Here is a 54,309-nt window from a genome sequence, read left to right on the forward strand (position 1 = left end):
GCTATCCCTTCGCGGCGACGCCCTATTGGGTCGGCGCTTCGGCGGACAAAAAGCACGCGCCCGCCGCACCGAAACCCGGCCTGTCCCGGACATTGACCGGGCAGGAGAGCTTCCTGCGCGACCACGTGGTCGGCGGCAAAAAGCTGCTGCCCGGCGTTGTCTCCTTTGAGCTGGTCCGCCGCGCGCTTGAGGGAGCCGGCATCGAAGGCGCCGTCGAACTCGTCGGCCATAGCTGGGTCGGCCCGGTCGACGTCGACGACAAGCCGGTGAAGATCGAGGTGACGCTGGAAGCGGGCGGGGCGCAAGGCCGGGCCTACAGGATATCGGCGGACGGAGGCCGCCACTCTGAAGGCGTCGCGCGCGCGCTTTCCGTTCCCGCCCCCCGCATCGACCTCGCGGACGCCAAGGCGAACGCGACCGAAGCCGTCGACGTCGCCGCGCTCTACCGGCGCTTTGCCGAAACCGGCCTTGCCTACGGCGCGGCGCAACGCGCCCTCGCTGAAGCATGGCGCGGTCCCGGCATCGCCGTTGCACGGTTGGAGTGCCCGCCCGAGGCCGACGGAGGTTTCGATCTCGATCCCGCGATCCTCGACGGCGCGTTGCAGGCCGTGGCGCTGCTGACTGACGCTGCCGACGCCCTTGCGCTTCCCTATGCCGTGCGCCGCGTTGTCGTCTTCGGGGTTACGAGCCCGACTATGTGGGCCGTCATTCGCGCCGGCGACAAGGGTGCCTCCATCGATGTCTGCGACGAAGCTGGGACGGTCGCGGTCCGGCTGGAGGATTTCGTCGCGCGGCCCGTTGCCGGGAACGCTGAACGCACGTCGACCCCGGACATTGCTCCGGACCCTGCGGCTGAGCTTTCGGATGACGATCGCCAAGCGGCCGCCCTACGCCTCGTCACGGAGATCGCAGCTCACATCCTCGAAGTCGAACCGGAGGTTCTCGACGTCGACACCGAACTCGGCGATTTCGGCTTCGATTCCATCACCATGACGGCCTTCGCCTCGCGGATAAATGCCGAACTCGGGCTCGCCCTGACGCCGGCCGATTTCTTCGAATTCGCAACGCTCTTCCGGCTTTCCGGCCACATCGTGGAAGACCTGACGCCGGAACAGCTCGGCCTTGAGACGGCGCCGGTATCCTCCGAGCCGACGGCCCCGGCGCGCGTCACCGCCGAACCGGCGGTCATTGAACCTATGCCGGCACCCGCCCACTCCGACGCCGATCCCATCGCCATCGTCGGCATGAGCTGCGCCTTCCCGATGGCGGTGGACGCCGACGCCTTCTGGGAGAACCTTGCGAGCGGCCGCGACTGCATCACCCGCATCCCGCCCGACCGCTGGTCCTGGCGCGAGGTCGACGGCGACCCGAAGACCGACCCGACCAAAACCAACGTCCATTGGGGCGGTTTCACCGACGGCGTTTTTGACTTCGACCCGCTGTTCTTTGCCATCTCGCCGCGCGAGGCGCGGATGATGGACCCGCAGCAGCGCCTGATGCTGCCCCATGCCTGGAAGGCGATCGAGGACGCGGGCCATTCGCCGAAAAGTTTTGCCGGCAAAAAGGTTGGCGTCTTCGTCGGCACCTCCTCCAGCGGTTATCGCGGCGGGGCGGGCGAGGGCGGCGAGGGCTATGTGGCCACCGGCACCGTGCCGTCGGTCGGGCCCAACCGGATCAGTTACTTCCTCGACCTGCACGGCCCCAGCGAGCCGATCGAGACAGCCTGTTCCTCCTCGCTGGTGGCGCTTCACAGGGCGGTGCAGGCGATCCGTGCCGGCGACTGCGAGGCGGCGCTCGTCGGCGGCGTCAACACGATGGTAACGCCCGACGCCCACATCAGCTTCGCCAAGGCCGGCATGCTGGCACCCGACGGCCGCTGCAAGACTTTTTCCGACAGGGCCGACGGCTACGGCCGCGGTGAGGGTGTCGGCATGCTGTTCGTGCGCCGGCTGGCGGATGCAGAGCGCGACGGCGACCCGATCCTCGCAATCGTCTGCGGCACGGCGGTCAACCATGGCGGCCACGCCAATTCTCTGACCGCGCCGAACACCGAGGCCCAGGCCGACCTCATCCGCACCGCCTGGACGCGCGCGGCCGTCGACCCGCGCACCGTCGGCTATGTCGAGGCCCACGGGACAGGGACCGCCCTCGGCGATCCCGTCGAGATCAACGCCCTGAAATCCGCGTTCCGAGACCTGCCGAAGGGCGAGGAGAAGCTGGAAGGCACCGGCTGCGGTATCGGCTCTGTGAAGACCAATATCGGCCATTTGGAGCTTGCCGCCGGCGTTGCCGGCCTCATCAAGCTGATCCAGCAATTCCGCTACGGCAAGATCGCGCCGAGCCTCCGTTGCGAGACGGTCAATCCCTTTATCGACCTGGACGGAACCCCGTTCCGCATCGTCCGGGAACTGGAGGATTGGCGGCCGGTGCGCGATGCCGCAGGCAGGCCGCTGCCGCTTCGGGCCGGCATCAGCAGCTTCGGCTTCGGCGGCGTCAACGCCCATGCGGTGCTGGAGCAATACCGGCCGAAAGCGGCGACGGGGATCAGGCCGGACGGCCCCGTTGTCATCGTCTTGTCCGCGCGGGACGCGGCGCGGCTGAAGGAGAGCGTGGAAAACCTTCTCGGCTTCCTCGACGGCGAAACGATTGCCGAAAACGATCTCGGCGATCTGGCGGCGACGTTGCAGGTCGGCCGCGCGCCGATGGCCGAGCGGTTGGCGATCGTGGCCCGAAGCCTTGCCGAGCTGCGCGAAAAATTATCGGCATGGCTCGCCGGCGCGGCCTCCGGAGAGTTCTGGCAGGGCCGCGCCGACCCACGTCGGGCGCCGGACGGAACGCTTGGTGTCAACGCCGCGCCTGAGGAGATCGCGTCCCATTGGGTCGTGGGCGGCGCCGTCGAATGGGGCAAGGCAAGGCGCCGGCTCAGGCTGCCGACCTATCCCTTCGCCCGCGATGTCTTCCGGGCGATGTCGGAACAGGTGGCCGCCGCGCCGTCCCCCACCGTCACGGCGCGTGCCATCGCCGCAGGCGGTGCCGTGGAAAAGACGGTCCGACTCGATGCCGATGCCTTCTATCTCCGCGACCACCGCATCCGCGGCGCCCGCATCCTGCCCGGCGCCTTGAGCCTCGAACTCGTCCGGCAGACGGCGGCACAAGCGCTGCGGCAAGCCGAGGGGATAACCCTTTCCCGCATCGCCTGGCGCCGCCCGGTGCAGCTCGATCAGGGTGAGCGGGACATCCGTATTGTTCTTAGCGAAAGCGAAGGCGGACCTTTCAAGGCCCGCCTCGTCGATGGGGAAACCGACGCCGTCACCTGCGACGTCGCGGCCGGCGCGGGCGCACCCGGCCGCCTCGACATCAACGCGGTGACGGCCCGCTGTACCGCCCCGCACGATCCGGACTGGCTCTACGCCTCCTACGCCGCCTCCGGCATCGACTACGGCTCCGCGTTCCGGGCCGTCGCCGGCCTCTGGTCGGGCGGCACCGAGGTGCTTGCGCGGTTGAAGCTGCCGCGCGCGGCAAACACCACCACCTACGACCTCAACCCCGGCATCCTGGACGCCGCCTTTCATGCCTCGCTGCCACTCTTTGCCGGCAAAGGAACCTCCGGCCTCGCGCTCCCCGTCGCCATCGACCGCATGGAGATTTTCGGGCCGACCGGGCCGGAGATGTGGGCGCATCTGCGTCGCGCGCCCTCCGGCGAAGGCGTGTCAAAACTCGACATCGACCTTGCCGACGCGGCCGGCAGGATTTGCGTCCGCATCGAGGGCTTCACCCTGCGCGCCGTGCCGGACCGCAAGGGCGCGCCGCGCGTCGAGACATCGGCGCCGGAGGGTGCTCCCGCGACCGACCTCCGTGGCGCCGCCGAGGCCTATTTCGTCGGCCTCGTTGCCCGCGAGACGGAGATCGACCCGGCCGCCATCTCCGTGACGGCTCCGCTCGAGGACTACGGCATCGACTCCGTCATGATCGCCCGGCTGACCGATGCGCTGGAGCGCGATTTCGGGCCGTTGTCGAAGACGTTGTTCTTCGAGTACCAGACCCTTGCGGCGGTGATCGGCCATTTCCTGGAAAGCCATGCCGACCGGCTCGCGCAAGTCGTCGGCGCGGACGCCGGGCCCGCAAGCCCCGAGCCGATGCCTGCGTCCGTCCCGGCGCGCGCAAAAAAACCGGGCGACACACCCATCGCCATCATCGGCGTTGCCGGCCGCTATCCGGGCGCGCGTACCGTCGCGGAATTCTGGGAAAACCTGAAGGCCGGCCGCGACTGCGTCACCGAGGTGCCGGCAGGGCGCTGGGACCATGCAAGCCTCTATGATCCGCAGCGAAAGCCCGGCAAAACTACCGGCAAATGGGGCGGCTTCGTCGACGGTTTCGATTGCTTCGACCCGATGTTCTTCAACATCGCGCCGCGCGAGGCCGCCTATATGGACCCGCAGGAGCGGCTGTTCCTGCAATGCGCCTGGGAAACCCTGGAGGACGCCGGCTACACCCGCGCCAATGTTGCGCCGCCGCGCCCAGGGCTCTCCGGCGCCGATGTCGGCGTCTTCGTCGGCGTCATGTATGAGGAATACCAGCTCTACGGCCCGGAGCGGACCGCGGCGGGCGCGCCGACCGCGATCGCCGGCAGCGCGGCGTCGATCGCCAACCGCGTCTCCTATTTCTGCAATTTCCAGGGCCCGAGCATCGCCGTCGACAGCATGTGCTCGTCGTCGCTGACTGCCATCCATCTCGCTTGCGACGCGCTCCGTGGTGGAAGCTGTTCGGTGGCGCTCGCCGGCGGCGTCAACCTGACCCTCCACCCGAACAAGTACCTGGCGCTCTCGCAGGGCCGGTTCCTGTCCTCCAAGGGCCGCTGCGAAAGCTTCGGCGAGGGCGGCGACGGCTACGTGCCGGCCGAGGGCGTCGGCGCGGTGCTTTTGAAGCCGCTCGACGCGGCCGAGGCCGACGGCGACCGCATCCATGGCGTCATCCTCGGCTCGGCTCTCAACCACGGCGGCAAGACCAACGGCTACACGGTGCCGAACCCGCCGGCCCAGACCGATGTGGTGACGGCCGCAATGGCCCGCGCAGGCGCCGGCCCGGACGAGATCGGCACTGTCGAGGCGCACGGCACCGGGACGAGCCTCGGCGACCCCATCGAGATCGCAGCGCTCTCGCGCGCCTTTGCCGGGCGCACGGTGCCGCTTGCCATCGGCTCGGTGAAATCGAACATCGGCCACGCAGAGAGCGCCGCCGGCATCGCCGGCCTCACCAAGCTGCTGCTGCAATTGAAGCACGGCCAGCTTGTGCCCTCGCTCCATGTCGAGCCGCTCAACCCGAACATCGATTTCGCGGCAACGCCGTTCCGGGTCCAGAGGACGCTGGAAGACTGGCCGCGCACCGTCCGCGACGGACGGGAGACCGCGCGCATCGGCGGGCTCTCCTCTTTCGGTGCCGGCGGCGCCAATGCCCACCTCGTCGTCGCCGAATACCGGGGCGCCGCGCAGCCCGCCGCCGTCGCGGGCCCAGGTATCTATCCGTTCTCGGCCCGCGATCCGGAGCGTCTGGCGGCGCTGCTGGCGAACTTCCGCAAGGCGCTGGACGGCATTGCCGAGGCCGACATGCCGTCCGTCGCCACAACGCTGCAGGAGGGCCGCGAGGCCTTCGAGGAGCGGCTCGCCATCGTCGCCGGCGGTAAGGCCGATCTCGCCCAAAAACTCGATCGCACGATCGCCGGGGAGATGAATGCCTCGGGCGTCTTTGGCGGCCGTGCTGCGGTTGGCGCACAAAAGGCCGATCCGGGCGCGCCGCCGGAAGACGTCGCCGCGGCGTGGGTCTCGGGCGCGACGGTCGACTGGGCGGCGCGGCGAACCGGGCCCCGTCCGCGCCCGATCAGCCTGCCGACCTATCCCTTCGCAGAGGACCGCTATTGGTTGCCGGAGACCGACGCGCCGGCAACGCCCGAAAGCCCAGATCCGCCGCTGCCGCTCCTCTTTGCGGCGATCTTTGAGGAAAAGGCCGCGACCGAAGGCCCCGCGCCGCAAAACCGCGTCGTCGTCCTCTGCGGCCTCACCGAAACGCGGCCGGGCCTCGCCGAAGACCTGCGCACGTCCGGCAAGGACTGCACCGTGTTCGACGAGCCCGAATTCGCCGACCATGCGGCAAGGCTTCTCGCGCTCCTGAAGGACATCGTCCGCGAGCGGCGCGACACGCTGGTTCAGGTCGTCGTGCCGGCAACGGGCGGTGAAAGCGTGCTGGAAGGCCTCGGCGGCATGCTTCGCTCGGCCGCCTTCGAGCACCGGTCGCTGGCCGCGCAACTGATCGCGGTCGACGACGAGGCGTCCGACATCGCAGCGCGTCTTGCGCGTGACGCCTGCGCGCCGGACGACACTGTCATCCGCCATGTCGCCGGCCGGCGCCTCGTGCGCGCCTGGCGCGATTGGAAGGCACCTGAGGGCCGCGAGCCGCCGTGGCGCGAGGGCGGCGTCTATCTTTTGACCGGCGGCGCCGGCGGCATCGGTCGGCACGTTGCAGAAGCCATTGCCGCCTCCGGCCGCCGCCCGGCACTCTGGCTTACCGGTCGCTCGTCCGAGACGCCGGAGGTCACGGCCTGGCTCCAAAAGCTCAAAGGCCTCGGCGCTACCGCCCGCTACCGCAGCCTCGACGTGACCGACGGCGATGCCGTCGCCGCGCTGCTTGTCGAGATCGAGGTCTGCGACGGCCGCCTCGACGGCGTCTTTCATGGCGCCGGCATCCTCCGCGACGGTCTGATGGTCGGCAAGGACGAGGCGACGCTGCGCGCCGTTCTGGCGCCGAAGGTCACCGGTGCCGACGTCCTCGACGCCGCAATCGGCCGACGCTCGCTCGACTTTTTCGTGCTGTTTGCGTCCGCCGCGGGCGCCCTCGGCAATCCCGGCCAGACCGACTACGCCGCCGCCAACGCCTTCCTCGACCGCTTCGCCGAGCTCCGCAACGAACGGGTCGCAGCCGGGCTCTGCCATGGCCGCACGCATTCTGTCGACTGGCCCTACTGGCGCGACGGCGGCATGCGACTGGACGACGCCACCATCGCCGCCATGGAAAAGGGGGGCATCCGGCCGCTGGAAACCGGGCCGGCGATTGCCGCGCTGGAAGCCCTTCTTGCCGGCCCTGCACCCGACCAGGTGCTGGTACTGGAGGGCGAGCCGGATCGGCTTCGCGCCATGATCGGCGTGACCGGCGCGCCGAAGCCCCTGGCCGCAGCGCAGCCCGCCCGCCACACCGAACCTGCTGGCGTGGATCGGGCGACGGTCCTCGACAGGATTCGTGCCGCCTTTTCCGCCTGCCTCGGCGTGCCGGCGGAGAAGCTGGACCCGGAAGCGTCCATCGACCGTTTTGGCGTCGATTCCGTCTCCGCGCTCGAAATCGTCGAGGGCCTGGAAAAGGATTTCGGGCCGCTCTCCCAGACGATCCTGTTCGAATGCCAGACCATCGCGCGGCTTGCCGACGAACTGGCGGACCGCGCCGGCGCTCCGCCGCCCGCATCGGACCCTGCGCCCGGGCCTGTGATCGCGCCGCAACCCTCGCCCGATCGCGGCGACATCGCCATCATCGCCGTCGCCGGCCGATATCCGGGCGCCGACACCATCGAGGCCTTTGCCGAAGCGCTGCGTGAGGGCCGCGACCTCGTCACCGAAGTGCCGCCGGAACGGGCCGGCCTCGTTCCGCGCTTTTCCGACAAGAAGGGCACTCCCGGCGCCAGCCATTGCAAATGGGGTGGGTTCCTCGCGGACGTCGACCGTTTCGACGCCGGCTTCTTCGGCTACAGCCCGAAAGCCGCCGATCTCGCCGACCCCCAGGAGCGGCTGTTCCTGGAAACGGCCTGGCACCTTTTCGAGCGCGCCGGGCACACGCGAGACCGCCTGAAGAACGCTTATGACGGCCGCGTCGGCGTCTTCGTCGGCGCCATGTACCAGCACTATGCGAGCCTCGCCGCCGACCCCGAGGTGCGGGCGCTGACCTCGCTGTCCTCCTATTCCGCGATCGCCAACCGCGTTTCCTTCTTCTTCGACCTTAAGGGGCCGAGCGTTGCCGTCGACAGCATGTGCTCGTCGGGGCTGCAGGCCGTGCACCAGGCCTGCCAGAGCCTTCGTTCGGGCGAATGCCGGCTCGCGGTCGCCGGCGGCGTCAATCTTTCGATCGCGCCCGGGAAATTCGAGGGCCTCTCCCGCGCCGGTCTTGCCGCCTCCTCGCCCGAAAGCCGGGCCTTTGCCGGCGGCGACGGCTATCTTCCGGCCGAGGGCGTCGGCGCGGTGCTGCTAAAACCCGCCGCCGAGGCGCTGCGCGACGGCGACCGGGTGCTGGCGGTCATCAGGGGCAGCCTTGCCAACCACGCCGGCCATTCCGCCGGCTACGCCGTCCCCAACGTCGATGCCGAAATCCGCTTGATGGAAGACGCCTTCGCGGCAGCGGGCGTTGCGCCCGAGACCATCGACTATGTGGAGGCGGCGGCGACCGGCGCGCAGCTTGGCGATACCATCGAGCTGAAGGCGCTGGCGAAGGTTTTCGGCGGGCGCAAGGTGCCGCTCGGCTCGGTGAAGGCCAATATGGGCCACGCCGAGGCGGCCTCCGGCCTTGCCCAGCTCACCAAGGTGCTGCTGCAGTTCGAAACCGGTGCGCTCTTTCCGATGCCGGGGCTGGCGCACCGGGAGGAGGTCTTCCGCGAGACACCGTTGGTCCCGCAGGCGGAGCTTGCGCCCTGGCCCGCGCCGGAAGGCGGGCGGCCGCGCCGGGCGGCGATCAGCTCCTTCGGCGCCGGCGGTTCCAATGTGCATCTGATCCTGGAAGAGGCGCCGCCGCAGCCGGTCGTGAGCGACGCGCTGCGCCGGCCGCGCCGCTTCCCGCTGTCTGCGCGCACCGACGGGCAACTGAGGCAGACGCGGCAACGCCTTGCCGCCTTCCTGCGCGAGGCGGACGCCGTTCCGATGGAGGCCCTGGCCCGCACGCTGCAGCACGGCCGGGAGGCCTTCGATTGCCGCGTCGACATCGCCGCGACCGACCGGCTTGAGCTTGCGGAAAAGCTCGACGACGACGCGTATCGCGAAAGCGGGGAGGCGCTCGCCGCCACGGAAGATGTGTCGGAAGAAGGTCCGATGCTGGCGCTGCCGGGCTATCCCTTCGCCCGTGAGCGCCATTGGGTGGCGGAGGCTCCCGACGTCGGCAATGCGCCTCCGGTGGAACAGCCGAAGCCTGCGACGCCCGAACAGACTGCGCTCGACTTGATCGTCAAAACCCTTGCGGCCGAACTCGGCGTTCCCGTCGATGAGATCGACGCCGACGCCACCTTCGCGGCCCTCGGCGCCGATTCCATGGTCCGCATGCGGCTGCTCTATGCGGTGGAGGAGGCGACCGGCCGGGAACTCTCCCCCGCCGACCTTGCCGCCCATCCAAATCCGCGGGCGCTGGCCGATCATCTGGACGGTGCACCGTCGAGCGAACCTCTGGCTCAAGTCGACATCGGCCCAAAAATTGACCGTGAGACCTATCGCTGTCCCCTCGGCGCCGGGCAGGCGGGCCTCTGGGTTTGGCAGAAGCTCCACCAGGAAAGCGGCGCCTACAACGTCCCGCTCGCGTTCCGCTGCCGCGATCTGGACGTGGCGGCGCTGGAACAGGCACTTGGTCACCTTGTCGCTGAACACCCGCTGCTCGGCTGCCGCGTCGATGAAGCCGACGGTGCGCCGGTCCTCCTCCCGCGGGCCGAGGACGTTTCGCTCGCAACCGTCGCGATGCCGAAGGAAATCGGGACCGAAGCCTTCCTGCGCCAGCGGGTGTCGATCCCCTTCGATCTCGGCCGGGAGGTCATGAGGGTCGAGCACCTTTCCGGCGGCAGGCTCGATCCGCCGGAATCGATTGTCTTGATCCTTGCCCACCACATCGTCACCGACGGTGTTTCCTCCGCCGTCATCGCCCGCGACGTCTGGCAGGCCTACGCGCATTTCACGAAAAAGGAAAAATTCTCGAGACGTAGGATCGGCAGCGCGGATTATGCAGACTTCGTAGATTTGGAGATGACATTTGCTGCCTCTCCGGAAGGGGCGGCACAAAAGGCCTATTGGCTGGAAAACCTCGCCGGCCCGTTGCCGTCCCTGAGCCTGCCGGCGGGCGAAGGGGGCAGCCGCTCGCGCACCCTCGAGGCTGCCGTGTGCGCGGACCTTCGCGATGCGGCAAGAAGCCGGGAGATCAGCGCCGCAGCCCTTCATCTCGCCGCCTTTGCCGCGCTCCTCTATCGCTACACCGGCGAGACGGACCTCGTCATCGGTGTGCCGACCCTGCGCCGTCCGGCAAAGCGCTTTGCGGAGACGGTCGGTTATTGCGCCAACATGATCGCCCTGCGGCTGACCGTCGATCCGGCGGCGCCTGTCGCGGACCTTGCCCGAAGCGTCCACGCTGAGCTGTCCGAAGGGCTCGCCAACAGCGACGTCGCCTTTGCCGGGATCGCCCGGGAGGTCGGCGGTACGGCGACCGGCGCGGCGCCGTTCACAGTCACCTTCGCCTATCAGAATTTCGCCACCGTCGCCGGCATGCCGGAGGTCTTCGCGGCCGGCGACATCGAACACCTTTCAGCGATCCGCCAGGCGACCGACGCGGCCTTGAGCCTGGAAGTGGAGGACGGCACCGCCGGCGCCACGGTCCATGCCGATGCCGCGGAGGGCGGGCCGGGCGCCGCGGCGCTGGAGCGCCTGCTCGGCCATTTCGGCGAACTGCTGAAGGCCGTTCTCGATGCCCCGCAAATGCCGGTCGCGACCCTTCCAATGCTGACGGCGCCGGAGCGCGACCGGGCGCTACACCACTGGAGCCGGACGGGCCGGGCCGAGCCGTTCGCCGAGCCCGTTCCAGCGCGCATCCTCGATGCCGCGCGCCGCGCGCCCTCGGCAACGGCGGTCGTTGCCGGCCGGGAGAGCGCCACGTACCGCGACCTCGCCGCGCGGGCAAAGCGCGTTGCTCTGGCGCTCGCGCGCCGCGGCATCGGCAAGGGCGAGCGGGTCGCGGTCGTTGCCCCGCGCAGCCCGGATGCCGTCGCAATGTGTCTCGGCACCATGGGCCTCGGCGCGGTCTGGGTGCCGCTCGATCCGGATCTTCCGGACCGAAGACTGGACTTCATCGTCAGGGATGCCGGCGCCGCCGCCGTGCTGGCGGAGGACGCGCTCGTGGCGCGCGCGCAAAGGATCGCGGCCGGCGTTCCGGTGATCGATCCCGGCGGCGGGGGCCTGCGTGCCCGCTTTGCCCGGCCGCCGGAGCCGGAGATCGGCGCGGACGACCCCGCCTACATCATCTACACCTCGGGCTCGACGGGGACGCCGAAGGGCGTCGTCGTCTCCCACGGTGCGCTCGCGCACCATTGCGCCGTCATCGCCGATGCCTTCGACCTGTCGGAGCGCGACGCGGTCCTGCAGTTCGCGTCCCTTTCCGTCGACACGGCCATCGAGCAGATGCTGCCGGTGCTCACCCGCGGCGGCCGGCTGGTGCTGCGCCCGGCGGAGCTGCCGGCGCCGTCGGCGTTCCTGGAATTCCTGCGCGACGCCGAGGTCACAGTCGCGGACTTGCCGCCGGTCTATCTCGGCGAATTGTTGGCGGCCTGGGAGCGCAGCCGCGCGGACCGCACGGGGCTGCCGCTACGCCTGATGATCGTCGGCGGCGACGTGCTTGCGCCGGAGGTGGCAAAGGCCTGGTCGCGAAGCGGCATTGCGGGAACCCGTCTCGTCAACGCCTACGGCCCGACCGAGGCGACGATCACCGCGCTCACCCACACCGCGCGGCCGAATGGGACCTCGATCCCCATCGGCCGGCCGCTGCCGGGCACGGAGATCTACATCCTCGATCGCGCCGGCCATCCGGTGCCGGACGGTGTTGTCGGCGAACTCCATATCGGCGGTCCGCGGCTCGCCATCGGCTATCACGGCGGCCCGGAGCTGACCGAGGAGCGGTTCCGCATCCACGACCTGCCGCACAAGTCGCTCCGGCTCTACGCCACCGGCGACAGGGCGTCGTTCGCCCCCAACAGCGGCGGCGTTGTCGCCTTCCACGGCCGCATCGACGATCAGGTGAAGATCCGCGGCCACCGCATCGAGCCCGGTGAGGTCGAGGCCGCGCTTGCCGCCTGCGGCCATGGCGAGGCGGCGGTCGTGGTGGAGGAAGGCAAGGACGGGGAGCTGGTGCTGACGGCCCATGTCGCCGCACCGCCGGAGGGTTTCGACGAAACGGCCTTGCGCACGCGCCTTGCCGAACGTCTGCCGGCGCCGATGATCCCAGCCGCCATCCACCGTTGCGACCGGCTGCCGAAAACGCCGGGCGGCAAGATCGACCGCCGCGCCCTCAAGGGCGAACCGGCAGACAAGACGGCGGCCAGAGCCGCGACGCCGCCGCGCGACGAGATCGAGCGGAAGCTGGCGGACGTCTGGGCCAAGGCGCTCGGCCTTGCCGGCGACACTCCCGGCATCGACGACGACTTTGCCGCCAGCGGCGGCAACAGCCTCGTCGCCGTCCGGCTCCTCGCCCTGATCGAGGAGGCGTTCGGGCGCGGCCTCTCGGTGCGCGATCTGGAAGCGGCCGGGACCATCGCCGCCCAGGCGCGGCTGCTGCGCGCGCGGGGGATAACGGTGCCGGGTGCGGGCCGTCCGGCGGCGGGGCTCCTCGTCTCCCTCAGCCAACCGGAGCCCGGAACGCCTGGTGAAAAGGCGCCGCCGCTGTTCCTTGTCCACCCGATCGGCGGCACGCTCTCCTGCTATGGACCGCTGCTCGCAGCGATGCGGCCAGCGCGGCCGGTCTACGGGCTTCGCGCCGCAGGCCTTGAGCCCGGCGAGGCGGTTGCCGAAGGCGGGCTCGCCGACATGGCCGCCGCCTATTACCGAGACCTCCGAAAAATCCAGCCGCGCGGCCCCTACAGCCTTGCCGGCTGGTCCTTCGGCGGCGTCCTCGCCTACGAGATCGCCCGCCAGATCGAGGCATCGGGAGACACCGTCGCCTTTGTCGGCCTCCTCGACAGCTATACGCCCGCCGACCTTGCCGGGCTGGAGGGCGAGGAAGGTGAGGGGATTGACCCGGCCGCTGCCTGCCGGCGCGCCTTCGCCCGCGATCTCTTCGGCGCCGATGCCGACCTGCCCGTCAATGCGGATATTGCCGGGACGGTGATGGCCCTGCCGCAGGTCTCCGCCGTCCTGCCGGGCGCGGACCGGCGGGCGGTCGAGCGCCTGTTCAAGGTCTTTGCGGCCAGCCACGCGGCCTTTGCGGCCTATGTGCCCGGGCCGTCGCCGGCGCCGCTGACGCTGGTGCGGGCGACAGGCGGGACCGCGATCAAGGGGGAGGGTGGCTGGGGCGCTCTCGCCAAAGGTCGCATCTCCATCCACCAGGTGGATGCCGACCACTACGGCCTGATGCGGCCGCCCCACGTGGCGGAGCTGGCGAAGGTACTCGAAAAGGCCCTGTCGGCGGCGATCGGAGAACGGGCCGGGCAACAGGAATAGGACCGCCCGCCCGCGCGAAAGACGTGGACGGATGCCGGCCGATTGGCTGACAGATCTCGGCCGCACACCGTATAGTCGGTGCGCGCGCAAATTTTGCAAAGGTGAGTCGGCGACATGACGCTCGACGACGAAGACGAATTCGAGGAATACGAAGAGGCCCTCGGCGGCGAACGCCGTCGCCGGTTCCAGCTCTATGGCCTCATCCTCCTGATCGGCGTCGGCGTCGTCCTTGCGCTGCTCTGGAGCCGCATCGTCATCACCATCGAATCCGGCGAGGCGGGCGTGCTCTATCGCTGGGTCTCCGGCACGGAGATGAACCAGATCTACGGCGAGGGCCTGCACATTATCTGGCCGTGGAACCGGATGTATGTCTACAACGTCCGCCTGCAGACCAAGGAACGCAATTACACGATGCTGACCCAGGGCGGCCTGCCGATCGACCTGCAGATCGCCGTCCGCTACCAGCCCGATCTGCGGCTGCTGCCGCTGCTCCACGTCACCGTCGGCCCGGAATACCTCAACAAGATCGTCTTTCCGGAAACGGAAGCGGTGCTGCGCCGCGCCGTCGGCCAGTACACGCCGGAACAGGTCTACACCAGCAAGCGCGGCTTTCTGGAATCGATCGTCGTCAGCAGCCTGACGAATGTGGAGGACCGCTATGTCATCGTCGACGACGTACTGGTGCGCAGCGTCGAGCTGCCGCCCGCCGTGCGGCTGGCGGTGGAGCGCAAGCTGACCCTTTCGGAAGAACAGAAGGCCTACGAATACCGCATCGGCATCGAGCGCAAGGAAGCCGAGCGCAAGGAGATCGAGGCCGACGGCATCATGCGCTACCAGAACACCATCAAGAAGAGCCTCAACGAGGATCTGTTGCGCTGGCAGGGCGTGCAGGCGACGAAGCAGCTCGCCACCTCGCCCAACTCCAAGACGGTGGTGATCGGCTCCGGCAAGGACGGCCTGCCGCTGATCCTCGGCGGCGATCGCTAGGCGCAATGGCTGACGAGGACGCCCTCGACCGGGAGGAGATCGCCGAGCGCCCGGCGGTCAGCGTCTGGCTCGTTCTCGCCGCGCTCTTTGCGCTCGCCCTGTCGGTCCTGGCGCTGACCGAGGCGACGGGCCGGACCGATCTTGTCTCCCGGGTCCAGGTCCTCCTGTTCGGCCCGCCCGACGACAATCTGAGGATCGTTGCGGTCTACGGGTCGGGCGGCGAGGAACACAGCTTCCTGCGCGGCGCCCGGATGGCGGTTGACCGGATCAACGCCGCCCATGACGGTCTCTTCGATAGGAAGCTGGAACTCGTTTCCTACGGCGAGCGGGTCCATTCCGACGAGACGCCGCTGGAATCGACCGTCGCCCAGACGCTCGCCCTGTCGGGTCGCATCGCCCGCACCAAGAACCTCCTCGCCGTCGTCGGCCACCAGTGGTCGGACACCGCCGTTGCCGCCAGTTCCATCTACAGCCTGAACGACGTGCTGTTCCTGGCCACCCACGCAACGGCCGCCTCGCTGACCAACCACGATTTCAACACCGTGTTCGCCATGCAGCCGGACAACGCCACCAACGCCGAGGTGGTGGCGAACTATGCCCTGAAGCAGGGCATCCGCCGCTTCATCGTGCTCTCCGACAAGACCGACTACGGCAAGGAGAGCGCGGCCTTCTTCACCGCGGCGATCACCAATGCCGGCGCCGATCTGGTGTTCCGCGGCAACCTTGCGAGCGGCCGGCGGTCGGTCGACCAGCTCCTGATGTTCATCCTCGATAACAAGCTCTTCAAGCGAACCGATTTCGACGCCTTCTTCGTCGTCTCCTCGTCGATCCCGGAGACGGCGGAGTTCATCAAGAGGAGCCGCGACCTCGGCCTCACCGTGCCGATCCTCGGCATGGAGTACCTGTTTTCCGAAGAGATCGAAAAGACCGTCGGCAAGGAGGCGATGAAGGACGTCATCGGCGTATCGCTCTACAATCGCGAGAACATTTCCGGGCGCGCCAAGACCTTCGTCGACGACTTCCAGAAGGCGTTCGGCACCATGCCCGATCTTGATGCGGCCCTCGGCTACGATGCGGTGACGCTGGTGCGCGACGCTGCGATGCGCGCCGGATCGCGCGCCCCGGACCGGCTGTCGGACATCCTCAAAGTGGCGCGCTACAAGAAGCCCTTCGTCGGGGTCACCGGGCCGCTGGTGTTCGATCGCAACGGCCTGATCACCGACACTGAGGTCTTCATCGTCCGCCACGACGGCACGGAGTTCCGCACCGCCGCCCATTATGAAATCCCCACGAAGTGGGATACCCTCGATCAGGACGCCGGCGAGACCAGCACGGAAAGCTGGTCCGCGCCGAACGAGGGTGTCCGCCCCGACCAGGAGAGACGAGACCAATGACGATTTTCGTGAACCCGTGGATCTTTCTCATCTGGGTCGTGGCGAGCTGGATCATCGGCATGATCGGTCGCGACACGCGCTTCGGCTTTGCCGGCAATTTCCTGGTCTCGTTCCTGTTCAGCCCGCTGGTCGGCATCATCGTGCTCCTGGCCTCCGACCGCACCCGCCGCACGACCGTCACCCGCCGCCGCCGCCGCAGGGCCTGACCGGACCAGTCCGTCCGGTCCGCCTGCGCAGGAAAATGCTCGCGGCATCCGCGTCTCTGTATTTATATGAAGTATACGCGCACTAATATTGTGTACTACGGTACATTTATTGGCGTGCATTAAATGAAAATCAATTCATGGAAGGCATTTTTCTCGGCAGTACCTAGTTCCGAGGAGACGGCCTTGAAGAACATTACGCTGCAAATTGCGCTTGCCGCGCTCATTCCATCGCTCGCGGTTGTCGGCCTGGCCGGGAACACCATGCTCGAACGCTACGAGACCTATAGTGAAATCCGGACGATGGTTCCGCTCACCGTCATGGCGGAAGATGCCGCCAATCTGGTGCACGAGATCCAGAAGGAGCGCGGCGCGACCGCGGCCTATATGAACGGCGGGTTCACGGACAAGGCGCGTGCGGTGGTCGACCAGCAAAGGAAGCTGACCGATGCATCCGCGGACGTCTTCTGGTCCCGGGTGAACGCGATGGACGAGCGCGTGACCGGGAAGATCGAAGATATCGGCGGTGTCCTCGATGCCCAGGAGGAGATCAGGGTCATCCGGGCCGGCATCGACGACAGGAGCAAGTCCAGCGCCGAGGCGATCAAGGTATTCACCGAGGAAATCACGGAATATGTCGCGGTCATCGTGGCGGTCATCGAACTGAGCTCGACGCGGGATATTTCCGGCAATCTGATCCCGTTCCTGTCCCTGGTCGAAGCGAAGGAAGCCGGCGGCACGGAGCGCGCCTTCGGCTCGGCTCTGCTTGCCTCGATGGCCGCGAACGGCAGCTTCGAATATCCGCAGTTCCTGCGCTACATGTCGATGCTCGGCGCCGAAAAGGCCTATCTGCATGAGTTCGAGGCCAATTCGTCGGACGCGCAAAAGGCGCTCTTCAAGGACACGGTCAAAGGGCCCGACGTGGAGCAGGTCGAGGCCTGGCGAACGGTTCTTCAGGACCTTCCGAACACCCGGGACGCGCAAGGGATCAAGGCGTTCGACTGGTTCGCGGCCGCCACCAGGCGCCTCGACATGATCAAGCAGGTCAGCGACGAACTGGTGCATCGCGCGGAGGGGTCCGCGGAGGCCGGTGCCGCCTCTCTCTTCAATCAGATGCTGTTGTTCGTCGGCATGGTCGCCGGATTGGGCGTCGTCGTGGCCATCTTCGTCGTCGCACAGGTCCGGTCTATCATCCGCTCCCTGAAGCGGCAACGGAACACGATCGCCGAGCTCGCGGACGGCAATGTCGACATCGATAATCCGGACGCGGAGCGTTCCGACGAGCTCGGCGACATTGCCCGTGCGTCGAAGGTCTTCCGCGACAAGATCCTGGAGAGCCGCCGGCTTGAGGAAGTGGAGCAGGCAGCCCGGCTCGGCCGGCGCCGGCGCCGCGAGCAACTGGAAAACGGCATCAAGACGTTCGAGGCGAGTATCGGCAGCGTCCAGGAGCGGCTGTCCGCCCAGACCCACAACGTGACAGCGACCGCGACCGACATGGTCCGCATCGCCCAGACCGCGGAAACCCAGGCGACTGCCGCCTCATCGGCGACGGCCAGCGCGACGGACAATGTGCAGACGGTCGCCTCGGCCGCAACGGAGCTTTCCGCCTCGATCCGGGAGATTTCCAGCCAGGCGACGACCGCCACCGCCGTCGCCACCGAGGCTGCGCAAAAGGCCGAAGAAACCGATCAGGATGTCGGTGCCCTTGCCGATGCCGCCGACAAGATCGGCGAAGTGATCGAGATCATCCGGGCGATTGCCGAACAGACCAACCTTTTGGCGCTCAATGCGACGATCGAAGCGGCGCGTGCGGGCGAGGCCGGCAAGGGCTTCGCGGTCGTCGCTGCGGAAGTCAAGGAACTGTCGAACCAGACGGCAAAAGCGACCGACGAGATCGCCAACCAGATCGGCGGCGTTCAGGTCTCGACCAAGACGGCCGTGGACTCCATCCGCAACATCGTCAGCAAGATCGAGGAAGTGCGCACGGTCTCAAGCGCGATCGCCGCGGCTGTCGAGGAGCAGGAAGCGGCGACGGCGGAAATCACTCAGAGCATCACCTATGCGTCCGATGGAGCGACGTCGGCGTCCGAGAACGTCCGGCACGTCACAACGACGATCGAGAGCACCCGCCAGCAGTCCCAGGTCATGGAGGATGCGGGCAACCAGCTTGGCGAAGTCGCCATCCAGCTGACGAGCGCAGTCAATGCCTTCCTGCAGGAGGCGCGGGCGGAAGAGGCCGCCTGACGCACTTCGAGCCGACCGCCCGCAACGAAAAATGCCGCCGGCCCTTCCGGACCGGCGGCATCTGAATTCTGCGGCTGTCGAAAGGCTCAGGACGCGGCGCTTTCCGCCGTCTCTTCGGTCTTGTCCTTGACCTTGCGGGCGAGATCCTTGCCCTTTTCGAACTGCTCCTTGTAGAACGCGCGCATCTTGCTGGCGTTGAAGTCGAGCAGCGTGCCGCCTTCCTCGTAATGCTTGACGATCGACCGGCCGACCGCGAAGGTCGCGCCGCCCGCCACCACCGGCAGCGAGACCATGCCGACCATCCAGCCGATGCCGGGGATCAGCTTGGTGGCGCTGGCGGCCACCACATAGCCGGCGCCATAGCCGACGACGCCGCCGGCAAGCGCATAGATCACCTTGCGGCCGAGGCTTTCGGTAAACGGCTTGCCGTAGAGCTGCGACAGCTTCTGGATCATGCGGAGCTGGATCGCGACCACCGCGGCGATGTCGAAGAAGGCGATGGGGACGATGCTGGCCGCCACCGAGGCGATCACATAGTCCTTGATGAGATTATCGGCCGTCAGCTCGCGCGCGACGTCGAATTCTTCCTCTGCGGCGGCTTCCACCGCCTCCGCCTCGGCTGCCTTTGCAGCGCTTGCCTTGGTCGCCATTCATGCCTCCTCGAAAGGTGTCCGGGCCCGCCACCGCGCCGGGCCATGGGAATCGTGTTGGTCAGACGACCAACGGAACGCGCTGCGAACGGTACTCTTTTAGGTCGATAATGGAAAGAGTTGGCGCGGCCCGGCCACAGTTTTTCTTGGGCGTCAGCCGTCGGCGACTGCCGCCGCAAAGCATTGGCCGCAGTTTAAGCCGCCTCGCCCTGCAACTCTTCCAGATAGACCTCGCCGACGATGCGCACCAGCACGACGGCGGAGACCGAGGTCAGCGCGACGCCGAGAATGTGCGGCCCCGGCGTCATCTTCAACAGGCCGTTGGTGGTGAAGCTGGCGATCCCGGGCGCCGCCATGCCGGTCAGCATGGCCGTCGCCAGCCGCCGGCTGCGGTCCGTATCGAGCGGCCGGCCGTAGAGCCGCGACAGCTTGCGCAGCATGCGCTCCACAATGGCCGCGATCGCCGCAAGGTCGACCACCGGCACCGGCACGAGGCCGGCGACGGCACCGAAATTGGCGTGCCGCTCGATGATGAGGCGCGCGCATGCCTCGCGGAACGCGGCCTTCGTCGGCAGGCCCGAGGGCGCGGGAACGGAGGCGGCAACGGCGGGAAGGGAGGTTGGCGCAGGCTTGGGGGGCGCCACGGGCTCCGGCAGACGGTCGGGTTTTTCGTCCCGCGCGGTCCTCTCCGTCGGCGCCGTGGCGTCGGCGGCGGGATTTTCCGGCGCGCGCGTCTTCGGCCGGTTCTCCTCGGCCAGCGCCGCACTTGCCGCATCGCGCAGGTCGTCGAGGGTGCGGGTCGAGGTCTTCGGCAGCCGCTTGGTCATGCCGTCAGCGCCTTCTTGGTGGACAGCAGCGCCTCGGCTTCATCGGCGATCGCGGCAATCTCGCGCGCGGCCGGCCCCTCGGCCGCCGTCAGGCTCGGCGTCGCGCCATAGAGCGCGGCCTCGGCATAGGCGACCCGGTTGGTCATGTCGGCGGCAAGCAGCGGAAAGCCGCTCTCGGCAAGGTCGGCGCGCACATGGCGGGCGATGACGCTGCCCGGGGTCGTCTGGGTCAAAACGCAGCGGAACGTCGGCGCCCAGCCCTTGACCCCGCTCATCAGCGTCTTGACCGTATCCATCATCCGGTCGACGTCGAGCGGCGAAGCCTTGACCGGAATTAGCACGAGGTCGGCGACGGCAAGGGCGGCGACGGTGATCTCGCTGTCGAAGCCCGGCGTGTCGACGATGGTGATGCCGTGGCCCGCGCGCCGCGCCTTGATCGCCTGCCAGACGCCAGGATCGGCCTCTTCCAGCAGCGCGACGCCGCCGAGCGCGGCCTCCCGCTCGGCAAGCCGCGTTGCCGAGCGCTGCGGGTCGGCATCGACGAGGAGGGGCCGGAGCCCCTTCAATTGCCAGTGCACGGCCAGGCAGCAGGCAAGGGTCGTCTTGCCGCTGCCGCCCTTCAACGATGCCACCGTGACGACCGGTCCGGTCATTCTCGCGTCCAATCCGCCGATTCGTGCCATTCCCGTCCGAGTATTCCCGAAAAGGACTCATAAGGCTACGGGCACGGCGGAACGCCCCATTCCGCGTCGCTGAGAACGCGCGCCAAGCCTCGCCGGCGATACCAAAATCCATGAACAAAATTTTCAGAAATATTGACTTTTGCCGCAAGTAGAGGATCATTGTGAAAATAATTTGCAAAAAACCAAAACCGAGGAAACGCCATGGATATTCACGCTCCCAACGGGAAGATCGCCACCTGGCTGGCGACATTCTCCGACGCCCTGGCGAAGGGCGACATCGACGCCGCCGTCGGCCTCTTTGCCACCGACTGCTACTGGCGCGATCTCCTGACCTTCACCTGGAACATCAAGACCATGGAAGGCCGCGACCGGATCCGCGACATGCTGGAGGCGACGCTTTCGACGGCAAAGCCGGTGAAGTGGGAACTGGTCGGCGACGCCAGCGAGGCGGACGGCATCACGGAAGGCTGGATCCGCTTTGAGACGGAGGTCGCCCGCGGCGAAGGCCATCTGCGCCTCAACGCCGAGGGCGCCTGGACTCTGCTGACGGCAATGACCGAACTGAAGGGGTTCGAGGAGAAGAAGGGCACGACCCGCGAAAGCGGCGTGGAGCACCGGGTCCAGCCCGGCCGCAAGACCTGGCTGGAGGAACGCCAGGCGGAGGAGGCTTCCCTCGGCACCACCGAGCAGCCCTATTGCGTCATCATCGGCGGCGGCCAGGGCGGAATCGGCCTTGGCGCGCGGCTGCGCCGTAACGGCGTTTCCACCATCATCATCGAGAAGAACGAGCGCCCCGGCGATAGCTGGCGCAAGCGCTACAAGTCGCTCTGCCTGCATGATCCGGTCTGGTACGACCATTTGCCGTATCTGCCATTCCCGGAGCACTGGCCGGTGTTCTCGCCCAAGGACAAGATCGGCGACTGGCTGGAAAGCTATACCAAGATCATGGAGCTGAACTACTGGGCGAGCACCGTCTGCGAGAGCGCCTCCTATGACGAGGAAAAGGGCGAGTGGACCGTCAAGGTGGTGCGCGACGGAACGCCTGTGACCCTCAGGCCGAAGCAGCTCGTGCTGGCGACCGGCATGTCCGGCCGGCCGATGATCCCGGAGTTCGCCGATCGCGACAAATTCAAGGGCGAGATCCAGCACTCCTCGCAGCATCCGGGCGGCGACGGCTATGAGGGCAAGAAGGTGCTCGTCGTCGGCTCCAACAACTCCGCCCACGACATCGCCGCCGACCTCTATGAGCACGGCGCCGACGTCACCATCGTGCAGCGCAGCTCCACCCATGTGGTGAAGTCGGAGACCCTGATGGACCTCGGCCTCGGCCCGCTCTATTCGGAGGAGGCGCTGGCAAAGGGCATCGACACCCACACGGCCGACATGACCTTCGCCTCGGTGCCCTATGCGGTCCTCGCCGACGTCCAGAAGCCCGTCTATGCGGAGGTCCGCAAGCGCGACAAGGCGTTTTACGATCGCCTGGAAAAGGCCGGCTTCCTGCTCGATTTCGGCGAGGACGGGTCCGGCCTCTTCATGAAATATCTGCGCCGCGGCTCCGGCTATTACATCGACGTCGGCGCCTCGGAACTGATCGCCAGCGGCAAGATCAAGCTGAGGGCCGGCCAGGCGACCGCCTATACCGAAAACGGCCTCATCGTCGACGGCGAGGAACTTCCCGCCGACCTCATCGTGCTGGCCACCGGCTATGCCTCCATGAACGGCTGGGCGGCGGAACTGATCTCCCAGGAGGTCGCCGACAAGGTCGGCAAGTGCTGGGGCCTCGGCTCCGGCACCACAAAGGACCCCGGTCCCTGGGAAGGCGAGTTGCGCAACATGTGGAAGCCGACGCAGCAGCAAGCGCTCTGGTTCCACGGCGGCAACCTGCACCAGTCCCGCCACTATTCGCGCTACGTCGCCCTGCAGCTGAAGGCCCGCCAGGAAGGCATCCCGACGCCTGTCTACGGCATGTCGGAAGTGCACCACCTGAGCTGATTTTGTCTCTTGAGTGCCGGCGGCATTGCGATGTCGCCGGCATCGACGCTCCCCGCTCTGCAAAGGACAAAAAAATGACCGAGGCCGCTTTCTGGCCGGACGGCGCCCGTCTGGTGCTGTCCATTTCCATGCAGTTCGAGGCCGGCGGCGAGGTCCTCTACGGCGCGCCGGGCCCGCTCGACGGCCTCGGCACGATGGACGACGTCCTCGATTACCCGACCAAGAGCTGGTACCGCTACGGCTATGTGGAAGGCCTGCAGCGGATGATGGATCTGTGGGACAGGCTCGGCATCAAGGTCACCTCCCACATGGTCGGCACCGCCGTCGACAACGCGCCGGAAGTTGCCCGCGAGATCGTCGACCGCGGCCACGAGGCCGCCGCCCACGGACGCGACTGGGTCCCGCAATACGACATGGAGCCGGACGCCGAGCGCGCCTTCATCGAGGCGAACGTGGCGAGCATCGAGAAAGCCACCGGCACCCGGCCGCTCGGCTACAACAGCGCCGCCATGCGCCCGACGGCGAACACGTTGAAAATCCTCGCCAACCTCGGCTTCACCTACCACATCGACGACGTCAGCCGCGACGAGCCCTTCGTTATCCCGGTGCGCCAAAAACCCTTCGCCGTCGTGCCCTATACCCTGCAGCACAACGACATCATCCAGTTCGAGCGCTATGGCTTTTCCGCCCACGATTTCGAGCGCGAGCTGAGGGACGGTTTCGACCAGCTCTACGAGGAGGCGGCGAGGCGCCGGCGGATGATGTCGATCTCCCTCCACGACCGCATCGCCGGCCGCCCGCACCGCGTCCGCGCGATCGGCCGCTTCCTGGAATACGCGCTCGCCCAGCCCGGCGTCGTCGCGCTGCGCAAGGACGAAATCGCCGCCTTCGCGCTCACTGACCCGTCCATTCTCCAGGACGTCAACGAGCACGACCGCTGGGCGGATATCGAAGACGGGCTGGGAACGGCTAAGGTCGGGAGAATGGGGTAGGGCGGGTTGGCGACTGGCTTCATTAGCGTCCGATTTAGTTTCAACCTTAAACAAAAAAGCCCGCCGACGGATCGGCGGGCAGGACGTTCCAGAGGGTCTGGAAGACTCGAAAACTCAGGTCAGCGCCTTGCAGTCGGCAAGGATGACCTCGGCAAGGCTCGGCACGACCTTGTCGGCGCCGGAAAAGTCCTCGTCTGCCGTGTAGGACGACGTGGTGACGACGCAGTGCATGCCGGCGGCGAGCGCCGCCTTCATGCCGATCTCGCTGTCTTCCACGACGACGCAGGCGGCCGGGTCGAGGCCGAGCTTGTCCTTGGCGAGGTTGTAGATGTCCGGGTTCGGCTTTTTCCTCGGCACCATGTCGCCGGCAAAGACCGGCATATGCCTGGCGCGGTCCGGGCCGAGCAGGACATCGACGACGGCCTGCACGGCGTGCTCGTTGGAAGTCGAGCAGACAGCGAGCTTTTTGGCCGAAGCGATCGCCTCGTCGACGATTGCGGCAATGCCGGGCCTAAGCGGCAGGGCGCCGCCTTCGATCAGCTCCATGAAGAGGCCGGTCTTCAGCTTGTGGAGGTCGAGGATAAAAGCATCGCGTTCGTGCTCCGGCACCGGCCAGTCCGTTTCGTCGAAATGGCGCCGCATGCGCTCCTTGCCGCCGGCGGTCTTCAACAACTCGCCGTAGCGCTCCACCGACCATTCGACATCGAGCCCCTTGGCGGCAAACGCCTTGTTGAAGGCAACCCGGTGGCCGTCCCTCTCGGTGTCGACGAGGACGCCGTCGCAGTCAAAGATGAGGGCCTGCATCTCCGCCATCTTACGCCGCCTTCATCTGGCTGGCCTTGCCCTCGGAGCCGAAGGTGCGGATCATGTCCATGACACCCGCCTTCATGGTCTCGTACTGGGCCTCGATATAGGGGATCGGCTCCTTCACCGGCGGTTCCTTTGTCTTCACATCGCAGAAGCCGTCGACGAAATGCTTCTTGTGCATGGTCGAGATGTTGACCTTGGCGCAGCCGGACTGGATGCAGCGGGTGAACTGCTCGTCGGTGAGCCCGGTGCCGCCATGCAGCGCGATCGGAATATCGATGATGCTGGTCAGCTTTTCCAGCCGGTCATAGGCGATCTTCGGCTCGCCCTTGTAGTCGCCATGGGCGGTGCCGATGGCCGGCGCAAAGACGGCGAGCTCCGGCATTTCCTTGCAGAAGGCGAGGCACTCGTTGACATCGGCGAGGATCGCCTCGTCCTCGGCGACGAACTTGTCGTCCTCCACGCCGCCAATGGCGCCGAGTTCGGCCTCAAGGCCGACGCCGGCGGCCATGGCAATGTCGTAGGCCTGTTTCGACTTCTTCACATTTTCCTCGAACGGGTCTGCCGAGCCGTCAAACATGACGGAGGTCCAGCCATTGTCGATGCAGCCCTTGATGACGTCGAGGTCCTTGCAGTGGTCGAGATGGAGCGCAATCGGCACATCGGCATCGGCGGCAAGTGCGGCGACCCAGGACCCGAGCGTCTTGTGGCTCCACAGCTTGATGGTCTTGACCGAGACCTGGATGATGATCGGCGCGTTCATCTCCTCAGCCCCGTCGACGATGGCGCGGGCGCTGTTGTAGTCGATCATGTTGAAGGCGGCGATGCCGTAGCGGGCGGCCTTGGCGGTCTTCAGCATCGGCTTCATGTGAACGAGAGGCATGATGGCTCCTCCGAAAGGTGGGCGGGGTCAGATGTGGATGGCGCGCCCATAGGCGCTGAGCACGCTCTCGTGCATCGCCTCCGACAGCGTCGGATGCGGATAGACGGTGTGCATGAGGTGCTCTTCGGTGGTCTCATGGGAGATCGCGGTGGCGAACCCCTGGATCAGCTCGGTGACTTCCGGCCCGACCATATGGGCGCCGAGGAGTTCTCCCGTTTCGTCGTCGAAGACGGTCTTGACGAAGCCCTCGGTGTCGCCGAGGGCGACGGCCTTGCCGTTGCCGATGAAGGGAAAGCGGCCGATGCGTATTTTGTGGCCGGCGTCCTTGGCGGCCTTTTCTGTGAGGCCTACCGAGGCGATCTGCGGGTGGCAGTAGGTGCAGCCGGGGATCCGGGTCTTGTCGAGGGCATGGGCGTCCATGCCGGCGATGGCCTCGACGCACAGGATGCCCTCGTGCTCGGCCTTGTGGGCCAGCATCGGCGCGCCGGCGACGTCGCCGATGGCATAGACGCCGGCAACGTTGGTCCGGCAGAGCCCGTCTGTGACGATGCCCCCGCGATCCGTCGTCACGCCAATGGTTTCCAGGCTAAGGTTTTCCGTATTGGGGGCAACACCGATCGCGGAGATGACCTTGTCGACGGTGACGGTCTCGGTTTTGCCGTCGGCACCTTCCAGTGTGACGGTGACGCCGGCGCCGGATTTGTCGAGCTTCGTCGCCCTGGTGCCGGTGAGGACGCGGATGCCGCGCTTTTCGAAGCGCTTGCGGGCAAAGGCGGCGACCTCCTCGTCCTCGTGCGGCAGGATCTGCGGCAGCAGTTCGACGATAGTGACGTCGGCGCCGAGCGAGCGGTAGAACGAGCCGAATTCGACGCCGATGGCGCCGGATCCCATGACCAGCAGCGATTTCGGCACGTCCTTGGGGACCATCGCCTCGAAATAGGTGAGGACCTTGTTGCCGTCGGGCTCCAGGCCCGGCAGCGCACGTGGCCGGGCGCCGGTCGCGACAATGATGTGTTCTGCGCTGTAGGTTCCCTGTCCCTTGATGCCCTTCGGTGCCGGGTGGGCCGGCTCGGCCGGTTTCTTGGTCGGGGCGGCGACCTCGAGCGTATGGGCGTCCTTGAACCGCGCCTCGCCCCAGATCACGTCGACCTTGTTCTTTTTCAGCAGCATGCCGATACCGCCATTGAGCTGGGCGGAGACGGCGCGCGAGCGCTTGACGATGGCGGCGATGTCGGGCTTTGCCTCGCCCGCCGTAATGCCGAAGGCCTTCGCCTCCCGCATCTGGTCGAGGAGGTCGGCGGACCGGAGCAGCGCCTTGGTCGGGATGCAGCCCCAGTTGAGGCAGATGCCGCCGAGGTGCTCGCGCTCGACCACGGCCGTCTTCAGGCCGAGTTGGGCGGCGCGAATGGCAGCCACATAGCCACCCGGTCCGGCGCCGACCACGATGACGTCGTAGTCCCTGCTCATTCCGCCGCTGCCGCCGAAAGTTTGCCGTCGAACATGTTGTAGGTTGAGATGGTCTCCGACAGTGCCTGCAGGAACTGGGCGCCATAGGCGCCGTCGACGGCGCGGTGGTCGGCGGCGAGCGACAGCGGCAGGATGTCCCGCACCTGGATGCCGCCGCGATGTTCGCGGACCAGGCGCTGGATCGGTCCGACGCCGAGGATGCCGGCCTCCGGCGGATTGATGATCGGGATCACCTCGACGCCGTACATGCCGAGATTTGAGATCGAGAAGGTGCTCTGCGCCTGCGACTTGGTCATGCCGCGCCTTGCGGCGGCCGCGTGCTCGCGCACGGCAGCGGCGATCTCGACAAGGCTCAGGAACGGCGTGTTCTCGATCGCCGGCACCATCAGCCCGTTCTCGACGGAGACGGCGACGCCCACATTAACCTGGCCCTTCAGCACCACCCGGTCGCTGGCGACATGGGCGTTGAGGCGCGGAAACTCCAGGAGGGTGAGGGCGGTGGCGTGGACGATGACGTCGTTGACCGAGACCTTGTCGCCGCCCATGTCGAGATGGGCGCGGCGGCGGATGAGGAGGTCGCTGACGTCGACCTCGGCCTTCAGGTAGAAATGCGGGATCGTCTGCTTGGACAACAGCAGCCGGTCGGCGATCACCTGGCGCATGCGGGTGAACGGCTCCTCCCGGTCGCGGGTGTCGGCCGCCGGCAGCGGCATCGGCTTGGCAGCGGGTGTCGCGGCAGCGGGGGCAGGGGCGGCGGCCGGCTTTTCCGCTGCGGGCGCCTTGCCTGAGCCGCTCGCAAGCGCCGCCTCGATGTCGCGCTTGACGACGGAGCCGCGCGGGCCGGTGCCCGCAATGGCGGTGATGTCGAGGCCGTTCTTCTTGGCCAGGCGACGCGCGAGCGGTGAAGAGCCGGTCCCGCCGGAGGCCGCCGGTGCGGCATCGGCTTTTTCGGCCGGAGCAGCGGTCTCAGCGGCAGGGGGCGCCGTGTCGTCCGCCTTTGCGCTGTCAGCCTTGCCGCCGTCGACGGTTTCGCCCTCGGCGCCGACGAAGAGGATCGGCTCCAGCACGGTCGCCTTGTCGCCCTCGCCGTAGAGCAGCTTCAGGACGGTGCCTTCCTCGAAGGCCTCGACCTCGAAGCTCGCCTTTTCCGATTCCACCACGGCGACGATGTCGCCCTTCTTCACCGGATCGCCGACCTTGACGTTCCAGGAAACGAGAACGCCCTCGGTGAGGTCCTGGCCGACCTGGGGCATCAGGATTGGGGCTGCCATGGTCCAACGCCTTTCTTCAACAATCGCTTCTTCGGGCGCTTTTCAAGCGCGGGTCTGGTGCGGGGTGATCCCGCCATGTCCCTTGTCCCCGTCGTCGGGCCGGGCTTGGTGATTCCGGGGAGGCGACATGGCGGGACCTTTCGCGAAGGCGCGCCGCAGGGGTGCGCAAACGAAGGTCAGGCCGCCTTGTCGGCGTGCAGCACGGACTTGGCCGCGGCCACGATGTCTGATGTCTGCGGCACCGAGGCCTTTTCCAGTTCCAGATTGAACGGGATCGGCGTGTTCATGCCGGCAACGATCTCCACCGGGGCATCGAGGTCATAAAAGGCCTCCTGCTGGATGATCGAGGCGATGTCGGAAGCGACGCCGCCGCGACGCACGGCCTCCTGGACGATGACGACGCGGTTGGTCTTGGCGACCGAGGCAAGGATGGCGTCCTTGTCGAGCGGCACCAGAGTGCGCGGATCGAGGACCTCGGCCGAAATGCCTTCCCCGGCCAGTTGCTCGGCCGCCTCCAGCGTTCGCGGCACCATGTTCGACCAGGCGATCAGCGTAACGTCCGTGCCCTCGCGCTTGATGTCGGCCTTGCCGAACTCGATGATCAGTTCGCCCTCCGGCACCATGCCCTTGGTCATGTAGAGGTGCTTGTGCTCCAGGAACATCACCGGGTCGGGCTGGCGCAGGGCATATTTGAGGAGGCCCTTGGCGTCGTGGGGCGTCGACGGCATGACCACGCGAAGGCCGGGGATATGGTAGAAGAGGGCCTCCAGGCTCTGGGAATGCTGGGCCGCGACGCCGCCGCCGGTGCCCCCTTGCGTCCTCAGCACGAAGGGCACGCGCCCTTCGCCGCCGGTCATCAGCCGAAACTTTGCCGCCTGGTTGACGATCTGGTCCATGCCGAGCATGGCGAAGTCGATATAGAGGATTTCGACGACCGGTCGCGCATGGGCAATCGCCGCGCCGACGCCGACGCCGATCATGCTGGCCTCGGAAATCGGCGTGTCGCGGACCCGCAGTGCGCCGAACTTGGCGAGCAGCCCCTCGGTCACCTTGTAGGACCCGCCGCGCTCGGCGATGCCCTCACCGATGATGAAGACCTCGTCGTTCAGCTCCATTTCCTCAAAGAGCGCTTCCCTGAGGGCTTCGCGGTACATCAGCTCACGGTCAGCCACGTGATCCTCCCCGTTTTTCTTCTTCAGCGCCTTTTTTGAAAGGCGTTCGAGTTGTGCTCTTTGCGGTCAGTAGGCCGAGACGAAGTCCTGGAACTCTTCCACCGAGATCTCGCCGGCAGCCTTGGCCTTTTCGACCGCGGCGTCGAATTCCTGTTGGATCTCTTCTTCCAGCTTCGCGACCTCCTCAGCCGACATCTTGCCGAGCTTGATGAGGTTGTCGCGGGCGCGGTCCACCGGATCGCGGTCCATGTAGTATTTCAGCCGCTCCTCGGGCATGTATTTGCCGGGGTCGTTCACGTGGTGGCCGGAGTGACGGTAGGTCTTGGCCTCGATCAGCACCGGGCCGAGGCCGGAGCGGCACTTCTTGACCGCATCGAGCACGGTCTCATAGACCAGCAGCGGATCGTTGCCGTCGATCTGGTGGCTTTCCACGCCGATCGCCTCGCCGCGCTTGTAAAGGTCCGTGTCGCGCGTCGCCTCTTCCAGGGTGGTGGAGACGGCGTACTGGTTGTTCTCGATGATCAGGATGAAGTTGAGGTTCCAGATCGCGGCAAGGTTCAGGGACTCCAGGAACGTGCCGTTGTTGGTGGCGCCGTCGGTGGTGAAGGTGATGGTGACGGCGTCCGAGCCGCGCACCTGGTTGGCGAGCGCCGCGCCGACGCCGAGCGGCGTGCCGGCGCCGACGATGCCGTTGGCGCCGAGATTGTTCTTGGTGATGTCGGCGATGTGCATGGAGCCGCCATAGCCCTTGCAGTAGCCGGTGCGTTTCTGCAGCAGCTCGGCGACCATGCCGTCGATTTCCGCGCCGCGGGCGATGCAATGGCCGTGGCCGCGATGGGTCGAGCCGATATAGTCGCGGTCCTCGATCGCCGCGCAGGCGCCGGACGCGATGCCTTCCTGACCGAGGGAGGGATGGAAGTAGCCGCGCACCAGGCCCTGGCGATAGAGCTTGATGCCGCCGCTCTCGAAGGTCCGGATTCGGAAGGCCGTCGTGAAAAGTTTTTCCAAAAGTTCCTTAGGCGGCGTGTTCGACCGCGTATTGTCGGCTGCCATCCCCGTACCTCCCGGTATTTTCGGCGCATTCGGCCCGTTTTCCGGACCCTGTTTGCAAAATCTATAACGGCGGCTGCCCAAGTTGTAAAGAAATTTTCACCAGAAATTGGAGGCCGGTGCATTTCTGCTGACGTGCCGGTGTGTGTGGAACTTTCGTCTTAGGACAAAAGGTGGCTCCAAAGGCCCTGATATAATGCTCCGTATTAAAATAAAATATTGAATATAAATGAGAAATCGGTAGTTCGCCGCGATGTAGATATTTTTCCTTGCGCCACGCAAAGTGTATACACGGACCATCGCATCAACAGCAGGATGTTGAAAAAAATTTTCGATTTGGTTCGCCGAAAGTTTTCATCATAATCGGTTAACCAAACGCCCGGTCGGCAATCCCCGATGGCCGGGTCCGAATGCGCCGGGAAAACAAGGGCCTGGTCTCCCGGATCATCGAACAGCGTGCGCCCGCGACAATGTGGGGCGAGGTTTCGCCCTTGCGCGGACGCCGCGTTCGGGAGAATTCCGTGCCCTGAAGCAAGTGACGTGGCGCGCGCCCGACGGGCGTTCGCTCAGAGTGCCGCGGCGGCGCGACGCGGGGACGGGGGCCGTGACGTTGCCGGCGACGGTGGCGCCGCAAGGCCCGAAGAAGGAGCGACGGGAGCGATGGAGCCGGTCTCCAAGGACGTTATCGAGCGCATTCAGGAGCGCTATCCGGACCTCAGGCGCTCCGAGCGCCTGGTCGCCGACTATCTGCGCGAACACTCCAACAAGCGCCTTGAGATGTCGATCACCGAGTTCGCCGATACCCTCGGCGTCAGCGAGGCGACGGTGAGCCGGTTCACCCGCGCGCTCGGCTACAAGGGCTTTGCCGACATGAAGCTCTTTCTGGCGGCCGAAAGCGCGGAAAGCGCGGTCGATCACCGCATCGGCAACATCCCCGTCGCCATGCACGAGACCGATTCGCTGATCGAGACCAGCCGCAAGCTGGTGATGGCGCTTTCCTCGGCCATGGGCGAGACCCAGAAGCTGCTCGACCACGCCAGCATCCAGGCCGCCGTCAGCGCCGTCATCAACGCCAAGGAAGTGCTGTTCATGGGCGTCGGCGGCGCCGCGGCCGTCTGCGACGAGGCCGCCCACCTGCTTCTGAAGGCCGGCGTTCACGCCATCAGCCACGCCGACGGCTACACCCAGATCATCGCGGCAACGACCGCGAACGAATCGACCACCGTCTTCGGCGTCTCGCATACGGGAATGACCGACACGGTGGCGAACGCGCTGACGACCGCCCGCGCCAACAAGGCAAAGACGATCTGCATCACGTCGGGCCCCGACTCGCCCGTCGGCAAGGCCGGTGAGATTGCCCTCGTCACCTGGCACCACGAGGCCGAGCAGATCCCGCTCTATGGCGACTTCCTTGAGGGCCGGATGTGCCAGCTTTATATCATCTACCTGATTTATCTGGGCGTTCTGTTCCAGACCGGCGCCGACTCCCGCGACGCCCTGGAGGCGACGGCCGCCAATCTGGCGAAGTTTTATCTGCAGAAGTAGGGGGCGAGTCTGTTTGCGGTTCGTGCGGCCTTATGGGTTGCCGCGTCGGCCTGACGGCCTCCTCGCAATGACGCTGAAAAACCTCGGGAATTTCCGTTGTCATTGCGAGCGAAGCGAAGCAATCCAGCACCCGGGTGCTGGCTACAACGCAATGCGCCGCTTAGAGGGCCTCCGCCATCGGCCACACCCTCAGCCGTCACCCCGGGCTTGGCCAGGGGCCCATTGCCCTTGTCCTCACGGTATGCCGCTAACGGGCAGGGTTCTGCGCCTGCGTGGGCAAGGCCCGTGAAGGCGTTGCGATGGCATACCGTGTTGAGAGGGGCATTGGATCTCGGCTCTCCGCTGCGCTCCGGCCGGGATGGCGCCGAGGTAGTGTCGCCGGCGCTTCAGCCCTCTGCCTCCGCTCACCCATGAAAACGATTTTCCTGGATCGGCGCCCTCAAAACGCGTCCGAAGCGCGCCGGGAGCGCATCCTGTGAATACACGAACAGAGAATTTTTAGCGCCAAAAACCCCTTTTAAATGAGGCATCTAAGCCCAAGCGCCGATTTTGTCATAACAAGTTTCGATCAAATCTGTTGACAGCCAGAACAAAATGGCGAAAATTTTCAACATAAAAAGAAATTGCTGATCCACCTTGAAAAAAATTATCGCGAGGGTGGCGCGTCGGCTCAGCTAGGGAGGAAAGTCGATGTTCTATATACCGAAGAATTCCGTCCACAAGACCGTTTCCCGCCGCAAGTTCCTGGAGCTTGGCGGCGGTACCGCGGCCGCCCTCGGCATCGGCTCGATGACCGTCGGCCTCGGCACCGTGATTACCCGCACGCCGGTCAGCGCCGCCTCGTCCGAAGACGCCAAGTGGCGCCAGTACGAAGGCACCAAGCTGGTCTTCATGTCGGAGAACACGCCGCCGTCCTTCGCCATCCGCGACAACATCAAGGCGTTCTACGATCTCACCGGCATCGAGGTGGAGATCATCACCGACGGCCTGCCGATCGTCCAGCAGAAGGTCGGCATCGACCTGCGCGGCGGCAATTCCGACTTCGCGCTCTCCTATGTCCAGGACAAGCCGATCGGCGCCCCGTTCGCCGACTTCTATTCGGATCTGACGCCGCTGCTCGGCGACGAGACCCTGCCGCAGGATCCGGAAGGCTACGGCCGCGACGCCTGGTTCGAGAACTTCCTCGACGTCTGCGGCGTCTATTACGACCGCGACCGGCTGATCGCCCTGCCGTACGACTCCGCGGTCGCCTGCACCTTCTACCGCCAGGACCTCTACGAGAAATATTCCAAAGAGTTCGAGGCCGAATACGGCTACCGCCTGGAATACACCAAGGACTCCACCTGGCAGAACGTTCTGGACTTCGCCACCTTCTTCAAGAAGCTGCGCGATGGCGGCGAGGACGTGCCCTACGGCTACGCCCAGCACAACGGCAACTTCACCTGGACGACCCAGCTCGACATCCAGCGCATGCAGTTCGCCAACGGCCGCTGGATCGACTTCGACATCGACGACAAGCTCGGCTCGCGTGAGCCCGGCCCGTGCAACTGGGGCGACGAACAGTCGGTCCTGATCATGGAGAAGTTCAAGGCGCTCGGCGACGTCAGCCATCCGGACAACCTCGCCAACGGCACCCTGGAACTGAACACGGTCTACCAGTCCGGCCAGATCGCCATGCAGGTCCAGTACCACGAGTTCGCCGCCTCGGTGGAGAACGCCGAGACCTCGGTCGCGGCCGGCGGCAAGACCGCCTACGCCCCGTGCCCGAAGGGCGCGCCGGACTGGATCGTCAATGGCGGCGACGCCGTCAACGGCACCAATTGCGGCATCGGCGGCATCGGCATCAACGGCAACGCCTCGGAAGACGTCAAGCGCGCGGCCTACATCTTCGCCATCTGGGCAACGTCCAAGAACACCCAGTTCGACGTCCTGAAGGGCGTCGGCGGCACGCCGACCCGCAAGTCGGTGATGGACATCCCGGAGGTCCAGAAGGCCCGCACCCGGCCGACGGACATGCCGAACGCGCTGACCTTCGATGCGGTCTATGATTTCGGCATCAAGGACCCGCACTTCGTGCTCGGCCCGAAGATCCCCGAGGCCAACGAGTATCACAACATCGTTGCCGCGGAATCGCAGAACTGCCTTGCCGGCCGCACCACGCCGCAAGAGGCCTGCGCCACGATCAAGCAGCAGATCGACAATCTGAACGGCGTCTGAGCGCCGCCGGTTCGAGGATCGATGCCGGGGGCCTTGGCTCCCGGCGTCCTTTGGCCAGTTTCCCCGTTTTCAAGTGCCAAACGGCCCTGTCTGCGAGAGCGTCATGCAGAAAACACTCCGTGCGAAACGTGCGTCCTTCAGCGCGATCGAGGAAGATCACGGCTATGCCGCGCGCCGGCTCGACTACGGGCCGGGCGCGCTCAACGAGGAGCCGAAGCGCCGCTACCACATCCTGTTGATGGCGCCGGCCATCCTGACGCTCGCGGCCATCACCATCTACCCGTTCTTCTGGCTCATCTATATGAGCCTGCACAAGGTCTCGGTCGCCCGCTCCGACCGCTGGGTCGGTCTCGACAACTACGCGCGGCTCTTCGGCGACGTCAAATACACCGACGGCTGGCTGCTGCTTGTGAAGTATTCGGCCCTGTGCCTGACGCTGGAAATCCTCATCGGCGTCGTGCTCGCCGTCATCCTCAACGGCTCGCGCTTCGAAAAGGTCCTGGTGACCGTCTTCCTGATGCCGATGATGATGTCGCCGGTCGTGGCCGGCCTCGTCTGGTACTACCTCTATAACGGCACGTTCGGCTGGTATCACTGGCTGTTCCAGAGCATCGGCATCCTCGGCGAAACCTCGATCCTCGCCGACATCGACACCGCCATGTGGGGCCTCGTCATCGTAGATGTCTGGCAGTGGACGCCGCTGATCACGCTGATCACGCTGGCCGGCCTGAAGCGCGTCCCCCAGGATCAGCTCGAGGCCAACATGGTCGATGGCGCCGGCTCCCTGCGCAATTTCTTTACCGTCTCGCTGCCCAACATCTACCCCTTCCTGCTGATCGCCATCCTATTGCGGTTCATGGACAATTTCCGGTTCATCGACCACATCCTGGTGCTCACGGGCGGCGGGCCGGGCAACGCCACGCGCATCCTGCCGGTCTACCTGTTCGACGTCTCGTTCCAGTTCTTCAAGCTCGGACGCGGCGCCGCCATCGCCTTCACGCTGCTCATCGTGACCATCGTGCTCGGCCTCATCCTGGTGCGCATCTTCGACGATCCGAAAAAGCAGGTCGCCAGCGGCGAAGCCGGCGAAACGACGGACGACTAGGCCCAAGGAACGGGGCCAAAGAGTAGGCCAAAAGAACCGGCCAAAAGAGTAGGAAAGGCTGACAGCAAATGGCATCCCGCGAAATCGTCCAGTATGACAGCGGCCTGTCGCGCGTCTTCAAGGTGCTCGCCCAGGTCTTCCTGGTCGTCTACCTGATCTGGACCGTGTCGCCCTTCATCATCATGGTCGGCTCGTCCATGAAGGACCTCCTGGAGGCCTTCACCCTGCCGCGGGTCGGCGACTGGCTCGGTGCGCTGTCGTTCTTCGACTTCTCGCCAACCTTCAAGCACTATGTGGCGCTGTTCGCCGAGGAGAACTTCGGCGCCTACCTCACCAACAGCCTGATCGCCTCGGTCGGCTCGGCGCTCGTTGCCGTCGTGCTCGGCACTTCCTGCGCCTACTCCATGTCGCGCTACCAGTTCCGCGGCAAGAAGGACGTCTTCTTCTGGATCATCTCCACCCGCATGGCGCCGGTGGTCGCGGTTATCGTGCCGCTTTACGCGATCTTCCGCTCGTTCGGCCTCGTCGGCACCCTGCCGGGCCTGATCCTTGCCTATACGACGTTCAACCTGCCGTTCGCGATCTGGATGCTGAAGGGCTTCTTCGACAACGTGCCCTACGCCATCGAGGAGGCGGCCCAGTGCGACGGCGCCACCCGCCTGCAGGCGACGATGCAGATCCTGCCGCTCGTCGCCCCCGGCATCGGCGCCTTCCTGGTGCTGTGCATCCTGTTTGCCTGGAACGACTTCCTGTTCGCCACCATCATCGGCAGCGGCGGCGCCAAGACCCTTCCGGTCGCCACCAAGGAGTTGATCCAGCCGCAGAACGTGCAGTGGGGCAAGATCATGGCCGCCGGCGTCGTCACCACCGCGCCGATGATGCTGCTCGGCCTCCTGATCCGCCGCTACCTCGTCGCCGGCCTCACCATGGGCGCGGTCAAGGAATGACGGCCGAAGAATAACCCTCCGGAGAAACGCTGCCGGCAAACCCGGCCAAGACCCAAGTAAAGGCACAACTGCAATGGTCGCAATCAGCATAGAAAACGTCTGGAAGTACTACGGCGAGACCGTGGCCGTTCAGGACCTCAACCTGGAATGCCGGGACGGCGAGTTCGTCTGCGTCCTCGGTCCGTCCGGCTGCGGCAAGTCCTCCACCATGCGGATGCTGGCCGGCCTGGAGCACATTTCGGCAGGCCAGATCCTGTTCGGCGACAAGCGCATCAACGAGCTCGCGCCGAAGGACCGCGACATTGCCATGGTGTTCGAGAATTACGCCCTCTATCCGCACAAGACCGTCGCGGAGAACATGGCCAATCCCTTGCGCATGGCCGGCGTCGACAAGGCGACCGTGACGAAGAAGGTGCTTGACGCCGCAAAGCTCCTGGAGATCGACCACCTGCTCGACCGCAAGCCGGTGGAGCTCAGCGGCGGCCAGAAGCAGCGCGTCGCCATCGGTCGCGTCATCGTCCGCCAGCCCGCCGTCTATCTCTTCGACGAGCCCATCGCCCATCTCGACGCCAAGCTGCGCGCCCGCATGCGCACCGAGCTGAAGCATTTGCAGCAGCACCAGGGCGTCACCACGGTCTATGTCACCCACGACCAGCTCGAGGCGCTGTCCATGGCCGACCGCATCGCGGTCATGCATGACGGCGTGTTGCAGCAGTTCGGAACGCCGGCGGAGATCTACAGCAACCCGGTCAACACCTGGGTCGCCGGCTTCGTCGGCGAGCCGACCATGAACCTGATCCTCACCGAGGTCGCCACCGAGGCCGACCGGCCGAAGCTCACCCACAAGGGCTTCACCATCGACCTTGATGGCCAGCTCGGCGAGGCGGCCCTGCGCGGCAACGAAAAGGCCCTGCGCTTCGGCATCCGGCCGGAGAACCTGAAGGTCTCGCTGGAAAGGTCGCCCGGCGCCATCGAGGGCACGGTCTATACCCGCCAGCTCCTCGGCAGCGACCTTCTGGTCGAGGTGGAAACCGGCAACGATCACTTCCGGGTCCGCACCTCGCCGGCCTTCGAGGGCGAGGTCGACCGGCCCTGCTACATCTCCTACGACCTCGGCCACGCGCATCTCTTCTCCGCCGAGACCGGCCAGTCGATCGTCTGAAGAGCGATGCCATGAACCCGCACGGAAACGGCGCAGCGTCCGCGGGGGGACGCCGGGGAAACGGAACGGGCGACGGTCTCGCCCGGGCCGTTGCGCTGTTCCACCACGTGCGCCGCTTCACCTATCTCTCCGACGGCGTGCGCGACCCGAAGATCGTCGCTGCCCGCCGCGCCGGCGCCTGCACCGGCAAGCATCTCGCGTTGCGCGAACTGCTGCGCCAGGAGGGATTTTCGGCCGGGGTCGAAACGGTGGAGGGCGATTTCGCCGCCGCCATCCCGATTTCCGGGACGATGGCGCCGGACCTGCAATCGATGATCGCCGAGGCCGGCGTCATCGACTTCCACAACATCGTCCGGCTCGACTGGAAAGGCCGCTCGATGGCGCTCGACGCCACCTGGAACGACGCGCTCATCCCCTACGGTTTTCCGGTCAACGACGACTGGACCGGCAGCGGCGACACCGAGCTGGCGCTCGTCCCGGTGCGCAGCCACGGCCTCGTCGAGGACGTCATCGCCTTCAAGGAGGAAAGCCTGGCGCGCCTGTCGCGCGAGGACCGCATCCGCCGGGGCCGTTTTCTCAGTCTGCTGAGCGACTGGATCGCCGCGCTCGAAGCACCCCGCTCCACGCCACCCGAAGGAGGCACCGGAGCCAATAACTAAAAGAACGACCTGAAAAAGAAGCAAAAAAAGACATGGATCGAAAGGGAGGCCATGACCAAAGCTTTCATAGGGATTGACGCCGGAACGACGGGTTGCACCGTCATGATTTTCGATGAGGCGGGGAGGGCCCTCGGCCACGGCTACAAGGAGTACCCCTGTTCATCCCCCCATCCGGGCTGGAGCGAGCAGGACCTCGGCGCCGTCTGGAACGGCATCTGCGATGCCAGCCGCCAGGCGGTGGCTGAGGCGAACCTGCCGGACGAGGCCTACGAGTCCGTCGGCCTCTCCAGCCAGCGCGGCACCGTCTGCCTGCTCGACGACAGGAAGCGGCCGCTGGCGCCGAGCATCGTCTGGAACGACGCCCGCGCCACCGAGAACGCGGAGGAGTTCGCCCGGCACATCTCGCCGGAGGAGCATCACGACCACACGGGCATGCAGCTCAGCCCGCTGTGGACGGCCTCCAAGATCGCCTGGCTGCGCGACCGCCAGCCGGAACTCTTCAACGAAATCGCCTGGTTCGCCAACGGCCAGGAATATTTCCTCCACATGCTCGGCGCGGAAAAGTGGGAGACCGATCCGGCCTCGCTGACCCTCAACGGCATGATGGAGATATCGAAGCTCGACTGGTCGGACCGCATCCTGGACCTGTGCGGCATCACCCGCGACCGCCTGCCGCCGGTCGGCATTCCGACCGGCTTCGTCGGCACGGTGTCGAAGGAGGCTTCCGAGGCGACCGGCATCCCGGCCGGCGTCAAGCTCTGCCGCGGTGCCGGCGACCAGCAATGCGCCGCCGTCGGCGCTGGCGTCATCAAGCAGGGCCTTGCCGAATTCACCGTCGGCACAGCCGCCGTGATGGTCGCCCATCTGGACTCGCTCGACCGCATTCAGGGCAAGAACCTGTGGTGGGGCGGCCACGGCGTGCCGCACCACTGGAACATCGAGGGCGCGGCCTTTGCGCTGGGCGCCTGCCTCAAATGGTGGCGCGACACCCTCGGCTCCGACGAGATCAATCTCGGCCGCGACAGCGGCACCAGCCCGTTCGCCGTCATGGTCGACGAGGCGGGCAGGGCCAAGCCCGGCGCCGGCGGGCTCCTGTTCCACTCGTTCCTGACCAGCCAGGTGACGCCCTACTATGATGCGGCTGCGCGCGGCGGCTTCCTTGGCCTCGGCCTGCACCACTCCCGCCAGGACATGCTGCGGGCGCTGCTGGAAGGCTGTGCCAACGAGATGCGCATGGTCGTCGATGCCTTCGACAGCGACATCGCCGGCGGCATCTCCGAATTGCGGCTCACCGGCGGCGGCACCAAGAGCCCCGGCTTCGTGCAGATCATGTCGGACATCTTCCAGCGCCCGGTGCACGTCACCTGGGAGCGGGAATGCACGGTACTCGGCGCGGCCATCCTCGGGGCGGTCGGCGCCGGCGCCTTTGCCGATGTCGACGAGGCGGTCGGGGCCATGGTGCACATCGAGCGCGACTTCGAGCCGAACAACAACCTCGCCGGCCTCTACGACGATCAGCATCAGGTCTATCGCGGCTTCTACGAAGCGATGGCCAATGGCGGCGCCTACAAGAAGCACGCCGTCTTTTCCGAAAAGCACTTCTAGAAACAACAGACAAGACGAGGAGACACCCCCATGGCTATGCCCGGAATGCGCGGAATGGAGCACATCGGCTTCACCGTCCCCGACATCGACGAGGCCTGCACTTTCTTTGAGGAGATTCTCGGCGCCGAGACGCTCTATACGGCCGCGACCAACTTCCGCGTCGACGACAGCGACTGGATGTTCGAGCACCTGAACGTCGACCCGCGCTGCGTCATCACCGAGTTCCGCTACATGCGCGTCGGCAACGGCACCAACCTGGAGGTCTTCCAGTACGAGGCGCCGGACCAGGCCAAACAGCCGCCCAAGAACAGCGACATCGGCGGCCACCACCTCGCCTTCTATGTCGACGACATGGACGCCGCCATCGCCTTCCTGAAGGAAAAGGGCGTCAAGGTGCTCGGCGATCCGACCTCCTACGAGGACGGTCCCAATCTCGGCCTCACCTGGTGCTACTTCATGGCGCCCTGGGGCCAGCAGCTCGAAATCGTCTCGGCGCCGAAGGGCACCGTCTACGACAACGAGGCAAAGACGTCCGGCAAGACCCGGCTGTTCCACCCGGGCAAGGTCGCCGAGACGACGATCTGATCCTCATCGGTCGGGGCGTTGGTAGAGCCGATGCCCCGGCCACAATTCCTCATCTCTTCCTGCAGGATTGCCGGTCCGCCTGTCTCCCTGGCATGCGGGCCGGCGATCGATCCCGAAAACTTGACGGCACCGCCTGCCAGCGCGGTGCCTTTTTTCGTGCCGCAAACGCGTCAGGCGCGCATCGGCAGGATGTTGTTGAGAAGGGCATAGAGGATCAGCAGCATCGGCACGGCGATGATGCCGCCGATCAGTCCCCACAGCCACAGCCAGAAGACGATGGACAGGAACACGACGAAGGGGTTCAGCGTCAGGTTCCGGCCGATGACATGCGGCGTGACGAACTGGGACTCGATCAGGTTGAGGCCGAGGAAGATCGCCGGCGGCAGCAGGATCTCCGCCCCCTGGAAGGTGGCGAGGCCGACCAGGAACAAAAGTACGGCCATGAGCGCCGGGCCGACATAGATGACGTAGTTGAGCACGGTCGCGAGCACGCCCCACAAAAGCGGCGAGGGCACGCCGGCAGCCCACAACAGCAGGGAGAGCATGGCGCCGAGGCCGAGATTGATGAGCGTGATGGAAACGAGATAGCTGGACACGTAGCGTTCCGCATCCCGGAACACCCGGGCGACGCGCCAGCGCAGGCGCCGGCTGACGCACATGGTCAGCACCGCGGCCCGGAACCGGTCGCGGGTCGCCAGGAAGAAATACATGCTGGCCAGGAAGGTGATGATCTGCGCCAGGATCGCCGGTGCGATGATCGCCGCTTCGGTCATCGGGGCGCCGTCGTCGACGGTGACGGTCATCGCCGTATCGCCGCCCATGGCCTCGCGCAACTGCTCCTGGGCACTCGAAATCGCCGAGAAAAGACCCTGCCAGTCGCGAAGTTCGCTCTGAAGCCGCGCCCAGATCGCCGGCAACTGGTCGATCCAGGACGACAGCGGCACGGCAAAGGCGAGCACCGAGGCAAAGATCAGCGTGACGAAGCCGAAGACGATTGCCGCCGCGGAAATGGCCACCGGAATGCCGCGGCGCTCCAGCCAGGTGGCCGGCGGGCCGAGCATCAGGCCGAGAACGACGGCGAGCGCCACCGGCGCGAGGATCATCTTGGCGAAATGCAAGGCGCCGACGAGCGCCACGAACCCCAGAAAGATGGTGGCGACGCGGGCGGCGTCGGTCGCGACGGAGGTAACCGCCGACTGTCCCGGCCGTCGGACCGGTGTGGGGCTCGGCGTCGGATATGTCATGAGGGTCCTGGCTTTGTGAAGCATGTCGCCCAAAGTCGACAACCGGTTTTGGGAGGCATGCGCGAAAACGACCGACCTCGGCGCGGTGCGTCACGGCTGTGAGCGCAACACGCTTTAGGCGTGATGCCCATCAACGCACCGGCAGACGGGAAAGTTCCGCCGCGAACGCGGCGGCCAGCGCGCTGTCGCCGCTACTTCCTGTCGGCGGCGGTGATCGCCTTTCTCGGCACGGAGATGATGATGGTCAGGCCCGTGTCGCCGTAGATCCGTTCGATCGAGCCGCCCAGTTCGCCGCGGATGTTGGCGTCGATCAGCTTCGTGCCGAATCCGGCGGACTGGGGTTCCGTCACCGGCGCACCGCGTTCGGCCCATTCCAGCACCAGGGTGGCCTCGCCGATGCCGGAAAGCGTCCAGGCGATCGCCAGTTCGCCGCCGTCGTCGGACATGCCGCCATATTTCATGGCGTTGGTGGCCAGCTCGTGGAAGGTCAGTCCGAAGGCCTGGGTGGCCGTTTCGTTGAGATCGACCGGGGGACCCTTGATCAGGTCTTCCTCGATGTCGTCGCCGAACACCTGGGCGAGCTCGGTGACCAGGAGCTCGCGCAGATCCGTATGCTGCCAGTGGGTGCGGGTGAGCACGTCCTGGGCCGTCGCCATCGCCTGCAGCCGGGCGGTGAACGACTTGGTGAACTCGTCGAGGGTGTCCGAACTCGCCGCCGTCTGCCGGGAGATCGCCATCATCCGCGCGATCGAGTTCTTGATCCGGTGCTTCATCTCCTGAAGCATCAGGTCCTTTTCCTGCAGGGTTTTTTCCGACAGCCGGTGCAGCGCCCGGGCCGCGGCCAGCGCCTTGCGCTGCGAATGCATGGCGATCGCCAGCGTCGCGGCCAGCAGCAACGAGACCATAAGCACCGCGAGCGGCACGATATTGGCGGTGATGAAGCCCGGCTCGACCGCGCGGCGGAACTCGTAGACCCATGTGCGCCCGGCAATGCCGATCTCGCGCTGCGCCGCGAACCCTCCGTCGTTGCGGGCCGTCTCGTAGCCCTCGGAGCGGAAATAGACGAGGTCCGGGTCGGCCTTGTCGTAGGATTTCATCAGCAACGGCGTTGCCGGCATCCGCCTGAGCACGGCGGTGTGGAAGTCGCCGGCCCGGAACGGGGCATAGATGAAGCCGTCATAGGGCAAGGTGCTGGAGGCGCGCCCGCTCGGCGGCGCCGTCTTGCCGGCAAAGGGAAGATAGACCAGAAAGCCGTTCTGTTTGTGCGAGGTGATTTCCTGAACCAGTTCGACGGGTCCGCTGGCCGTCGGCTCCTGGGTCAGCATGGCCGTGTCCATCGCCTGGCGCCGCACCTTTTCGCTGAACATGTCGAAGCCGAGCGCGCTCTTGTTGCGCGCATCTTCCGGCTCCAGAAGCACGATCGGGGTGCGGACCGGCTGCTTGGTCTCCGGCCAGACCTTGACGTCGACACCGTAGCCGTTGCGGATCTCTGACTCGGCCTGAATCTCGTCCCCGGTCGCGATCAGGCGTGCGAATCCGATGCCCTGGATGCCGTCATAGCGGCCGTCGATCTCCAGATCCTCGACATAGGAGTGAAAGGCCGAGCGGCCGATGCGGCCGTTCATGGCTTCGAAGAACGAGGCCGTGCCCCTGAGCAGCGACAGGTGCTGGTCGAGGCGGGCGACGATCCGGTCGACGATGTCGTCGGCGGTCGCTTCGGTCCTCAATTCCCGGGCGACCGTGTTGGAGCGGTGCATCGTAACCGCCATCGCAGCGCCGATGGTGGCGACGACCAGGAAAACGAGAATTGGCAGTAATCGGTACACGAGCCTGATCCGTGATGGCCCCCCGCCAGGCTCCATTATGCTATGGGGGAGAAAGGCGCAACGGCTTTTTATCGAGATTCAAGCTGTGCGGTAAGAAAGATTCTATACGTGCTCCGGTGGTCACGGAGGTGCTGCCGGTCCCCGAAAATTTTGCGCGATGACGTCGCAAACGGATGGAACAGCACCCGGGCCGATCGCGTTTGCCTCTCATAGAAAACGGCAGCTCTGCCGTAACGAGAGGAGACCGAAATGAACTGGAATCAGATCGAAGGCAATTGGGAACAATTCAAGGGCAAGGTGCAGTCGCAGTGGGGCAAGCTCTCCGGCGACGACCTCGACGTCGTGGCGGGCAACCGCAAGGAGCTCGCCGGCAAGATCCAGGAGCGCTACGGCAAGGCGCAGGAAGACGCCGAGCGTGAGATCGACGAATGGCTCTCCCGGCACTGACCTGACGACGGCTTGATTAAGAAACCGGGTGCGGAGCGTCGCACCCGGTTTTTTTGTGCGCTTTTGCCACCGACCTTGTGCCCGCATGACTAACGATAGGTAGGGGCAGGGGAGGGGCTGCGCCTGCAAACCGTCCATACGAAAACCGGCCCGCGCCGGGAAGGCGAGGACCGGTTGCCGTATTCCGTTGCCAGGCCCGAGGGCCGCGTCAGGCGGGACGTTATCCGCGACGCAGCAGGCCCATGACCAGCGAAACTACCAGGAACAGCAAGAACACGAAGAAGATGATCTTCGCAATACCCGCCGAGGCGCCCGCGATGCCGCCAAAACCGAGGGCGGCGGCAATAAGAGCAATGACCAGGAACAAGAGCGCATAGTAAAGCATGAGTCGATCTCCGTTTTCTGTACCTGCACCCAAACGGATGATCCGTCGCTTTGGTTCCGTGATTCCCGGAATCAATTTGAATATCTGCCGGCAACGGCGGCGTCACCGCCGCTTCGTGCCAGGTCAGGCGGCTTCCCCGGCCGTCTCGTTGAAGAACAACGCCTGGCTGATCAGCGCCTTCACCATGTCGGGATTGAACGGCTTGGTGACAAGGAAGGTCGGCTCCGGCCGCTCGCCGGTCAAAAGCCGCTCCGGGAAGGCGGTGATGAAGATGACCGGCACGGCGCTCGTCTTCAGGATGTCGTTGACCGCATCGATGCCGGAACTGCCGTCGGCGAGCTGGATGTCGGCCAGCACCATCTTCGGCTGCGTCGCATTATAGAGGTCGACCGCCTCGCCATGGGTGCGGGCGATGCCGGTGACCGTGTGGCCGAGGCTTTCAACCATCTGTTCGATATCCATGGCGATCAGCGGCTCGTCCTCGATGATCATGATGTCGGTCGCTACCTGGCGCGAGATCTCTGAGGAAGCCTCTTCCAGCAGCGTGCCCATGTCATCGTCCGGCACGCCGAGGATCGTCGCCGCCTCCGACGGGGTGAACTCCTCAACGGCAACGAGCAGGAAGGCCTGGCGCGCCACCGGTGGGATCGCCATCAGGTTGGCGGCCGCGCGCTGCTCCCAGGCAAAAGGCGATTCCACGGGCGGAACGTCGATCGAGGCGGAACCAAACAGCCTTGTGAACAGTTGAAACAGCGATACCCTGTCGCTCTGGGTCTCGGGAAACAGCGAAACGTCGGCGATCAGGGCTTCCAGCGTTGCCGCCACATAGGCATCGCCCGAGGTCTGGGAACCGGTGACGGCGCGGGCGTATCTCCGCAGGTGCGGAAGGTGCGCGGCGATACGGGTGGAAAGGGACATTTGGACATGCTCCATTACTCGTGAGGGTGTTCCAGTCGGCTCAAAAACGCATGACCGGAAAAAAAGTTCCGAGGTCACGGAACTTTTCGCCTTCGGATGAATTACGCTAGCGGAACCGTGAATGCGTACCAAGTCACAACGGACAAACGTGCTTTGATGATCGACGACAACAAAGGCTTCACGCCGCGAGGCGGCGCCCGCAGGGCCAGGACCAACGATCCCAACGAGGCGATCAGCCGGCAGCTCAAATCGCTGTACAGCTCCCTCGAGCAGGAACAGATCCCCGACCGTTTTCTCGACCTTCTCGAGCAACTGGATGAGGCCGAGAAGGCCGCATCCGGCAAACGCGGAAGCTGATCCTCACATGGACAACGTCTCTCCCGACTTCAAGCGTGAGATGCTCGCGCTGTTGCCGAGTTTGCGCGCTTTTGCGATCTCGCTGACGGGCCGACACGACCGTGCCGACGATCTCGTCCAGGACACCATCGTGAAGGCCTGGGCCAAGCACGAGAGCTTCGAGCCCGGCACCAACATGAAGGCCTGGCTGTTCACCATCCTGCGCAACGACTTCTACAGCCAGATGCGCAAGAAGGGCCGTGAGATCCAGGACCCCGACAACGCCTTCACCGAGCGCATGGCCACGCACCCCGAGCAGCACGGCCGGCTCGACATGGAGGATTTCAAGAAGGCCCTCGAGAAGTTGCCCGAGGACCAGCGTGAGGCGATCATCCTCACCGGCGCCTCCGGCTTCGGCTACGAGGAAGCGGCCGAGATCTGCGGCTGCGCCGTCGGGACCATCAAGAGCCGCGTGAGCCGTGCCCGCGTGCGCCTACTGGAATTGATGCAGATCGACGGCGACTCCGATTTCGGACCGGACCCCCACGAAGCCGCGGTTACCGCATCGATCCATTCGACCCAGTCCCGTTGACGGGTCCGGCGACGCCGCCCGCGTCCTGTTTCAGCCTCGCCGCAAGATTGAACGACAGCGACGCGCCGACCGCGTCCTCGAACAGGCGCACGTCATAGGGCTTGCCGACGACCGGAATGCCGGGAAACCCCGGCACACCGCCGAGGAACGAGTCGTGCGTCGTCGTGAACATGAGATGGGCGGCGACGTCGTGCAAATCGCCGACATCGTTCATTTCCTGGCTTTCCGGCAGCCCGGTGTCGTAGACGACGAGTTCGTAGTGTCGCGGGCCGTTGCCGTCGAACGCGTGTTCCTTGAGATGCTCGGCCAATGCGGTAGGGTTGAGGATGGTGACAGCCATGCCAAACGTTTCCGTCAGCAGGCGCTCCGTCTCCAATGCCACGATGTAGTCGGAGTCGACTACCAGGGCCTGGGGGCTACTGTGTTGCATTAAAGGGCCTTTCTGAAACGGACAGGTTGATCCTTCTGATCAGGTTGCTCCCATTCTCAGGGAAAGTACGGAACGCGTCATTTAAATAAGACATATACACATCAATTGGGCACAAAGCGGGACCGGAACAGGCTGGCCGTTGGTGCGTTTGACAACAGGCACGCGAAACGAGTGAGTTAGGTGGAAAAAATCAATTCCGGGCCAAAGCGCACGCACTGCATTGACTGCCCGTTGCGGCGGAAGAGCCATTTTCGGGACCTCAACGAAGAGGAACTCGCATTCGTCGATGGCTTCAAGGTCGGCGAGTTGTCGGCGGATCCGGGGGCGACGATCTTCTCCCAGGGCACCAACAGCGCGCATATCTACACCATTTTGGATGGTGCCGCCTTCCGCTTCAAGATCCTTGAAGACGGACGGCGTCAGATTCTTAATTATGTGTTTCCCGGCGACATGGTCGGCCTGCAGAGCTTCCTGATGGGGGAGATGCAGTATTCCGTGGAGTCCCTGTCCAATCTGCGCCTGTGCGTCTTCGAGCGCGGCCGGATGATGACGCTGTTCGAAAAGCACCCCTCGCTCGCCTATGACGTGACGTGGCTGGCCGCCCGCGAGGAACGCATGCTCGACGAGAACCTGCTCAGCGTCGGCCGGCGCACGGCCCTGGAACGCATCGCCTATTTCCTTGCCTTCCTGTATCGCCGGGCGATGGCCGTGGGTCTGGCCGACGGCACGAGGCTGGACCTGCCGATCACCCAGCGCCACGTTGCCGACACCCTCGGCCTGTCGCTGGTCCACACCAACAAGACGCTGCGCCGCCTTACCGATCGCGGCCTTGCGCGCTGGCGTGACAGTAGCTGCGAGGTGCTCGATCCCGACGGCCTGCAGGAACTCGCCGGCTGGGAAGGCCTCTCCGACACGCCGCGCCCCTTTATCTGACGGCTGCGAGCCGCCTCGAACGAAAGACGACGGCCGATGCGCATCAAGGCGCTCCTCAATCGCGACAGCGGTACCCTGCGCAACCTCGACATTGCGGGGCTGTGCCAGCGGCTCGGCGAGCGTTTCGGTGCCAACGGCCACGAGATCGACTGCAATATCGTCCGGGGCAGGGACCTCGCCCGGGCGCTCGAGAGGGCGGCCGGAGACGATGCCGTGGAGGCGATCGCGGTCGCCGGCGGCGACGGCACCATATCCAGTGCCGCCGGCCTGTGCTGGCGGGCGGGAAAGACGCTGGTCGTGCTGCCCGGCGGCACCATGAACATGTACGCCCGCACCCTCGGCCTGCCCATGGACATCTTCGCCGCGGTCGATGCGATCGCCGCCGGAACGGTGGTGGGCGCCGACATCGCAACGGCCAACGGCCGGCCCTTCGTGCACCAGTTCTCCGTCGGCCTGCACCCCCGGCTGGTGCGTATACGTAACCGGCTCGCCTACAACAGCCGGTTCGGCAAGATCATCGCCAGCGCCCGCGCCCTCGGCGCCGCGATCGCGCGGCCGCCGGCGCTGCCGGCGACCATCGAGACCGACGGCGGCAAGCGCCACGAGGTCTTCAGCCTGCTCGGCGTCTCCAACAACCGCTTCGGCGAGGGGCATCTGCCCTACGCCGACACGCTCGACGAGGGCCTCCTCGGCATTTACTGGGCCAGGGTCCTCAATCGCCGCGACGGCTTCCGCCTCACCAAGGACGCCGTTCTCGGCACCTGGAGCACGAATCCCGACGTCACCGTGGAGCATTCCCGCCAGGTGCGGCTGCATTTCGATCCGACGCGCCGCCAGCCGAAATGCGTCATCGACGGAGAGCTTTTGAGCCTGGAGGAAAGCGTCGACATCTGCATGCATGCCGGCGAACTTTCGGTCATGAAGCCGGCCGAGATCGTGCGCTCCGTCCTCGATGCCGTCATTCCCGGCCGCACCGCGACGGACCCGGCACAGCCGGAACCCGCGCCATGATCACCCTTCCGAGCCTGCGCAAACCGTTCGTGGTGCTGTTGACGATCCCGGTCGGCACGGCGCTGACCATCGGGTCGCTGCCGTTCGTCATCGTCTATCTGGAGGACCTCTTCGGGGTCGGCGACGTCGCCTTTCAGACCTTTCCCTTCGATACCCAGAGCGCCCGCACGGTGCTGTCGGTGATCGCCACCGGCGCCATGTCGGCGCTGAGCCTTGCCTATTCGCTGGTGCTGGTGGTGTTCACGCTGGCCGCCGGCAATATCGGGCCGCGGCTCCTGAAGCGTTTCACCACCGACTGGGTCAACCAGATCACCGCCGGCATTCTCGGCGGTACCTTCCTTTATGCGGTGATCTCGCTGATCTTCGTCAGCGAGGATTTCATGCCGCGGATCACCATCTCGGTCGGGGTCCTGCTCGCCGCCGCCTCGGTCGTCCAGCTCATCTATTTCGTGCGCCATGTCGCCCGCAGCATTTCCATCGACGACGAGATCGCCGAGATCAGCAACCGGCTGACCGAGGCTTTGAAGAGCCTGGTCGCTGCCGCGTCCAGGGAGCAGAAGGGCCGCAAGAAGCAGGACATGGACCGCGAACGCTCGACCGCGGATATCGCCTCACCCCGGTCCGGCTATATCGGCGTCACCGATATGGAAGTGGTGATCGACTTTGCCACCGCCCACGACCTCGTCGTCGAGTTCGCCTTGCCCCATGGCGCCTTCATCCTCAAGGATCAGACCCTTGCGACCGTCACCGGTCCGCTCGACGAGGGCGACGAGGAGGCGTTCCTGAAGCTGATCACTATCGAGCCGTCCCGCTCGGAGGTGGCCCCGGTGCAGTTTTCCATCAAGCTTCTGGTCGAGATCGCCCTGCGCGCCCTGTCGCCCGGCATCAACGATTCCTATACCGCGGTCGCCTGCGTCGACAGCCTGACGAGCGCCTTTGCCACCGTCGCTGACGAAGGCATCAACATGGCCGTGCACTGGGACAAGGAGGGCAATGCGCGCGTCGTCCTGCCGGGGCTCGGCCTGAAGGAACTGGTCGGCAGTGCCTTCCATCCGATCCGCCGCGCCGCCGGCGGCAACATCCTGATGGCCCAGAGCCTGGCCTATTCCCTGTCGCGGCTGCACCATGCCGGCGGCGAGGAAATGCAAGGGATCGTGGAGAACCATCTGAGCCTGTTGTTCGCCCAGATCCGCGCCGCCGACCTCGTCGAAGACGACATCAAGAGCGTCGTGGAAATGTTGCCCGGCGAACTCACCCGCGTCGTGGAGGCCGGCGAGGAGGATGCGACCGGCGAGGTCGCTGCGGATACGGCCGAAGACGAGCCGGCACCGACCGCCTGAATGTCGGGCCGGGACCCCAGAGGTCCTCTCGACGATAAAAAAAGCGGCGACCGCGCGAGGCGGCCGCCGCTTTTTTTGACGAGGCACTCTTCCCGGCGTCAGAGCGTTGCCGCACCTTCGTCCTCGATGGAGGCCACGTCGATGCCGAGATTTTCCAGCGCCTGCTCATAGGCCATGAGATCGTTGTTGAGGCCGTCGTCGCCGACCATCGGGCTTTCCGTGGCGGCGCGCTGGCGGGCGCGGGCATCGAAATAGAGCGTCTTGATCTTCCGGATCATCTGCTCGCGGCTGAGCGAAGTGTCATTCAGCACGCTGTCGATAGTCTGTTCGGCTTGGGTCGCCATGTGTCATGTCCTCCTTCTATCGGAACGGGCCGGCCGGCTCAGTCGTCCCCGTCGTCGCTATTGTTGAGGGCGAAATAGGCGAGCGCACCGAGCGCGGCGGTGATGAGCAGCGGCTTGGAGCGCATCAGGCTCGGCGCCACCGACGCCAGGGCAAGCAACTGCATGCGGCGGGCGGCGTTGCGCCGCGCCGCCATCCGCTTCTGTCGCCGGTTGACGAGGGCCATTACGATCAGCGCCAGGATGGCGACGAGTGCCGTCGCTCCGGCGATCAGCAATGCCGCGTCCAGACCGCTGCCGACGGCGTCGGCCAGCAATTGGTAAACGACCACCATGACGAAGGCATAGGCGGTCAGGAGAAGAACGGCGGCGATCGCATAGACAATGGCGGACCGCTTCGCGCGGTCCACCATCGAGCCGACGTCCTGGGATGCCAGCGAAGCCGCTGTCCCGATCAGTCTGTACATGTGGTCTCAGCGAGGCTTATCGGCGGGCCAGCATGGCGACGAGAAAGCCGACACCGGCTGCGATGCCGAGTGCGGCGAACGGGTTCTTGCGCACTTTGCGGCCGACCTGGCGTTCGATCTCCTCCAGCTGGTCGGTCAGTGCGGTGAGCGCATCCTCTGCGCCGGCGCTGATTTCCTCGGCCTTGCCGCGGGCGCGCTTCTTGAAGTCCCGGGCCTTGGCGTCGCCCATGCCGCGCATGGTGTGGGCGAGCTCGGTGATGTCGGTGCGAAGCTGGCGAATCTGCTCGTCGAGTTCGGCGGCGCTCGGGCCGTCGGTCTTGCCGTTGCCGGTCGGGGTGGCGGTGGCCATGTCGAAATCTCCTTGTTGAACGTGGAACGCTCTTGTGCCGGCATAACGGCCATCTGCACGGATTGTTCCATCACATCGACGTGGTTCGGCGATCCGTTGGAACCCATTGCCGGGTTCTTCGTTGCAAACGAAGGAATGGAGTGCCTGACATGCCGAAAAACGACAATCCGAGCATCAAGAACGAAGAGGTCTACGAGGCCCTGCGCGACAAGGGAGCGTCCAAGGAAAAGGCGGCCCGCATCGCCAATGCCCAGGCCTCTCCCTCCCAGCACCCTTCCAGAAAGGGCGGCAAGGCGCCGCCATATGAGGAGTGGACGAAGGACGAGCTCTATGAGCGCGCGCAGGAGCTGGACATTGACGGCCGGTCCGACATGTCCAAGAGCGAACTGATCGACGCCCTTCGCCGCTGAACCCGACCCGTTTTCGCCGGACGCCTCCCGGCCGTTGCAACACAATAACGAGGATGTGAATGGAAGAGCAGCTTATCGACGTGGAAGTGCCCGCCGCCGTCACGACGGCCGTCGGCACCGTCAACAGGATGGTCGAGGGCTTTTTCGCCATGCTGCCGCAGATCGCCATCGCCATCGTCCTGTTCCTCATGATGGTGGTGATCGCGAGCGTCGCGCGGGCGCTGGCCAAGAGGCTCGTCTCGGCCCGTGCGCCGGCGGGCGTCGGCATCGCCATCGGCCGCATCGTCCATGTGGCGGTGATCTTTTTCGGGCTGCTCGTCGCCGTTGCCGTCATTGCGCCGAGCGTCGGCGCCGCCGAATTGCTGCAGATCCTCGGCGTCGGCTCGGTCGCCATCGGGTTTGCCTTCCGCGACATCCTGCAGAACTTCCTCGCCGGCCTCCTGATCCTGCTGCGCCAACCCTTTTCGATCGGCGACTGGGTGCAGTTCGGGGACCATTCCGGCCTGGTGACCGAAATCTCCACCCGCTCGACCTGGATCCGCACCTTCAACGGCCGCGACGTGTCGATCCCCAATGGCGAGATCTTCACCAATCCGATCATGATCATGACCCGCGATCCGGTGATGCGCAGCGACTATGTCTTCGGCATCAGCTACGACGCCGACATCGACCGGGCGCTGGAGGTCATCCTCGGCACGGTCAAGTCCTTCGACGCGGTGATCGGGGACCCGCCCCCCGATGCCGGCGTGTCGGACCTCGCCGACTCCTCCGTCAACATCCAGGCCCGCTGGTGGACCAAGGTCGCCGACGCCTATTTCACCCGCATGGAAATCCTCGCCGCCGTCAAGAAGGCCCTCGACGAGGCCGGCATCGACATCCCCTATCCCCATCGCCGTCTGGTGGTCGACGAATACGCCCTCAACAAGGTCTCGGAGCGTTCCGAACCGGGCGACAAAGGCCTTGTGGCGGCCAATGGATAAAGAAAGTTGGTCAAGCGTCCAAAAAAATGGTCGATCCTGGAACCGCGAGCGGATACATGCGTTTGGTTCCTGGAATTTACGTCGGAGTATCCGGCCGAAGATCGTGACGGTTGAACCCGCAAGGTCAGGATTCGTGGCGCGCCATGCGGCCACGGGTTCGCGGGTCGCCGGAAAATGAGAAGGAAAACGCCAGCGTAGCGAGACGTCGAAGCGTGATCGGCGACCCGGCGGCAGAGAACGTGCCGCCGAAAAGTCGCCGCTGGGGGAGCGGGACGAGACCCCGGAACGCAAGCGTTATCTTCGACCGCCCCAACAAGGTGCCCGGAATTGCGGAATCTTCCCGACCACGTTCGCAAAATCGTCGACGACGAGAGCCGGTTGCAGGTGCTGTCGCAGTTCGTTCTGCGCAGCCAGCGGCCCGATCCCGATTTCGACACCATTACGCGGATCGTCGCCGAAGAGTTCGACGTTCCGATCGCCTTCATCTGCATGATCGATCGAGAGCGCCCCTGGCTGCAGTCGGCGATCGGCATCGACCTTGCCGAAGGGCCGATCGGCATGGCGCTCAGCGCCTACACCATCGCGCTTGAGGCCGGTGAGACCTTCATCGTCACCGACGCGACCCGCGATCCCCGCTTCGCCGCCCATCCCCACGTCTCCGACGGCCCGCGCATCCGCTTCTTCGCCGGCGCGCCGATCACCATCGAGGGACGCAATGTCGGCGTCATCGGCCTGATCGACAACGTCGCCCGCACGATGCCGGAGGCCGACCAGCTCCAGAACTTGGTCCGCTTCGCCAAGCTCGCCGGCTCGCTCTTCACCCTCAAGGAGGCGGCACGCGGCCGCAAGTCGTCCGACCGGGCCCTGTCGCGTGCCCGCACCCGCCACTCGCTCGCCTTCCGGGCCGCCAACATTGCTTCCTGGAGCTGGGACATCCGCACCGACGTCGTCGATTGCGACGTCGCCATGCGCCAGATGTTCGAACTCCCCCGCGAGGAGGTGGTGACCGGCGCCAAGCTGCTGGAGCGCATCGACCGCAATTGCCAGCACACCATCCGGCGCAATCTCAAGCGGGCGATCCGCGAGAATGTCGACTGGTCGTCCGAATTCCACGTCACGTCCACCGATCGCTGGCTGCTGGGCCTCGGCCGCATCTACGAACGGGCCGAGAACGGCGATCCGCTGTCGGCCCTTGGCGTCGTCGTCGACATCACCAAGACCAAGGAATCGGAGCAAAAAACGCGCCTTCTGCTGAAGGAGCTCAATCACCGGGTGAAGAACACGCTGGCAATCCTGCAATCCCTTGCCAGCCAGACCCTGCGCCGGTCAGAAAGCGCGGCCGATTTCACCATGTCCTTTTCCGGACGTTTGCAGGCGATCGCCGCGGCGCACACGCTGCTGTCGGACCAGGAATGGGGCGACGTCGGCGTCTTTGCCCTGTTGCGCGGCCAGATGGCGCCCTACGCGGTCTCGCTCGACGAGGATGTCGTCATCCATGGCGATGACGTCTCGCTCGGCCCCGACGAGGCGCTCGGCCTCGGTCTCGTCATCCACGAGCTTGCGACCAACGCGGCCAAATACGGCGCGCTGTCGGTCGACGGCGGCACCGTCGACATAGCCGTTTCCGCCGAGGCGAGAGAGACCGGGACCGATGTGGTGATCGATTGGACGGAAACGGGCGGCCCGCCCGTCTCGCCTCCGGAGCGGAAAGGCTTCGGCACCACGCTGATCACCCGCAGCCTCGACAAGATCGTCGGCAGCGACGTTGCGCTGGACTTCGCACCCGAGGGTCTGAGGGTCCGCATGCGCTTTCCCGTCAGCCGCAAGGACCTCGGCGCATAGGGCAATTGCCCGTAACGCGTTTCGAGGCGGAACCAATCTTCCTTTCCGACGTTTGATAGCCAGTCAGACCGACGGAAAGGCAGAACATGCGTCAGGCATTTCATTCGACACCAGTATCATTGATGCCGGCCTCGGTCGGCGCGCGTGCCGCGGTCCGCATGGCCCGTGAGGAGCACGCCGAGCGTATTGCGACCACGCTGGTCGTTGCGACGGCCTTCGCCATGGCGTCGGCCCTCAACCTTCTGATCCTGTTGTGAGGAAAGACCCATGACCGTCTCCACGATCATTCTGATTATCCTGATCCTGCTTCTGGTCGGCGCCCTGCCGACCTGGCCCCACGCCCGCACCTGGGGCTACGGACCGTCGGGCATCCTCGGCACCATCCTCGTCATCCTGCTGATCCTGATGCTGTTGGGACGGTTGTAGGACGAAGGCGCCGCCGTCGCCCACGGCGGCGCGGGCTCGGCACGTCGGGCCAGGACCAGGGCGAGAAGAAAATTCAAAAACGACCGCGGATCATTCTGCGGTCG

The 54,309-nt window shown here is 65.8% G+C and carries 43 protein-coding genes (1 of these 43 cut by a window edge); 26 read left to right on the forward strand and 17 right to left on the reverse strand.

What is annotated here, in order from left to right; genetic code table 11:
• The 5 genes from CH339_RS01615 to CH339_RS01635 form a co-directional block, all read left to right on the forward strand.
• On the forward strand, positions 1 to 13,481 hold the 3' portion of the coding sequence (locus tag CH339_RS01615; RefSeq protein WP_111432530.1) for a non-ribosomal peptide synthetase. Its footprint begins 6,718 nt before the window's first position; the window shows 13,481 of its 20,199 coding nt (coding positions 6,719–20,199); the start codon falls outside the window, past its left edge; its stop codon occupies positions 13,479 to 13,481.
• A 114-nt stretch (positions 13,482 to 13,595) separates the two neighbouring features.
• Positions 13,596 to 14,468, forward strand: a complete 873-nt coding sequence (locus CH339_RS01620; RefSeq protein ID WP_111432531.1) for a prohibitin family protein — start codon at positions 13,596 to 13,598, stop codon at positions 14,466 to 14,468.
• 5 nt (positions 14,469 to 14,473) lie between these two features.
• Entirely contained in the window at positions 14,474 to 15,862 is a 1,389-nt protein-coding gene (locus CH339_RS01625) for an ABC transporter substrate-binding protein (RefSeq protein WP_111432532.1), read from the forward strand.
• A complete protein-coding gene (locus CH339_RS01630; protein WP_111432533.1) occupies positions 15,859 to 16,068 on the forward strand; it encodes a hypothetical protein in 210 nt (69 codons plus the stop codon). The genes CH339_RS01625 and CH339_RS01630 overlap by 4 nt, the downstream gene beginning before the upstream one ends.
• A gap of 183 nt (positions 16,069 to 16,251) precedes the next feature.
• The gene (locus CH339_RS01635) at positions 16,252 to 18,309 is read left to right on the forward strand and encodes a methyl-accepting chemotaxis protein (RefSeq protein WP_201240858.1); all 2,058 of its coding nucleotides are present in this window, start codon (positions 16,252 to 16,254) and stop codon (positions 18,307 to 18,309) included.
• Positions 18,310 to 18,395: 86 nt separating this feature from the next.
• Here CH339_RS01635 and CH339_RS01640 read toward each other — a convergent pair whose 3' ends face one another.
• The 3 genes from CH339_RS01640 to CH339_RS01650 form a co-directional block, all read right to left on the reverse strand.
• Entirely contained in the window at positions 18,396 to 18,959 is a 564-nt protein-coding gene (locus tag CH339_RS01640) for a YcjF family protein (RefSeq protein WP_111432535.1), read from the reverse strand.
• A gap of 194 nt (positions 18,960 to 19,153) precedes the next feature.
• Positions 19,154 to 19,786 carry a YcjF family protein gene (locus CH339_RS01645; RefSeq protein ID WP_111432536.1) on the reverse strand — a complete coding sequence of 211 codons (633 nt, stop codon included), beginning with the start codon at positions 19,784 to 19,786 and terminating at the stop codon, positions 19,154 to 19,156.
• On the reverse strand, positions 19,783 to 20,439 hold the full coding sequence (locus CH339_RS01650) for an AAA family ATPase (protein ID WP_170138354.1): 657 nt from the start codon (positions 20,437 to 20,439) through the stop codon (positions 19,783 to 19,785). Before CH339_RS01650 ends, CH339_RS01645 begins: the two co-directional genes overlap by 4 nt.
• 231 nt (positions 20,440 to 20,670) lie before the next feature.
• Between CH339_RS01650 and CH339_RS01655 the strand changes: the two genes are divergently transcribed.
• Positions 20,671 to 22,461: an NAD(P)/FAD-dependent oxidoreductase gene (locus tag CH339_RS01655; RefSeq protein WP_111432538.1), complete on the forward strand. Its 1,791-nt coding sequence runs from the start codon at positions 20,671 to 20,673 to the stop codon at positions 22,459 to 22,461.
• Between the two features lie 74 nt (positions 22,462 to 22,535).
• Positions 22,536 to 23,453: a polysaccharide deacetylase family protein gene (locus CH339_RS01660; RefSeq protein ID WP_111432539.1), complete on the forward strand. Its 918-nt coding sequence runs from the start codon at positions 22,536 to 22,538 to the stop codon at positions 23,451 to 23,453.
• Between the two features lie 114 nt (positions 23,454 to 23,567).
• Here the strand turns inward: CH339_RS01660 and CH339_RS01665 are convergent, their stop codons facing one another.
• From CH339_RS01665 to CH339_RS01690, 6 genes are all read right to left on the reverse strand, one after another.
• Positions 23,568 to 24,266: an HAD family hydrolase gene (locus tag CH339_RS01665; RefSeq protein WP_111432540.1), complete on the reverse strand. Its 699-nt coding sequence runs from the start codon at positions 24,264 to 24,266 to the stop codon at positions 23,568 to 23,570.
• 1 nt (position 24,267) lies between these two features.
• Positions 24,268 to 25,143: a class II fructose-bisphosphate aldolase gene (locus CH339_RS01670; RefSeq protein WP_111432541.1), complete on the reverse strand. Its 876-nt coding sequence runs from the start codon at positions 25,141 to 25,143 to the stop codon at positions 24,268 to 24,270.
• A 27-nt stretch (positions 25,144 to 25,170) separates the two neighbouring features.
• Positions 25,171 to 26,610 (reverse strand): dihydrolipoyl dehydrogenase, encoded by a 1,440-nt coding sequence (gene lpdA, locus CH339_RS01675; RefSeq protein WP_111432542.1) that lies wholly within the window; start codon positions 26,608 to 26,610, stop codon positions 25,171 to 25,173.
• Entirely contained in the window at positions 26,607 to 27,881 is a 1,275-nt protein-coding gene (locus CH339_RS01680; RefSeq protein WP_111432543.1) for a dihydrolipoamide acetyltransferase family protein, read from the reverse strand. The genes lpdA and CH339_RS01680 overlap by 4 nt, the downstream gene beginning before the upstream one ends.
• A gap of 176 nt (positions 27,882 to 28,057) precedes the next feature.
• Complete coding sequence (locus CH339_RS01685; protein ID WP_111432544.1) at positions 28,058 to 29,035, reverse strand: alpha-ketoacid dehydrogenase subunit beta; 978 nt, start codon at positions 29,033 to 29,035, stop codon at positions 28,058 to 28,060.
• 84 nt (positions 29,036 to 29,119) lie between these two features.
• Positions 29,120 to 30,106: a thiamine pyrophosphate-dependent dehydrogenase E1 component subunit alpha gene (locus CH339_RS01690; RefSeq protein ID WP_111432545.1), complete on the reverse strand. Its 987-nt coding sequence runs from the start codon at positions 30,104 to 30,106 to the stop codon at positions 29,120 to 29,122.
• Positions 30,107 to 30,763: 657 nt separating this feature from the next.
• Here CH339_RS01690 and CH339_RS01695 point away from each other — a divergent pair.
• From CH339_RS01695 to CH339_RS01730, 8 genes are all read left to right on the forward strand, one after another.
• Entirely contained in the window at positions 30,764 to 31,648 is an 885-nt protein-coding gene (locus CH339_RS01695) for a MurR/RpiR family transcriptional regulator (protein ID WP_170138355.1), read from the forward strand.
• Between the two features lie 690 nt (positions 31,649 to 32,338).
• The gene (locus CH339_RS01700; RefSeq protein WP_111432547.1) at positions 32,339 to 33,865 is read left to right on the forward strand and encodes an extracellular solute-binding protein; all 1,527 of its coding nucleotides are present in this window, start codon (positions 32,339 to 32,341) and stop codon (positions 33,863 to 33,865) included.
• Positions 33,866 to 33,968: 103 nt separating this feature from the next.
• Positions 33,969 to 34,970 carry a carbohydrate ABC transporter permease gene (locus CH339_RS01705; RefSeq protein WP_111432548.1) on the forward strand — a complete coding sequence of 334 codons (1,002 nt, stop codon included), beginning with the start codon at positions 33,969 to 33,971 and terminating at the stop codon, positions 34,968 to 34,970.
• Positions 34,971 to 35,038: 68 nt separating this feature from the next.
• Positions 35,039 to 35,917, forward strand: coding sequence for a carbohydrate ABC transporter permease (locus CH339_RS01710; RefSeq protein ID WP_111432549.1), 879 nt, complete (start codon positions 35,039 to 35,041; stop codon positions 35,915 to 35,917).
• A 73-nt stretch (positions 35,918 to 35,990) separates the two neighbouring features.
• Positions 35,991 to 37,079, forward strand: coding sequence for an ABC transporter ATP-binding protein (locus CH339_RS01715; RefSeq protein ID WP_111432550.1), 1,089 nt, complete (start codon positions 35,991 to 35,993; stop codon positions 37,077 to 37,079).
• An 11-nt stretch (positions 37,080 to 37,090) separates the two neighbouring features.
• Complete coding sequence (locus CH339_RS01720; protein ID WP_111432551.1) at positions 37,091 to 37,738, forward strand: hypothetical protein; 648 nt, start codon at positions 37,091 to 37,093, stop codon at positions 37,736 to 37,738.
• A 51-nt stretch (positions 37,739 to 37,789) separates the two neighbouring features.
• Positions 37,790 to 39,343 (forward strand): FGGY-family carbohydrate kinase, encoded by a 1,554-nt coding sequence (locus tag CH339_RS01725; RefSeq protein WP_111432552.1) that lies wholly within the window; start codon positions 37,790 to 37,792, stop codon positions 39,341 to 39,343.
• A 30-nt stretch (positions 39,344 to 39,373) separates the two neighbouring features.
• Positions 39,374 to 39,928: a VOC family protein gene (locus CH339_RS01730; RefSeq protein WP_201240859.1), complete on the forward strand. Its 555-nt coding sequence runs from the start codon at positions 39,374 to 39,376 to the stop codon at positions 39,926 to 39,928.
• A gap of 170 nt (positions 39,929 to 40,098) precedes the next feature.
• Here CH339_RS01730 and CH339_RS01735 read toward each other — a convergent pair whose 3' ends face one another.
• On the reverse strand, positions 40,099 to 41,172 hold the full coding sequence (locus tag CH339_RS01735; protein ID WP_111432645.1) for an AI-2E family transporter: 1,074 nt from the start codon (positions 41,170 to 41,172) through the stop codon (positions 40,099 to 40,101).
• A 191-nt stretch (positions 41,173 to 41,363) separates the two neighbouring features.
• Positions 41,364 to 42,998, reverse strand: a complete 1,635-nt coding sequence (locus tag CH339_RS01740) for a CHASE domain-containing protein (RefSeq protein ID WP_170138357.1) — start codon at positions 42,996 to 42,998, stop codon at positions 41,364 to 41,366.
• A gap of 249 nt (positions 42,999 to 43,247) precedes the next feature.
• Between CH339_RS01740 and CH339_RS01745 the strand changes: the two genes are divergently transcribed.
• The gene (locus tag CH339_RS01745) at positions 43,248 to 43,445 is read left to right on the forward strand and encodes a CsbD family protein (RefSeq protein WP_111432555.1); all 198 of its coding nucleotides are present in this window, start codon (positions 43,248 to 43,250) and stop codon (positions 43,443 to 43,445) included.
• A gap of 220 nt (positions 43,446 to 43,665) precedes the next feature.
• Here CH339_RS01745 and CH339_RS01750 read toward each other — a convergent pair whose 3' ends face one another.
• Positions 43,666 to 43,830: a DUF1328 domain-containing protein gene (locus CH339_RS01750; protein WP_111432556.1), complete on the reverse strand. Its 165-nt coding sequence runs from the start codon at positions 43,828 to 43,830 to the stop codon at positions 43,666 to 43,668.
• Between the two features lie 123 nt (positions 43,831 to 43,953).
• Complete coding sequence (locus tag CH339_RS01755) at positions 43,954 to 44,748, reverse strand: response regulator (protein ID WP_111432646.1); 795 nt, start codon at positions 44,746 to 44,748, stop codon at positions 43,954 to 43,956.
• A 156-nt stretch (positions 44,749 to 44,904) separates the two neighbouring features.
• Here CH339_RS01755 and CH339_RS01760 point away from each other — a divergent pair, with 156 nt between their 5' ends.
• Together CH339_RS01760 and CH339_RS01765 are read left to right on the forward strand one after the other, a co-directional pair.
• A complete protein-coding gene (locus CH339_RS01760) occupies positions 44,905 to 45,105 on the forward strand; it encodes a NepR family anti-sigma factor (protein WP_111432557.1) in 201 nt (66 codons plus the stop codon).
• Positions 45,106 to 45,112: 7 nt separating this feature from the next.
• On the forward strand, positions 45,113 to 45,676 hold the full coding sequence (locus CH339_RS01765) for an RNA polymerase sigma factor (RefSeq protein WP_111432558.1): 564 nt from the start codon (positions 45,113 to 45,115) through the stop codon (positions 45,674 to 45,676).
• Here CH339_RS01765 and CH339_RS01770 read toward each other — a convergent pair.
• Positions 45,642 to 46,106: a hypothetical protein gene (locus tag CH339_RS01770; RefSeq protein WP_146610094.1), complete on the reverse strand. Its 465-nt coding sequence runs from the start codon at positions 46,104 to 46,106 to the stop codon at positions 45,642 to 45,644. The genes CH339_RS01765 and CH339_RS01770 overlap by 35 nt on opposite strands.
• Positions 46,107 to 46,286: 180 nt before the next feature.
• Here CH339_RS01770 and CH339_RS01775 point away from each other — a divergent pair, with 180 nt between their 5' ends.
• From CH339_RS01775 to CH339_RS01785, 3 genes are read left to right on the forward strand one after another with little or no spacing between them, the layout of a single operon-like run.
• Positions 46,287 to 47,039: a Crp/Fnr family transcriptional regulator gene (locus CH339_RS01775; protein ID WP_111432560.1), complete on the forward strand. Its 753-nt coding sequence runs from the start codon at positions 46,287 to 46,289 to the stop codon at positions 47,037 to 47,039.
• Between the two features lie 36 nt (positions 47,040 to 47,075).
• Complete coding sequence (locus CH339_RS01780) at positions 47,076 to 48,050, forward strand: diacylglycerol/lipid kinase family protein (protein ID WP_111432647.1); 975 nt, start codon at positions 47,076 to 47,078, stop codon at positions 48,048 to 48,050.
• A complete protein-coding gene (locus CH339_RS01785) occupies positions 48,047 to 49,390 on the forward strand; it encodes a DUF2254 domain-containing protein (RefSeq protein WP_170138358.1) in 1,344 nt (447 codons plus the stop codon). Before CH339_RS01780 ends, CH339_RS01785 begins: the two co-directional genes overlap by 4 nt.
• A gap of 98 nt (positions 49,391 to 49,488) precedes the next feature.
• Here CH339_RS01785 and CH339_RS01790 read toward each other — a convergent pair whose 3' ends face one another.
• From CH339_RS01790 to CH339_RS01800, 3 genes are read right to left on the reverse strand one after another with little or no spacing between them, the layout of a single operon-like run.
• Positions 49,489 to 49,734 (reverse strand): hypothetical protein, encoded by a 246-nt coding sequence (locus CH339_RS01790; protein WP_111432562.1) that lies wholly within the window; start codon positions 49,732 to 49,734, stop codon positions 49,489 to 49,491.
• 38 nt (positions 49,735 to 49,772) lie between these two features.
• Positions 49,773 to 50,198 carry a hypothetical protein gene (locus tag CH339_RS01795; protein ID WP_111432563.1) on the reverse strand — a complete coding sequence of 142 codons (426 nt, stop codon included), beginning with the start codon at positions 50,196 to 50,198 and terminating at the stop codon, positions 49,773 to 49,775.
• 16 nt (positions 50,199 to 50,214) lie between these two features.
• Positions 50,215 to 50,547 (reverse strand): ElaB/YgaM/YqjD family protein, encoded by a 333-nt coding sequence (locus tag CH339_RS01800; RefSeq protein WP_111432564.1) that lies wholly within the window; start codon positions 50,545 to 50,547, stop codon positions 50,215 to 50,217.
• Positions 50,548 to 50,696: 149 nt separating this feature from the next.
• Here CH339_RS01800 and CH339_RS01805 point away from each other — a divergent pair, with 149 nt between their 5' ends.
• The 5 genes from CH339_RS01805 (at position 50,697) to CH339_RS01820 (ending at position 54,205) form a co-directional block, all read left to right on the forward strand.
• Entirely contained in the window at positions 50,697 to 50,957 is a 261-nt protein-coding gene (locus tag CH339_RS01805) for a DUF7218 family protein (RefSeq protein WP_111432565.1), read from the forward strand.
• Positions 50,958 to 51,016: 59 nt separating this feature from the next.
• Complete coding sequence (locus CH339_RS01810; protein ID WP_111432566.1) at positions 51,017 to 51,937, forward strand: mechanosensitive ion channel family protein; 921 nt, start codon at positions 51,017 to 51,019, stop codon at positions 51,935 to 51,937.
• A 327-nt stretch (positions 51,938 to 52,264) separates the two neighbouring features.
• On the forward strand, positions 52,265 to 53,779 hold the full coding sequence (locus tag CH339_RS01815; protein WP_111432567.1) for a sensor histidine kinase: 1,515 nt from the start codon (positions 52,265 to 52,267) through the stop codon (positions 53,777 to 53,779).
• A gap of 86 nt (positions 53,780 to 53,865) precedes the next feature.
• Positions 53,866 to 54,036, forward strand: a complete 171-nt coding sequence (locus CH339_RS24510) for a hypothetical protein (RefSeq protein ID WP_170138360.1) — start codon at positions 53,866 to 53,868, stop codon at positions 54,034 to 54,036.
• Positions 54,037 to 54,046: 10 nt separating this feature from the next.
• Positions 54,047 to 54,205 (forward strand): DUF3309 family protein, encoded by a 159-nt coding sequence (locus CH339_RS01820; protein WP_111432568.1) that lies wholly within the window; start codon positions 54,047 to 54,049, stop codon positions 54,203 to 54,205.
• Positions 54,206 to 54,309: the final 104 nt, after the last annotated feature.

The sequence above is a fragment of the Rhodobium orientis genome (assembly GCF_003258835.1).
Classification (GTDB): Bacteria; Pseudomonadota; Alphaproteobacteria; order Rhizobiales; family Rhodobiaceae; genus Rhodobium; species Rhodobium orientis.

What these genes read in the sequence shown, in the direction of transcription:
- CH339_RS01620 (WP_111432531.1), top strand. Translation starts at nt 13,596, where the DNA reads ATGACGCTCGACGACGAAGACGAATTCGAGGAATACGAAGAGGCCCTC.
- CH339_RS01625 (WP_111432532.1), top strand. Translation starts at nt 14,474, where the DNA reads ATGGCTGACGAGGACGCCCTCGACCGGGAGGAGATCGCCGAGCGCCCG.
- CH339_RS01630 (WP_111432533.1), top strand. Translation starts at nt 15,859, where the DNA reads ATGACGATTTTCGTGAACCCGTGGATCTTTCTCATCTGGGTCGTGGCG.
- CH339_RS01640 (WP_111432535.1), bottom strand. Translation starts at nt 18,959, where the DNA reads ATGGCGACCAAGGCAAGCGCTGCAAAGGCAGCCGAGGCGGAGGCGGTG.
- CH339_RS01645 (WP_111432536.1), bottom strand. Translation starts at nt 19,786, where the DNA reads ATGACCAAGCGGCTGCCGAAGACCTCGACCCGCACCCTCGACGACCTG.
- CH339_RS01650 (WP_170138354.1), bottom strand. Translation starts at nt 20,439, where the DNA reads ATGACCGGACCGGTCGTCACGGTGGCATCGTTGAAGGGCGGCAGCGGC.
- CH339_RS01655 (WP_111432538.1), top strand. Translation starts at nt 20,671, where the DNA reads ATGGATATTCACGCTCCCAACGGGAAGATCGCCACCTGGCTGGCGACA.
- CH339_RS01660 (WP_111432539.1), top strand. Translation starts at nt 22,536, where the DNA reads ATGACCGAGGCCGCTTTCTGGCCGGACGGCGCCCGTCTGGTGCTGTCC.
- CH339_RS01665 (WP_111432540.1), bottom strand. Translation starts at nt 24,266, where the DNA reads ATGGCGGAGATGCAGGCCCTCATCTTTGACTGCGACGGCGTCCTCGTC.
- CH339_RS01670 (WP_111432541.1), bottom strand. Translation starts at nt 25,143, where the DNA reads ATGCCTCTCGTTCACATGAAGCCGATGCTGAAGACCGCCAAGGCCGCC.
- lpdA (WP_111432542.1), bottom strand. Translation starts at nt 26,610, where the DNA reads ATGAGCAGGGACTACGACGTCATCGTGGTCGGCGCCGGACCGGGTGGC.
- CH339_RS01680 (WP_111432543.1), bottom strand. Translation starts at nt 27,881, where the DNA reads ATGGCAGCCCCAATCCTGATGCCCCAGGTCGGCCAGGACCTCACCGAG.
- CH339_RS01685 (WP_111432544.1), bottom strand. Translation starts at nt 29,035, where the DNA reads ATGTACCGCGAAGCCCTCAGGGAAGCGCTCTTTGAGGAAATGGAGCTG.
- CH339_RS01690 (WP_111432545.1), bottom strand. Translation starts at nt 30,106, where the DNA reads ATGGCAGCCGACAATACGCGGTCGAACACGCCGCCTAAGGAACTTTTG.
- CH339_RS01695 (WP_170138355.1), top strand. Translation starts at nt 30,764, where the DNA reads ATGGAGCCGGTCTCCAAGGACGTTATCGAGCGCATTCAGGAGCGCTAT.
- CH339_RS01700 (WP_111432547.1), top strand. Translation starts at nt 32,339, where the DNA reads ATGTTCTATATACCGAAGAATTCCGTCCACAAGACCGTTTCCCGCCGC.
- CH339_RS01705 (WP_111432548.1), top strand. Translation starts at nt 33,969, where the DNA reads ATGCAGAAAACACTCCGTGCGAAACGTGCGTCCTTCAGCGCGATCGAG.
- CH339_RS01710 (WP_111432549.1), top strand. Translation starts at nt 35,039, where the DNA reads ATGGCATCCCGCGAAATCGTCCAGTATGACAGCGGCCTGTCGCGCGTC.
- CH339_RS01715 (WP_111432550.1), top strand. Translation starts at nt 35,991, where the DNA reads ATGGTCGCAATCAGCATAGAAAACGTCTGGAAGTACTACGGCGAGACC.
- CH339_RS01720 (WP_111432551.1), top strand. Translation starts at nt 37,091, where the DNA reads ATGAACCCGCACGGAAACGGCGCAGCGTCCGCGGGGGGACGCCGGGGA.
- CH339_RS01725 (WP_111432552.1), top strand. Translation starts at nt 37,790, where the DNA reads ATGACCAAAGCTTTCATAGGGATTGACGCCGGAACGACGGGTTGCACC.
- CH339_RS01730 (WP_201240859.1), top strand. Translation starts at nt 39,374, where the DNA reads ATGGCTATGCCCGGAATGCGCGGAATGGAGCACATCGGCTTCACCGTC.
- CH339_RS01735 (WP_111432645.1), bottom strand. Translation starts at nt 41,172, where the DNA reads ATGACATATCCGACGCCGAGCCCCACACCGGTCCGACGGCCGGGACAG.
- CH339_RS01745 (WP_111432555.1), top strand. Translation starts at nt 43,248, where the DNA reads ATGAACTGGAATCAGATCGAAGGCAATTGGGAACAATTCAAGGGCAAG.
- CH339_RS01750 (WP_111432556.1), bottom strand. Translation starts at nt 43,830, where the DNA reads ATGCTTTACTATGCGCTCTTGTTCCTGGTCATTGCTCTTATTGCCGCC.
- CH339_RS01755 (WP_111432646.1), bottom strand. Translation starts at nt 44,748, where the DNA reads ATGTCCCTTTCCACCCGTATCGCCGCGCACCTTCCGCACCTGCGGAGA.
- CH339_RS01760 (WP_111432557.1), top strand. Translation starts at nt 44,905, where the DNA reads ATGATCGACGACAACAAAGGCTTCACGCCGCGAGGCGGCGCCCGCAGG.
- CH339_RS01765 (WP_111432558.1), top strand. Translation starts at nt 45,113, where the DNA reads ATGGACAACGTCTCTCCCGACTTCAAGCGTGAGATGCTCGCGCTGTTG.
- CH339_RS01770 (WP_146610094.1), bottom strand. Translation starts at nt 46,106, where the DNA reads ATGCAACACAGTAGCCCCCAGGCCCTGGTAGTCGACTCCGACTACATC.
- CH339_RS01780 (WP_111432647.1), top strand. Translation starts at nt 47,076, where the DNA reads ATGCGCATCAAGGCGCTCCTCAATCGCGACAGCGGTACCCTGCGCAAC.
- CH339_RS01785 (WP_170138358.1), top strand. Translation starts at nt 48,047, where the DNA reads ATGATCACCCTTCCGAGCCTGCGCAAACCGTTCGTGGTGCTGTTGACG.
- CH339_RS01790 (WP_111432562.1), bottom strand. Translation starts at nt 49,734, where the DNA reads ATGGCGACCCAAGCCGAACAGACTATCGACAGCGTGCTGAATGACACT.
- CH339_RS01795 (WP_111432563.1), bottom strand. Translation starts at nt 50,198, where the DNA reads ATGTACAGACTGATCGGGACAGCGGCTTCGCTGGCATCCCAGGACGTC.
- CH339_RS01800 (WP_111432564.1), bottom strand. Translation starts at nt 50,547, where the DNA reads ATGGCCACCGCCACCCCGACCGGCAACGGCAAGACCGACGGCCCGAGC.
- CH339_RS01805 (WP_111432565.1), top strand. Translation starts at nt 50,697, where the DNA reads ATGCCGAAAAACGACAATCCGAGCATCAAGAACGAAGAGGTCTACGAG.
- CH339_RS01810 (WP_111432566.1), top strand. Translation starts at nt 51,017, where the DNA reads ATGGAAGAGCAGCTTATCGACGTGGAAGTGCCCGCCGCCGTCACGACG.
- CH339_RS24510 (WP_170138360.1), top strand. Translation starts at nt 53,866, where the DNA reads ATGCGTCAGGCATTTCATTCGACACCAGTATCATTGATGCCGGCCTCG.
- CH339_RS01820 (WP_111432568.1), top strand. Translation starts at nt 54,047, where the DNA reads ATGACCGTCTCCACGATCATTCTGATTATCCTGATCCTGCTTCTGGTC.